Consider the following 57671-nt stretch of genomic DNA (forward strand, 5'->3'; position numbering starts at 1 on the left):
TGAGGCCGGGCAACAGGCCGAAGGTGTTCACGTAGCGTTCGAACGTCGCGCGGCGCAGCGGGCGATCGGCAGTGATATGCGCGGCGATCGCACGAATCTTCGATTCCATCGCACCGGGCTTGCCGGTGACCTTGACGTCCGACACATAGCCTTCGACAACCGTGATGCGCACGACGCCGTTCTCGAACGTCTGCGCCGGGACGAACGCGAACGACAGCGCGAAGCCGCGATCCTGGTACAGCTTCGTCACGCCGTTGGCGGTTTCGATCAGGTCGCCGATCGTGATGTCCTTGCCGACGAGCGGGGTGAAGCGACGCGAGATCTCGTCGAACGGAACGGATTTCACGCCTTCGACCTGGAATGTGGTCGGTGTCAGGTGACGCGACAGCAACTCCTGCAATTGCGGTGCTTGCGGTGCGACCTGCACGGTCACGTTCGGGCCGGTTTTCGGCGCGTTGATCTGGGGCAGGGAGTCGAGCGGGTTACCGCCGACGCGCGTTTGTGCATGTGCCGTGCCTGCTGCCGCGATGGCGAGCAGCATCATCCATCTGTCGAGTCTGGATTTCATTGTTCTTCCTCGTTGGCCTTGCTCTTCGTCTTCTTTGTAATGCCGGCGCGCGACACCAGGGTGCCGCGCGCCGCGTGCCGCAATGCCGGTTGTGTTTGTACGGCCGCGCCATTCGCTCCGGCTGCGAAGGTGCGACCGTCCTCCTTACTTGCCAACGCTACCCAGCGTACCCAGCAACCCCGTTACCGGTGCCAGCAGCCCCGTCGAGCTGCCGCCCGACGTTGCCGTACCCGTGACGCCGCCAACCAGCGACGTGACCGGTGCGAGCGGGCTCGATCCCCCGGATCCTGCTGCGCCGCCGACTGCTCCGGTGACAGTATTCAGCAAACCGGTGACAGGCGCGAGAGGGTTTGCACTGCCTGCGCCACCCGTCGCGCCACCGAGCGTGCCCGTGACCGTCGACACGAGATTCGTGACGGGGGCGAGCGGGCCACCGCTGCCGCCCGCCGCACCGCTCAGTGCGCCGGTGACGGTCGAGACGAGGCCGGTGACGGGCGCGAGCGGGCTGCTGCCCGAGCCGCCGGTCACGCCGCCGAGTGCGCCCGTGAGCGAGCCGAGCGGCGTCGAGCCGAGACCCGACAGCAGGCCGCCGAGCGGATTCGTCGAGCCGGAACCCGACGACGTGCCGTTCTGTACGGTCGCCGTCGAGCCGCCGACGAGGCTCGTGATCAGGCCGGGGATCGGTGCCGCGCCGTTCGGGCCGTTCGGGTTGACGAGGCCGCCCGCGTTGGTGACGGTGTTGCCGACCGCCGTGACGAGCTGACCGACGTCGCCGACGAGCGGCTGGCTCGACGTGCCACCCACCTGCTTGCCCGCTGAGCTGATCGCGCCGCCGACCTGGCCAAGCAGGCCCGAGACGGGTTGGCCGAGGCCGGTCGTCGTGCCGACCTGTTGCGTGACCTGGCCGGCGGTGATCACGAGCGGCGTGATTGCCGAGCTGAGCGGTTGCGTGACCTGCTGCACGGCGCCCGACGACAGCGTCGAGCCGAGCGTCGTTCCGGCGGCCGTCAAGCCGTTGGCCACCGTGTCGAGGACGGTGCCGACCGGCGTCGTGACGGGCGCGAGCGGTGCGAGCTGGCCGGTGCCGAGTGCCTTGACCGTCGAGCTCAGGCCGGACACCGTGTTGCTCGTCGCGCCGACCACGTTGCCGAGGCCCGCGACGGTCGTGCCGACCGGATCCTTCGCCGTGCCGATCTGCCCCAGCCCGTTGCTCACCGCGTCGGCGGCGGCGCCGACGATCGTGCCGGTGCTCGAGAGCGTGCTGCCGACACCCTTCGTCACGCCGTCGCCGAGGCCCGGCACGCTGATGTTGCCGACCGTGCTGCCGAGGTCGGTGGCCGTCTGGCCGACCGTGCTGACTACGCCCTTGGTGCCGGTGGACGTACCGCTGGTGCCGCTCGTGCTTGGCGTACCGCTCGTGCTCGGGTTGTTATTGTTGTTGCTGCTGGTCGGCGGCGAGCTGACGCCACCGCCGCCGCAGGCGGCCAGCAGGCAGGCGGCGGCGAAGGCCGTGAGGGGCGCGCGCCATTGGCGCAGGGCGGCTGTCGTGAGAGAACGTTGCTGGGACATGATGGACTCCTCGCTGTCTTGTCGATTGATGGATGTTGGTTTACTTGCCGTGCGTGCCGCCGAGCAGGCCGCCGATCAGCGACGTGACGGGCGCGAGCGGATTCGACGACGAACCCGAGTTCGTGACGGCGCCCGTACCGCCGGTCAATGCCGGTGCGCCGACCGTGCTGGTCACCGTGGACACGACGTTCGTCACCGGAGCGAGCGGGCTGCTGCCGCCTGCACCGCCCGTCGCGCCGCCGAGTGCGCCCGTGACCGCGCCGAGGAGACCCGTGACCGGGGCGAGCGGGCCACCGCTCGTGCCGCCCGTTGCGCCGCCGAGCGCGCCCGTGACCGTCGAGACGAGGCCGGTAACCGGCGCGAGCGGGCCGCCGCTGCCGCCTGCTGCGCCGCCGAGCGCACCCGTGACCGTCGAGACGAGGCCGGTAACCGGGGCGAGCGGGCCGCCGCTGCCGCCTGCTGCGCCGCCGAGCGCACCCGTGACCGTCGAGACGAGGCCGGTAACCGGGGCGAGCGGGCCGCTGCCGCCGCCTGCTGCACCGCCGAGTGCGCCCGTGACCGTCGAGACGAGGCCGGTGACCGGAGCGAGCGGGCCGCTGCCGCCGCCTGCTGCGCCGCCGAGCGCACCCGTGACCGTCGAGACGAGGCCGGTGACCGGGGCGAGCGGGCTGCTGGCGCCGCCCGTTGCGCCGCCGAGCGTACCCGTGACCGTCGTGAGGAGACCCGTGAGCGGTGCGAGCGGGTTGGTCACGCCGCCGGTGCCGCCTGTGAGCAGGCCGCCGACGGCCTTCACGGTGTTGCCCGTCGACGAGACCGTGTTGCCAAGGCCGGTCGTGACAGGGTTGCCGCCTGCCGACGCGAGCAGGGCGCCGGCCTGGTTCAGGCCGTTGCCGACGGTGCCGAGCAGCGTGTTGACGGGCGCGCCGAGGCCGGTCGCGGTGCCGATCGTCTGGGTCGTCTGGCCGACCATCGTCGTGATCGGCGTGATGGCCGAGCTGACCGTCTGCGTGACTTGCTGGATCGGGCCGGTCGACAGTGCGTTGGTGAGCGTGGTGCCGCCGTTCGATACGGCGCCGCCGAGCGTCGACACGAGTCCGCCGACGGCGCCCGTGACCGGTGCGAGCGGCGTCAGCGGACCACTGCCGAGGCTCGAGACCAGGTTGCCCGTCTGCGTGACCGCGCCGCCGAGCTGGTTGACCACCCCGCCCGTGCTGGCGAGCGTGGTGCCGAGCGGATCCTTCGTCGCGCCAAGCTGGCCGAGACCGTTGCCAAGGCCGTTGCCGAGTGCGGTCACGGCGCCGCCAACGCTCTGCACGATGCCGCCCGCGGCTTGCGTGGTGGCCGGGTTGACGCCCGGCAGCGACTGGTTGGCGATGACGGAGCCGAGGCCCGAGACGGTCCCACCGGCGCTCGTGATGATGTTGCTGCTGCTTGCGAGGACAGTTCCCACTGGGTTCGACGATACCCCCGAGGTGCCGCTCGTGCCCGACGTACCGCTGGTGCCGCTGGTGCCGGAGGTACCGCTCGTGCCCGAGGTGCCGCTGGTGCCGGATGTACCGCTCGTACCGGACGTACCGCTGGTGCCCGAGGTACCGCTGGTGCCGCTGGTACCGCTCGTGCCCGAAGTACCGCTCGTGCCGGAGGTGGAGATCGTATCGCCGCCGCCCGAGCTCGAACCGCCGCCGAGCCCCTGGCTGATGGAGCCGGAACCGCCGCACGCGGAGAGGGAAAGCATGGCTGCAACGGTGGCCGCGATCAGAGTCGTCCGGAACACGCCATGAGGGATAACCTTAATGTCCATTTTGTCCTCGCATTAAAAATGTGTTGTGAACTTCGTTGTGTTGAGTGGTGCGCGCACTACTCTGCAACTGTCGTGCCATTTCGATGCTCGACGGTTCGACAACAGGTTTTAAACGAGGCAATTCCTTGTCGGAAAAGGAAGTTATGGAAATTGAAAGATTGTTGAATCTGTTTAAGGGCAGGCAAATGAGAACGGTTTCGCGCGTTTCGTAACGTAACGTCACAACATTGGCGTTACGCGTGCGGCGTAACGTGGGGGCCGCGCAGGCTTGGTGGACGAGGCAATTGTTTTACTGGTGGATTAGGTGTGCACATCTAACCTATCGTAAATCCTATGTGTAAGTCGTACCGAAACGCCGTACAAATACATGGTGCTCCTGGTCATTTTTTCGATCCGTGTTGTTAAAAGAGGTTGGAATTTAAATGGGATCGGATATAGAATCGGCAGCAGATGTAAGCAAATGTACGGTTCGGTACACAACGTTCGAGGAGGTGACTATCGCGAATGTTAACTTGCATCAAATGTTGAGCCATGCCCCTCGGGGCGACCTATAAAGAAAGCGCACCCGGTTGTCGTTACAGCAGATGTGGCGAACAGCGTGGGGCAACCGGCCAGATATGCGGGGACGTATACGTATAAAAGGCCAAAGAACGTAAATACAGGCACGAGGAATAAAATGAAAGCAATCATCAAGCGTTTCCTTCGGGAAAATGACGGGGTTACCGCGATCGAGTATGGGCTGATTGCGGGTCTTATCGCTGTCGCGATCTTGGCTGGTGCCTCAACGATCGGCACTAATCTCGGCAATATGTTCACGAATCTCGGGACGTGTCTCACCACCCCGGGCGGCGCGAACTGCTCGGCTGCCAAGATCTTTACGTAATACACCTGACGTTAGTTGGTACGACCTCGAAACATTGAGTCGTCTTGATGTTGCGGCGAGCGGATTGCCTTTGGCAGTCCGCTCTCTGCGACATTTGCGGCAGGTTGTGTTGCGATGACACATTTCATATTCAGCGGGATGTTCCTGGTCTGGGCTGCGTTCGTCGCGACCAGCGACATCCGTTTTCGGCGTGTTTCGAATTCGCTCGTCCTGGCCGGGTTGGTCAGTGGCCTAGGCGGAGCGTATTTCAACGCCGGTCCGTTTGGCATTCTCCCGGCGCAGGCGATGATCGGCCTGCTGGTCGGGCTGGCCGCCTTTTTCCCGCTCTTTTTGCTGCGCGTCATGGGCGCGGCGGACGTCAAGATCTTTGCCGTGATCGGCGTGTGGTGCGGCGCATATGCGCTGCTGTGGATCTGGATTGCCGCCAGTCTTGCCGCCGGTATTCATGCATTGGCCGTGATGCTGCTGTCGCGCACGTCGATCGGCGCGTTGCGGCAACCGGGCCAGCCGGCGATGGCGCTCGGCAAATACCGGGCAACACCCTATGCGGCATGCCTCGCGGCACCGGCTGCCGCATGGGTTGTCTTTCTTGTCGCCACGGGGAGCTTGCGATGAAACGACAGATGCAGCGGCATGGACGCCGCCGGCAGCGTGGCGCGACGGCCGTCGAGTTTGCGATCGTGTTTCCGTTATTGTTCGTGATTTTCTACGGCATCGTCACTTTCGGGATGATATTCACGATTCAGCAGAGCCTGACGTTTGCCGCCAGCGAAGGTGCACGGGCCGGGCTGGCTTACGCCCCCAGCCTCGCTGCGCGTATTACGAACGCAACAACGACCGCGCAGAGCGTCGTCGCCTGGCTGAATGTCGGTACGCCGCAAGTTGCGGCGCCGCAGTGCAGTTACGACACGTCGGTTCCACCGTCGCTGTACTGCCTGTCCGTCACGGTGAACTACACCCCCAAAGACTGGATTACGACCATGCCATTTCTGGGAAGCATACTGAGTCAACCGTTGACGAGTACGGCGGTCGTGCAGATTCCGCAGTCGATCCTTTGAAGTGCGTATCGTGACGCGACCAGCAAGCTGGCGCGCGAATCGGGCAGAAACCTATCGGACTTTCAATCCGGCATCTACACGACAACATGGCCAACAATTTGACGAAGATCATCGCGGGACTGCTGATTGCAATCGCCGTATTGCTCGGAATTTATGCGTGGATGCTCGGACGCAGCACGCAGAATGCCGTGCCAGTCCAGCAAACCGTTGCGGCAAACCCGGTTCCGGTCGTGATTGCGACGCGCGTGTTGCCGGCCGGCCAGCCGATCACGGCCGACGCACTGAAGGTCCGGCAGACCGCGCCGGTGCCGACTGGCGCATTTGCCGATCCGTCCGTGCTCGTTGGCCGGGTGCCGGCAGCGGATATTCCGGCTTCGTCGCCGGTTGTCGCGGGGGCGCTGGTGTCGGGGCTTGCCGAGGATGTCCAGCCGGGCGAGCGTGCGGTCGCTGTCCGAGTCGACGAAACCAATGCGGTCGGCAACCGGTTGCGGCCCGGCAACTACGTCGACATATTTCTCAATCTGAAGCGCGAAGGCGGGGGCACGATGCTTGACGGCGAAATTTCGCAGACTCAGGCGCGGCTGTTGTTGTCGAAGGTACGTGTGTTGTCGTTTGGCGACGCGACACCCGATCGAGACAGCGGCAACACCACCAATGGCAACAACGGTCAACCGTCCAGTGTCCGCATCGCGGTGCTTGCGGTGCCGACCGCGCAAGTCGATGCACTGACGCTTGGCGAGTCGAGTGGCCGCCTGACTTTCGCGTTGCGTAACCCGCGCGATGACGAGCTTGCAATCCAGACGGTCGCGGTGCGGACGGACAACAAGCTGTCGCCGTCGGCGCTCGCCGCCGCGGGCGTCTCGCTGCAACAACTGTCCGGCACACCGAGAACCCCGGTGGCCAACCCGAACGTGCCGCCACTGCCATCGCATCTGCCGCCGGTGGTGCGGGCGGGCGGCGGGGGCGGCGGCATCGAAGTGATCCGCGGCGGCCGGTCGGAAACGGTTGCCTATTGAACGACATCGAAGGCTATCGATTTCAGCGACGACAAATAAAGGGCCGCGTGACGGTCTACCAAACAATGAAAAACACACTGATTGCATTCGCGATTGCTATCTGCACCATGACTTTCGCATCGTTTGCGAGCGCGAGCGGCACGATCGAACTGGCGGTTGGCGCGCAGCGGCAGCTTTCGGCGGGCCGCGCGCTGCAGCGTGTTGCGGTCGGCGATCCGGCCATCGCCGACGTCCTGATCATGAAGGGCAGCCGCTCGGGTTCCGTGTTGCTGACGGCGAAGGCGCCTGGCGCGACAAATGTGATGCTGTGGGAGCGCGGTCACGAGGAACCGACGGTCTGGAACGTCGAAGTCGTCGACGCAGCTGCGCAAGCGGTGCTCGACGGCTCCACGCCGCGCGTGAATGCATACGGTGGCACCGCGGTGCTGCAGGGCTCGTCGACGTCGCTCGATGCGCATGCTCGTGCGGCGGCAGTCGGCAAAAACATGAGCGGGAAGGGCGCCGTGATCGATCGCTCGACGGTCGCGGGCAAGAGCGTCGTGCAGGTCGATGTGCGGGTCGTCGAATTCAGCCGATCGGTGCTCAAGCAGGTCGGGTTCAATTTCTTCAAACAGAGCAACGGCTTTTCGTTCGGCTCGTTTTCGCCCGGCGGCGTGCAATCGTATAGCGGTGGGTCACCCGGCACCGCGGGGTACGTTCCGACGCTCGGCTCGCCTGTCTCGTCCGCGTTCAATCTGGTCGTGAATGCCGCGGGCCGTGGGATCTTCGCCGACCTATCGCTGCTCGAGGCGAACAATCTCGCCCGTGTGCTTGCGGAGCCGACGCTCGTTGCGTTGTCGGGCCAGAGCGCGAGCTTCCTCGCTGGCGGTGAGATTCCGGTGCCGTCGCCGCAAGGGCTCGGCTCGACCGCGATCCAGTGGAAGCAGTACGGTGTCGGACTGTCGTTGACGCCCACGGTGCTGAGCCCGCAGCGGATCGCGTTGAAGGTTGCGCCCGAATCGAGCCAGCTCGATTACGTGAACAGCGTGACGATCAGCGGTGTTGCGGTGCCGGGGATCACGACGCGCCGAGCCGACACGACGGTCGAGCTCGGCGACGGCGAGAGCTTCGTGATCGGTGGCCTGATCGATCGCCAGACGATGTCCAACGTCAACAAGGTGCCGCTGCTCGGCGATTTGCCGATCATCGGGACGTTCTTCAAGAATCTGAACTATCAGCAGAACGACAAGGAATTGCTGTTCATCGTGACGCCGCATCTCGTCGCACCGATCGCGAAGGGCGCGGTATTGCCCGCGACGCCTGGCGAACTGTCGGAGCAGCGTGACGGGCCGGTCTGGAAATCGTATCTGGGCGGAGCGGCATCACCAGATGCAGCTCCGGGTTTCTCGAAATGAGTGCGATGCATCGCGGATTGCGACGCCTCGCCACGCCTTGTGTAATCGGGGGTGTTCAGCATGAACGCGCGAATCCAATCATTGTGTGAACCCGCCGTGACCGACTATTTCGTTTGCGCATCGCTACAGGAGGCGCATGTCCGCTGGCTGGCCGATACGCTCGTATCGGCCGGTGCGGTCGAGGCTGCGTCCCTTGAGCCGGGCGTGCTCGCGCAGCGCATTACGGGTCTCAACCCTGCGCTCGTATTCATTGATTTTTCCGGTGGTAGCCCGGCGGCGAGCGTGGCGGCTGCAGCGGTACGCGCATCCCATCCGGGCCTGCCGATTGTCGCGCTCGGCTCACTTGCCCAGCCGGAAAGCACGCTTGCCGCATTGCGTGCCGGCGTGCGCGATTTCATCGACGTATCGGCGCCGGCAGAGGAGGCATTGCGGACGACACGCGGACTGCTTGCGAACGTCGGCGAGCCGGCGAGCCGCCATGGCAAGGTCGTCGCGTTGCTTGGCGCGCGCGCCGGCATGGGCGTGAGCACGCTCGCTGCGAATCTCGCCGTATGGCTGCAGAAGCACGCAGTGAGTCCCGGGGGGAGCGGTGAGTCGAATGGCGGCACGCCGGCCGGCCGCCAGACAGCGCTGGTCGACCTGGGGCTGCCGGCAGGCGATGGCGCGTTGTTCCTGAATACCCGCTGCGAATTCCATTTCATCGATGCGGTTCACAACCTGCGCCGCATCGACCGAACCTTTGTGAATACCGCACTGACCCGGCATGAGAGCGGTGTCGCATTGACGACGCTTCCAGCCGATCTCGGCGGGCTGCGCGATGTCTCGTATGCGTCGTGTGCGGGATTGCTGAACCGGTTTCGTGCCTTCTTCGATCAGCAGATCGTCGATCTCGGTGGTTTTTCGAATCGCGAGTTCGTTGCCCAGATGACGACTTCGGCCGATGAGGCGTGGCTCGTCTGCGATCAGGGCGTCGCGTCGATCGTGTCCGCAGCCGATCTGCTCACCGGGCTGCGCGACGCGGGTGTCGACACCGATCGCGTACGGCTCGTCGTCAACCAGTACGATCCCGCACTCGACCTGACGCCTGCGCAGATTGCCGAGCGTCTCGGTCTGGCGCTGGTGGGGACGTTGCCGTCGCGCCGCGTCGCGATCGGCCATGCGGCAAACCAGGGCCGGCTCATCGTCGACATGACGGAGCGCGACCCGTACGTGCGCGCGCTCGAGTCGCTTGCCGCGCGGCTGCCGGGTGTGTCGGTCAGGTCGACCGTCACGCGACCGGCATCCGGCCTGTCTGCGCTGAAGCGCTTCATTCAACCCTCGTCCAAGCGGTCGTAAGCGATGGCACACGACATTCAATTCGCGGACGGCGCAGCGCCGTTCTCCCAGACGCAGCAATTCCACGATATCAAGAATGCCGCGCATGAACATCTGCTGACGCGCATCGAAGAACTGGGCGCCGAGTTCGGCCGATGGTCTCGCCAGGCGATCAACCAGTTCGTCGATCTCGAGATCGACAGCTTCGTGCGCCTGCGCCGCATTCCGCTCAACGAGAACGAGGTGCGTGCGATCGCCGAGGCTCTTACCAAGGAGCTTGCGGGCTTCGGGCCGATCGAGGACCTGCTTGCGGACCCGGCCGTCGAGGACATCCTGATCAACGGGTACAACGACGTGTATGTGTCGCGTCACGGGATACTCGCGAAGCTGCCGGTGCGTTTTACCGACAACGCGCACCTGCTGCGAATCGTGCGCCGGATCCTCGCACCGATCGGCCGACGTCTCGACGAGTCGAACCCGATGGTCGACGCGCGGCTGCCCGACGGTGGCCGCGTGAACGTCGTGATCGAACCGCTGTCGATCGACGGCCCGGTGGTATCGATCCGGAAATTCCGCAAGGATCCGTTGAAACCGTCCGACCTGCTCGGCAACGGGACCTTCAACGAAGAGATCAACACGCTCCTGCAGGCTGCGGTCGAGGCGCGCTGCAACATTCTCGTGTCGGGCGGCACGAGTTCCGGCAAGACGTCGTTGCTCAACGCGCTCGCATTCCACATTCCCGAGATCGAGCGTGTCGTAACGATCGAGGACACGGCGGAACTGTCGCTGAACCACCCGCACGTCGTACGGCTCGAGAGCCGACCGGGCGGTTTCGACGGCACCGGGGTCGTGTCGATTCGGGACCTGTTGCGCAATACGCTGCGGATGCGTCCGGACCGGATCATCGTCGGCGAAGTGCGGGGCGGCGAAGTGCTGGAAATGCTGCAGGCGATGAATACCGGTCACGACGGCTCAATGGGCACCGTGCATGCGAGTTCGCCGCGTGAGTGTCTGTACCGTCTCGAGATGCTTGCCGGCTTTGCCGGCTTCCAGGGCACTGAATCGAGCCTGCGTCGGCAAATCGCGAACGCGATTGACTTCATCGTGCAGATCGGGCGCCTGTCGAACGGACGGCGGCGGATCCTGTCGATCACGGAAGTGACCGGGTTGTCCGACAACATCATCGCGACGCAGGAACTTTACCGCTATGAAGCGCGCGTGACGCCTGAGGGCGAGGAAGTCGACCATTGGGAGACGCTGGGCATTCATCCGCATTCGCCGAAGCTAGCGCGCTTCCGTCAGACGCTGACGAGCGGTGGGTTCGGCGATGGCGGGTTTGGCGGGGGCTTCGGCGGCGGGTTCGGCCGCGGCGGCGGGGGCTTCAATGTATAGCGCGATGGCGTGGGTGCTGGCTTTCGCGATGCTGTGCGTTGCGGCAGCGGTGATGCTGTGGCGTCACGCGGAGAACCGGCGCATACGGACCGATGCGAAGCGATTTATCGACAGCCGGCTCGAACTGGGTGCACGTGCCGGGGTTGCCACGCAGGCAGCACGGCCGTCCACGGCAGGCGCCGCGCGTGCGGTGTCGCCGCAACCGGGCACTGCACGGAGCGCATCGTCCGTTACGTTCTGGAAGCACCAGTATGCGGTCGCATCCGAATATCTGACGAACCTTGCGAGTCGCGCGGGGATCGAGGATGCGCGCGGCAAGACGCTCGTCGCGCTCGCCGTGCTGGTTGCGGTCGCGACGTTCGCGGGCAACCGCGGTGGCGCGCTCGCGTGCTTTGCCGCGCTTGCGTGCGGATGCTCGATTTTCGGCGTCTGGCTCGCGTCGCGAATCCAGCGGCGCAGGCTGAAGATTGTCCGGCAGATCCCGTCGTTCCTCGACGGCATCGTGCGTCTCGTGACGCTTGGCAATAGCGTGCCGGCGGCATTCCAGTCCGCGCTGCTGACGACCGAGGAGCCGCTTCGCGGCTGTCTCGACCACGTGTCGAGGATGCTGCGAGGCGGTGTCGAAATCGATCGCGCAATGGTGCACATCGCGAAAATCTACCGAACCGAGGAGTTCGAACTCGTCGGTTCCGTGTTGCGACTGTCGGTCAAGTACGGCGGCCGCGCGGACGTGATGCTCGAGCGCATGGCCGTGTTCATGCGCGACCTCGAACAGGCGGAGCGCGAGTTGACAGCAATGTCGGCAGAAACGCGGTTGTCGGCGTTCGTGCTCGTGATGTTGCCGATCGGGATCGGCAGCTTTATCGTCGTGACCAATCCGAAGTATCTGCACGGGATGTGGAACGACCCGGGCGGGCGGACGCTCCTGATGTTCGCGTTCCTGTTGCAATTGGCCGGCAGTGTGTGGCTGTATCGAATGGCTCGGCTCAGGTGATGCTATGACAGCGAATCAGATCGGAGCGATTGCCCTGGCGAGCGGCGCACTCGGCGTGCTGCTGTTCGGCGTGATCGCATTGTTACGCGCAAGTGCCGCGACGCGTGCCGAGCGCGCGCTTGTCGATGCGCTCGACCGGCGCATGGCCACGCTCGAAGCAGCGAAAGCGCGGACCGCGCCGGACGGCGGCGATGCGCCAGCCAAGCCCGACGTCCGGCGGGGGCAGCGCGTCGAACGTATTCTCGATCGTCTGTCGGCGGCCGGTGTGCGCTGGCTCGATACCGGGCTCGGCAAATACGCTGTCGCGGAAGAGGATCGCCGCTTGCTCGAGCAATGCGGTTACGTCGACACGCGCACGCGCGGGCTGTTCCTGAGCGCGCGGGTCGCGTGTGGGATCGGGCTGCCGCTGCTGTTCGCGATTTTCGCGAGCGGGCATATGAAGGGCAGCATGTGGATGGTCGGCATGTTTGCCGCTTTCGGGCTCGGCTTCATGTTGCCGAAGCTATACGTACAGCGCCGCGCGGCGGCGCGGCGTCAAAGCGTGATCGACGAACTGCCGTTGCTCGTCGACATGCTGCGTCTGCTGCAAGGCGTCGGGTTGTCGCTCGATCAGAGCCTGCAGGTCGTGACAAACGATTTTCGCGGAATGATGCCGGTACTGTCCTCGGAAATGGGGATCGCGCAGCGCCAGTTCGCGGCAGGCCGGACGCGCGAGCAGTCGTTGCAGCGTCTGTCCGGCGGATTCGACAACGAGGATCTGCGCGCAATCGTGCGATTGATGGTCCAGGTCGACAAACATGGCGGTGCGGTGCAGGAGCCGCTCAAGCAGTTCGGCGACCGGTTGCGCGAGACGCGCCGTGCGATGTTGCGTGAACGGATTGGCCGATTGACCGTGAAGATGACAGGCGTGATGGTGTTGACGTTGCTGCCCGCCTTGCTGATCGTGACAGCCGGGCCGGGTTTGCTGGCGGTGACGCACGCATTGTCGGCGCGCCATTGACGGTGGAAGGAAAGACGATGAAGCGGATCAGCGGGATGGCATCGCAAATGGGTGTGGCTGCGGCAGTGGTGCTGCTGCTCGGTGCGTGCGCAACCAAGGAAAACGGGTATGGCGTCAGCGCGCAGACCGAGCGTGCGGCGCTGATGCAGGCGGCCGATCAGAAGCAGTCCGTTCCGGATACGCCCGGGATGTACCTCGGCCTGATCCAGCGGATGCAGGGGCAGGGGCTTTACTTTGCTTCGCTTGCGCACATCGATGCGTACGACAAGACCTACGGCGCGATTCCGGAGTCGATCCTGTTGCGCGCGGACGCACTGCGGATGACCGACCAGCCGGTGGCCAGCGCGGCCGTCTATACGCAACTGCTGAAAACACCGCTTGCCGCGCGAGGCTATCGCGGGCTCGGGTTGATCGCGGGCGCGGCAGGCGATTTCGATCGTGCGGCGCAGGTACTTGCGCAGGCGTCGGATCTTGCGCCGACCGATGCGTCGCTGTTGTCCGATCTCGCATATGCGAAGTTGCGCAGCGGCGACGTCGTCGGTGCGCGGGTGCCGTTGATGAAGGCGGCCGAATTGGATCAGCGCAATCCCAAGATCGTCAGCAATCTTGCGCTTTACCTGATCGCGGCGGGGCGTACACAGGATGCTCAACGGTTGATGAATCAGCAACATCTGCCGGCGGATATCCGCAAGGACATCGCCGGCGACGCGGCGAAGATCGTCGCGGCGGCACGTGCGCAGCAGCGTGCGGTCGCGACACCATCGGTGGTGTCGCGTCGCGCTGCTGCAGCGCCGATTACACCGATGGCGAACAATTTCGGTTATGACCAGACCGTGCCACTGTTGCAGCGCTTTGCACAATGAACAGACATCGGGAAAACGACATGAACAATAAATATCATCGAAACGTGCGCGTGGGCCGGATCGCGGTACTCGGTGCGATCGTGTGGATCGCGGTCGGCTCGGCTGTCACCTATGCACAGGATGCCGGTGCGCCGCGCGCGTCCGACGTCGAGCGCTCCGCGAAGGAATGGCTCGCCATGCAGCGCGACAATCGTGCTGCAGCGCCGGCGCAACCGGTGCTCGGCGACGTTGCGTCGCTGGTCTATCAACGCTATCTCGACTCGTTCAAGAACAAGATTCCCGACACGATGAATTCGCAGCTCGGCTCTGCCAGCGGTATGTCGGGTGGCGGTCTAAGCGCGCAGTAAGCGAGACGGCCATGCGCACAGATCAATCACACGTGGCTCGGCGGCGCCGCGTCGGCTGCCCGGGGGGGCGTCGCCAGCGTGGTGGTGCAGCGATCATGGCGACGATCTTCCTGGCGATCGCGGTCATCGTGTTGGGCGCGACTGATATAGGTCGCTTCTATGCCGAACGACGCCATATGCAGGCGGCCGCCGATACGGCCGCGCTGTCTGCCGTGACGCAGGTCGCCAGCGATGCCACTTGTGCGGCCGCAACGACTGCGGTTAATCAAGTCACGAACGTGCCGGCAAGCCTGCTGTCGGGAAAGGCCACGGCAGCCGTGACGTGCGGGATCTGGAGCCCACCGGCAACCAGCGGCGCGAGTGCCCAGTTCACACGCACCTCGGGAGCAGCGCTGCCGGCCAATAACCAGTGCGCCGGCTTGTCAGGCGGCGCAGTCGGCGCCGGGCAATCGGTCAACGCCGTGTGCGTGACCGTTTCGGAGCCGGTGAGCGGGATTTTTATCAACGACGTAACGATCAGTGCGTCGGCTATCGCCAAGAGCGTGCCGACCGACAGCTTTACGCTGACCACGTCACTGGCTGCGTTGAACGGCGGGTTGGCCAACAAGTTGCTCCAAGTGCTGACGGGGTCTCCGAATGCGCTGAGTCTGACGGTCCTCGACTACCAGGGGCTGGCGCAAGTCAACCTGAAACTGGCAGGTATTCTCGCCAATCTGCCGGTCGGCACGACCACGGGCGTATTGAACGGTACCGTGACGCTCGGGCAACTGGCCTACGCCGCAGTTCAGGCAGCGACGCAGCAGAATCTGGTCGGAGCCAACCTGAACGTGCTGAACGCGATCGTTGCCTCGCTCTGTTCCGGCACCGTCTGCGGCGGTCCGCAGATCGCGCTTGGTCAGCTGGTTTCTGCCGCTACCGCTACCGGAACCTCCGCCGTCAACGCCAGCGTCAATGCTCTCGGATTGCTGTCGACGGCATTGCAGATCGCGAACGGCACGAATTCGGTCGCCATTCCCAGCATCACGGTTCAGACGCCGACCGCGCTGGCGCCGCTGCTGAACGCAACCGTATCGGGCTCGGTGTCACTTGCGGGGACGCCGCCGTCCACCGCGAGCGGTCCGGCCGGGCCGACGAATTGCGGAACCTCCAATTGCACGACCAACACGTCGACTGCGCAGGGGAATGTGTTCCTCAATACGTCGATATCGTTGCTGTCGACCTGTCCGACCGGCGGGCTGGTCTATCCGGGAGGTACGTGCCCGTCGGGTAGTCCCACGCCGCTTGCCGCGGTGCAACTGCCGATTACCGCCTATGTGGCACCCGCGACGGCGGGCCTCGCTTCGGTCACCTGTACCGCGAACGGCACGAAGACCGCTCAGGTGAACGTGCAGACTGGAGTGGTAGCCGTGTACATCGGCGGTTCGGCGAATACCCCGATCAACCTGAACGCGCCATCCGGGTACACCACCGGCAGTGGAACCCCGATCACGCTGGTAGCCGTCAACCTGCAGAGCCTGCTCAGTCTACTGGGGCTCAATACCGTGATTTCAGCGCTCAATGTGCTGACGCTGGGGTTGATCAACCTGAATCAGATATCCGTCAATATCAGCCTGAAGCCCGGACAATTGACGGTTCCCGTGGCTAATCAAACGCCGACTGCGCTGACGTTCACGTATCCCGGCCCCGGGTCATCCGCTTCGCCGAGCCCGGCGTCACCGTACACCCTGGGCACGGGAACGGACCAATTCCTGGCGCCCGCGGTTCAGGGTATCGTCGGTAGCGGCCTGTCGGTTTCCGTGTCGGCGAGCGGCGGGTTGGTGGGGGTGCTGGCCGGCATCCTGAATCCCTTGCTGGATATCCTGACCGGGCCGCTTCTGACCGCGCTCGGAAGCACACTCGTTCCGCTGCTCCTGCAACCAATCGACTCGCTCCTGACCTCCGTCACGGGCCTGCTCGGATTGAGCCTGGGGAACGCCTATGTCACGAACACACCGGACTCGATCAAATGCGGCAACCCCATGCTGGTTCAATAAATGCCTGAACGTTCAGTCATCAATGCGGGCAGCGTCGCTGCTGCCTGCAACAGATCGCTGATCTGCAATGCAAAGCAACTCGTCAATCACTGAAGCCGCACCCGAATCATGAGAACCACGCCCGCAATCGAAGAGCTCGACCTGTACGTCTGGGAAGGCAAGGCGGACATTGTCGACCGCGTCGCCCGGTGCATGGCGAGCTTCGACGTCGAAGTGATCCGCGCCGACAACGCGGAGATCTCGCCCGAGCGCGCCGCCTTGCGGCCGTCGCTGGCGATCATCAGCGTGACGATGATCGAAATCGGCGCCGCGTTCCTGCGCGACTGGCAGGCCAACATCGGCATGCCGGTCGTCTGGGTCGGCGCGGCGCGCGATCACGACGCGTCGCAGTATCCGCCCGAGTATTCGCACATCCTGCCGCTCGACTTCACGTGTGCCGAGCTGCGTGGCATGATCGGCAAGCTCGTCACGCAGCTGCGGGCGCATACGGCCGAAACGTCGCATCCGACCGAACTCGTCGCGCACTCGGAATCGATGCAGGCCCTGCTGCACGAAGTCGATACGTTCGCCGATTGCGACACCAACGTGTTGCTGCACGGCGAAACCGGCGTCGGCAAGGAGCGCATCGCACAACTGCTGCACGAAAAACATTCGCGCTACCGGCATGGCGAATTCGTGCCCGTGAACTGCGGCGCGATTCCCGACGGCCTGTTCGAATCGCTGTTCTTCGGTCATGCGAAGGGTTCGTTCACGGGCGCGGTTGTTGCGCATAAAGGCTATTTCGAGCAGGCGGCCGGCGGCACGCTGTTCCTCGACGAAGTCGGCGATCTGCCGCTGTACCAGCAGGTCAAGCTGTTGCGCGTGCTCGAGGATGGCGCGGTGCTGCGCGTCGGCGCGACGTCGCCGGTCAAGGTCGATTTCCGGCTGGTCGCGGCGAGCAACAAGAAGCTGCCGCAGCTCGTGAAGGATGGCCTGTTCCGCGCCGATCTCTACTACCGGCTCGCGGTGATCGAGCTGAGCATTCCGTCGCTGGAAGAGCGCGGCGCCGTCGACAAGATCGCGCTGTTCAAGTCGTTCGTCGCACAGGTCGTCGGCGAAGAGCGGCTCGCTCAGTTGTCCGATCTGCCGTACTGGCTGACGGATTCCGTCGCGGACAGCTATTTCCCCGGCAACGTGCGTGAACTGCGCAACCTCGCCGAGCGTGTCGGCGTGACGGTGCGGCAGACGGGCGGTTGGGATGCCGCGCGGCTGCAGCGGCTGATCGCGCATGCGCGCAGTTCGGCCCAGCCGGTCCCGGCGGAGAGTGCGGCCGAGGTGTTCGTCGATCGCAGCAAGTGGGACATGAACGAGCGCAACCGCGTCATTGCGGCGCTCGACGCAAACGGCTGGCGGCGTCAGGATACGGCGCAGCAGCTCGGCATCAGCCGCAAGGTACTGTGGGAAAAAATGCGCAAATACCAGATCTTCGACGAGGAACCCGAGACCCGCGAAAGCGAGTAATTAATGAGATAAAATCGCGCTGAATTACAACGACTCGGGCGGGAATAGAACTTCATGAGCCATATGACGGGGTTGGGAAGGGCGTGCGTATTGTTCGCCCTGGCGGGAGGCATTCAGGGCGCATACGCGCAAAGTCTGGCGGATAGCGGTTCGCCGGCCGTACAGCAGGCATCGGCGCCGGTGGCGGCGATTCCGGTGATCGATTCGCAGACGTCGCTGCAGCCGCAGGCGGGCGAGTCGACGGGGCCGAGCACGGTCGACGACTTGCAGCGCCAGATCCAGGCGCACTCGCTGACGGAAATGCGCACGAGCTACAACGGCAGCTACGGCGCGAGCCTGCTGTTCAACGTGAAGGACGGGGCGTACTTCGTCGCGTTGTTCCAGCAGAAGGCGTTCTGGCGCGTCATCAAGACTTACGACGAAACGCGTGCGGAAGCGATCTATCGCGATTTCTCGCGCCAGGCGGAGCGGCTGGCCGTGAACGAACTGCGGGCGGCGAAGCTGGAATCGCAGAAGGCGCAAATGGACAAGCAGATCGAGGTCACCCAGGATCGCGCGCGGCGTCTGCAGGCCGATATCTCGATCGCCCGCCAGCAGCAGGCGGCGGTCGCGGATCGCCAGAAGAGCGTACGCAACGAGACGGCCGCATTGCAGGCGCAGCAGGCCGAGCTTCAGTCGCAACTGCGCGCGTTGCAGCAGCAGGTGCGTTCGTTGCAGCGTGAGGCCGATGCGGGCCTGCCGACGACGGCACGCTGAACCCGGCGGCGGTGCGGCGACATGCCGCGCCGGCCGCACCAGTAAAAAGGGCAAGCCGGTTGGCTTGCCCTTTTGCTTTACTGGCCGTCCGGCACGATTCGCCGGCGGCGCGTCACGATGACCGGCCCGCTGCCGCCGCGGGCATCCGACGACGAGGCGTTGCCGGATGCGTCGCCGGTGTCGCGCGGTGCGCCGTAGCTTTCGCGCGGTTCACGGGGTTCGCGCGGGGCACCGTAGCCTTCGCGCGGTTCGCGCGAGCCATAGCCTTCACGCGGTTCGCGGGAGCCGTAGCCGCCGTCGCCGCGCGATTCACGCGGGCCGCCGTGCGAGCCGTACGGGCTGTGACCGCCGCCTTCACGGCCGCCGGGGCGCCCGCCGGTGCGCGGCCCGCGGGGGCCGCTGCCGCCCGGGCGCGAGCCGCCCGTGTCGAGCTGGATCGTGGAAATCGCGCGCTTGTAGATGCCTTGCAGACCCACGGGGGTGCGCAGCATCACCAGGTACTGGTCGAACGACTCGATGCACCCCGTCAGACGAATGCCGTTGACGAGATAGATTTCAACGCGTTTACGTTCCTTGCGCGCCGAATTGATGAAGTCGTTTTGCGGATGGGATTCTGCGGGATTGGCCATTGAGGTGCGGCAGGAGCCTGCGTCAGAGAATATGTTGTGCGTGTGTGTGGCGTGTTCGTCCACAAGGTGTTTGGCGGGATTCTACCCTGTTCAATCGGGGAGCGCGTAGTCGTGATTGTGTCGAACCGTAACCCACTATAGACGTTCCAGCGCGATTTCGCGATTCGGCCAAACGGCTAATGCCATTTCGTTACGTCGCGTTACGACTCTCGCAAGGCCGTATCACCTGGGTTCGCGCGCGACGTTTACTTTAGTCGCGCGCGCCGGGCGGGCCGGCATATCAGGGATTCAGAACATGAACAAGAGACGATGGGCAGGGTGGGTCGGGAGCGTGGCGTTGCTGGCTTCGGGCAGTGCGATGGCGGGGCATGTCGACCTGTCGGTCGGCATCGGCGTACCGGTCGCACCGGTCTATGTCGAGCCGGCCCCGGTCTATGTGGCGCCGCAACCGGCCGTGGTCGCCTATCCGGGCTACGGATACGGCTACTACGGCGATGACGACGACGATCGCTATCGCAAGTGGCGCAGGCACTATGACAAGCATTGGCACCGGCACCACGGCGACGACGATGACGATTGAGCCCGAGGCCAGCCCCGCCGGCGCGCATCAGAACGCGTAGTCGGGGTTTTTCGGGTCGAATGCGGTGTCGTCGAGCGTCGTCGGGGCGATTTTCTCGATGACGATCCGCTCGAAGATCTTGCCGTCGTTGTCATAGGACTCGACGGTCCGGAAATAGGGCGCGTGCAGGTCGAGCCCCAGGACTTCCTTCTTCGCATAGAACTGCGGCCGGCCGGTCGGTGTTTCGTAGGTGAGCGCAACGACGCGCACGCCGTTGATCGTTCTGGCTTCCACATCGGTCGGCCGCTGCACGCCGGCTTCCAGGTATTTCTTCCCTTCGGTCAGGTACAGGTTCGTGATGAATTCGGTGCCGAGATCCTTCACCTGGTGATTCGACTGGGCGCGCGCGAGTGCACCGTCGATGGCCGTCCATAGCGGAATCTTGCCGAGCAGGCCGCCGAGGTGGCCGTACATCTCGTCCTTGCGCTGCGTCGTGTCGTAGATGGTTTCCTGCCCGGCGTGCGCGCCGCCCGGCAGCCATTTCGCATAGACGCGCAGCGGCTCGCGGGTGGTCTTCACCAGCATGCGGTCGGGCGTATCGGACCATTTTCCGCTGATGCGTTCCTGGCGCACCATCGTGAACTGGTAGGACGGATAGCCGTTGGGACCGTTACGGATATAGAGCGGCACGGCGAGCGGATCGAGCGCCTTGAAGAGCGCCGTGAGCGTGGCGTCATCGAGTTGCGCGAGCGTGCCGCGCTGCGCGGCCGTGCGCAGCCAGCGTGCCTGTTGCGCGACCGGCTCGCGGGTGACTTTCGCGAGATCGGGCGGCAGGGCGACCTCCTGCGCCGCGCTCACGGCACTGGCGGCTTCCTGCGCATGCAGGCCGGTCTGGGCGAGCGACAGCATGCACGCGACTGCCATAGCGGCGGCATGCCGCGCGTGGCGCTTCTTTCCTTCGTTCATCGACGGCGTCTCCCGGGGCGATGGTGCGTTCAGCCTTGCTTCGCGGCCTTGATTTTGGCGAGTTCCTCGTCGCGCAACGCACGGCGCAGGATCTTGCCGACGTTCGTCTGCGGCAGCGCGTCGCGGAACTCGACGAATTTCGGCATCTTGTAGCCGGTCAGGTTCTTGCGGCAGTGCGCGAGCACGTCGTCGACCGTCAGCGACGGGTCGCGGCGCACGACGAACACCTTGATCCGTTCGCCCTGTATCTCGTCAGGAATGCCGATCGCCGCGGCTTCGCTGATGCCCGGATGCATCACCAGCACTTCCTCGATCTCGTTCGGATACACGTTGAAGCCCGACACGAGGATCATGTCCTTCTTGCGGTCGATCAGGCGGATGAAGCCGCGTTCGTCCATCACGCCGATGTCGCCGGTGCCGAGCCAGCCGTCGGCGTCGATCACCTTGGCCGTCTCGTCGGGGCGCTGCCAGTAGCCGCGCATCACCTGCGGGCCACGCACGCACAGCTCGCCCGGTTCGCCGACGGGCGCCCAGGTGCCGTCCTCGCGACGAAAGCGCACGAGGGTGGACGGCGCGGGCAGGCCGATCGAACCACTGAACGCGGCCATGTCGTTCAGGTCCACGGGGTTCATCGTGACGATCGGCGAGCACTCGGTCAGGCCGTAGCCTTCGACGACCGGCCGGCCCGTCACCTGCTGGAAGCGCTCCGCCACCGCGCGCTGCATCGCCATCCCGCCGGCCATCGCGAGCTTCAGCTTCGAGAAATCGCGCTTGCGGAATTCCTCGTTGTCGAGGAACGCGTTGTACAGCGTGTTGATGCCGGTGATCCCGGTGAACGTCTCGTTGCGGATGATCTTCATCACCATCGTCATGTCGCGCGGGTTCGCGATCAGGATGTTGCGCCCGCCGAGCCCCATGAAGATGAACGCGTTCACCGTCAACGAATAGATGTGATACAGCGGCAGCGGCGTGAGCACGGTTTCGACGTCGCCCGAGACCTGGTCGGCGATCCAGGCCTTCGCCTGCAGCAGGTTCGCGATCAGGTTGCCGTGCGTGAGCATCGCGCCTTTCGCGACGCCGGTCGTGCCGCCCGTGTACTGCAGGAACGCGAGGTCGTCGCGCGTGGTCTGCACCGGTTGCGGCTTGCCGCGCGCCCCGAGCGCCAGCGCCGAGCGCAACCGGATGGCCTGCGGCAGGTGGTAGGCCGGCACGAGCTTCTTCACGTGCTTCAGCACGAAATTGATCAGGCGTCCTTTCGCGTTGAAGCCGTCGGCGAGCAGGTCGCCGAGCGCGGTGACGACGATGTTCTTCACCTGCGTTTCCGGCAGCGCGTCCTGCAGCGTGCGCGCGAAGTTCTCGAACACGACGATCGTCTGCGCGCCGCTGTCCTTCAGCTGATGCGCGAGTTCGCGCACGGTGTAGAGCGGATTGACGTTGACGACGATCGCGCCTGCCTTCAGCGTGCCGAACAGCGCGACCGGGTACTGGAACGTATTCGGCAGCATGATCGCGACGCGGTCGCCGGGCTTGATGCCGATGCCTTGCAGGTACGACGCGAACGCGTCGACTTTCTGCGCGAGCGTGCGATAGGTCATCGATGCGCCTGCGCTCACGTAGGCGACGCGCTCGGCGAAACGGCTCGTGCATTCGTCGAAGAACTGCACGAGCGACGCGTATTGCGTGACGTCGATCTCGTGCGGGACGCCGGGCGGGTACGACGCGTACCAGATGCCGTCGGTGTTCGGCGGAACCTGGGCCGCTGCGGTTGCTGCGGAAGATGACATGACGAGTCTCCGGTCTTTGCTCTCGGCGAGGGCGGGCGCTTCGGCGCCGGCCCGTGCCCCGTGCCGCACGGTCGATCGACGGGGCGCCTCGACGCCCCGCACGACCGCGCGTTTCAATCAAATCGTGAACAGGAAGCCGCGCGTGGCCTCGCGCGCTCAGTTCGTGGAATGCAGCGTCGTCGTATCGACGAGGGGCGGCGCCGACTGCGGCAGCCCGAATGCTTCGCTGGCTCCCGCATCGTCGAGCACGGCCGCGAAGATCGACAACTGCGCGCTGTCGGGCATCGGCGCTTTCAGCGCGGCGACGATCAGCGACGACAGTCGCGCGATCATCTGCACGTCGTTCATCGTGCGGCCTTGCGAGAACTCGTCGATCAGGCTTTCCGTTTCGGCGCCCGCGAGCGCGCCGGACAGCGCGCCGATCGCGAAGTGCAGCCGCCAGCCGAGCTCCGTGCGCGGCAGGTGCGGCAACGCGCGCTGGAACGCGTCGAAGAAGCGGCCCGCGACGCTCGCGTAGTGCGCGGTCAGGAAGTTGCGCACGAACGGCGACGGATCGGTGTACGCACGGCCGATCAGGCGCAGGAAGCCGGGCCCGCCGCGTTCGGGATTGCGCGAGGCCTTCAGCGCCGGAATGAACATCGCGCCGAGCACGTGCTCGCAGGTGATGTGCGTGCCGAGTTGCGCATCGAAGCGGTCGAGGATGCCGAGGCGTTCCTGGTTGAGCTGGTCGAGCCGGCGCGACAGCATCGCGTGGATCAGCGCTTCCTTGCTGCCGAAGTGGTAGTTGACCGCGGCGAGATTGACCGCCGCGCGCGAGGTGATCTGGCGCATCGACATCGCCTCGAAGCCATGCTCGATGAACAGGTCCTCGGCCGCATCGAGGATGCGCGCCTTCGTCCCGCCGGTCTGCCGCGTGCCGGATGACCGTGCCCCGGACGGCCGTCCCGCGGATGGCCGCCCCTCCTGACTTACTGCCATGTCCCGCCTCCCATGCCGGTCGCCCGGCCGCGAACTGGTGATTTGTTTGTCTGATTCAAACAGCCGTTTTTATTAAGATAAAAAATCGCGGACGGAGCGGGCAAGCGGGGAATCTGGACAAATTCCTCTAGTTCGATGTGCGAATGCGGAAAGTATCGCGCGTGCCCTCGGCAGGACGGGGCACGCGTGATGATGCGGTGCGGCAATGCGCGGGATCAGCCGACCGTGCTACGCGTATTGACCGATTGCGTCATGTCGATGCCGCGCCGCTCGCGGCTGAACAGGATCAGCACGGCGATCACGACGGCGACGATGCCGGCCACGAGCGCGAGCGCGAAGCCGTAATTGTTGTTGTTCGACACGGCGAGCGACGCCTGCATCGTCGCGTTGCCCGACGCGAGCAGGTTGCCGAGCTGGTAGACGACGCCGGGGAAGGTCGCGCGGATCTCGTCGGGCGAGATCTCGTTCAGGTGAACCGGGATCACGCCCCACGCACCCTGCACCGAGATCTGCATCAGGAACGCCCCCGCGGCGAGGGCAACCGGGCCGCTCGAGAACGCCCACAGCGGCAGCACGGGCAGGGCGATCAACGCGGCGATGAAGATGGCGCGACGCCGGCCGATCCGCTCCGAGATCGCGCCGAACGACAGGCCGCCGACGATGGCGCCAATGTTCAGCACGATCGTGATCCACGACACGGTATGCGGATCGAAGTGATGCTGTTCGCGCAGGAACGTCGGATAGAGATCCTGCGTGCCGTGCGAGAAGAAGTTGAACGCGGTCATCAGCACGATCGCGTAGATCGTGAGCTTCCAGTTCTGCTTCAACGTGGAGCCAAGGCTCGGGCGCGGGCGCTTTTCCATCTGCTTCCATGCCGGCGATTCGGGTACGTGTGCACGCACGTACAGCACGAGCAGCGCGGGCAGCACGCCCACCATGAACATGCCGCGCCAGCCGATGTACTGGTAGAACAGGCCGAACACGACGGACGCGAGCAGGTAGCCGCTCGGATAGCCGGCCTGCAGCAGCCCCGACACGAAGCCGCGCGCATGGGTCGGCACGGTTTCCATCGTCAGAGCCGAGCCGACTCCCCATTCGCCGCCCATCGCGACGCCGAACAACGCGCGCAGCACGAGCAGCGCGGTCAGGCTCGGTGCGAAACCCGATGCGAGTTCGAGCAGCGAGTAGCATGCGATGTTGACCATCAGCGTCGGGCGGCGACCGAAGCGATCGGCGAGCCGGCCGAAGATCAGGGCGCCGAGCGGCCGCATCGCGAGCGTCAGGGTGAGCGCGAACGCGACGGCGGGAATCGTCGACCCGAATTCGGCGGCGATGTCCTTCAGCACGAACACCATCAGGAAGAAATCGAACGCATCGAGTGTCCAGCCGAGGTAGGCGGCGATCGTGACGTTGCGTTGTTCGCGGGTCCAGCTCATGTCCGAGGTCTCCTCGTCGGCTTGCGCGCTCACGTTGTGGATGCGGATGCCGGCCCGGCATGCGCGCGGTCCGGGGGCATGGATCGAGTGTAGGCGGCGGCGCCCGACGATGTGGGGTGCGATAACGTCGAATCGGGAATAATCCCTAGGAAATGAACTGTTTCGGAAATGGCAATGCCGTCGCACGAAACCGGCGACAGGCATCTGCATAGTTCCTGAAGGCTGTTTGTATCTATTTTGTAATGCGCCCGATGCACATCGTCACCGAATCAGGAGTCCAGATGACCGAACGTTCCGCCGCCACGCTGCCCGTGCTCGAGACGGCGCGGCTGTGGCTGCGTCCGCGTGTGCTGGCCGATCTCGACGCATGCCTCGCGATGGATCGCGATCCCGAGGTCACGCGCCATATCGCGGGCCCGTGGCACGATCCCGTCGAGCATCGGCGTTTCGTCACGCACCGGATCACGTGCGACTATCCGCCGGGCCTCGGCTACTGGTCGATCTTCGAGAAGGCCGCGCCCGAAGCGTTCATCGGCTGGATCCTGCTGATTCCCGACTATGCGGATGGCGCGCGCGACGTCGAGATCGGCTGGCGGCTGGTGCGTGCGACCTGGGGGCGCGGCATCGCGAGCGAAGCCGCGGCAGCCGTCGTGCGCCACGCGTTCGACACCGTGCGCCTGCCGCGCGTGATCGCCGATATCGCCCAGGCCAACAGCGGCTCGCTGAATGTCGCGCGCAAGCTCGGGATGCGTCGCGTGAGCGTCGTGCACGATGGCATTCCTTACATTCGGCATCGTCTCGAGCGCAACGATCTGCGCGCGTAGCGCGGCGCCGTGCGCGGGCGGGCGGTCGCTTGGTTGTCAGAGATCGTCAACCGGACGCGTATCGAGGTCATGACGTATTAACGGCTCGCGCGATCAGGAGTATCGTTGCCGGAATTTCGCAACATGGGGTACGACCATGGCTCTCGGCAACGATGTTCACCTGATTCCCGTCAAGCTTGAAGAACTGCGTCCCACGCAGATGACGGTCGGCTATCGCGAAGTCAAGGCGAAGCGCAAGCACTGGAAGGCGCTCAGCAAGCGCGCGCGCAAGGCCGCGATCGAATCGCACTGGTTCCCGGCGGTGCTCGGCCCGGACGGGCTGCACTACATCACCGATCACCACCACCTCGGCCTCGCGCTCATCGAGGAAGGCGAGGCACGCGTGAACGCGATGCTGCTGAAGGATCTGTCATGGCTCGACGAGACGATCTTCTGGCGGATGATGGAACACAACCAGTGGGTGCATCCGTTCGGCGCCGACGGCACGCGTCGCGACTACGCGAATCTGCCGAAGGCGCTGACCGGGCTCGTGGACGATCCGTACCGCAGCCTCGCCGGCGAGCTGCGCACGGCGGGCGGCTATGCGAAGGATGCGACGCCGTTCAGCGAATTCCTGTGGGCCGACTACCTGCGCCAGCACGTGTCGCTCGACCAGATCCGCAAGAACTTCGCGAAGGCGCTCGACATCGCTCTGCATCGCGCGCACGAGCAGGATGCACGCTATCTGCCCGGCTGGTCGGGCGTCATTGCCGTCAAGCCCTGACCGCCTCATGACGACCGCCCCGATCCGCCCCGATGCCGGCCCGCAGCATGCCGATCATTTCGCCGCGCTCGACGCGGCCGCGCCGCCGCCTACGCGACGCATCGGCCTCGATGCGCTGGCCGGCCTGTCGATCGCGGGGCTGCTGATCCCCGAGGCGGTCGCGTACGCGGGGCTGGCGAACCTGCCGCCGCAGGCCGGTCTCATCGCGTTGCTGTCGGGGCTCGTCGTCTATGCGCTCACCGGCAGCAGCCGCTTCGCGATCGTGTCGTCGACGTCGTCGTCGGCCGCCGTGCTCGCGGCGACCGTGCTCGCGGAGTCGGGGATGGCGCTCGCCGCGCAACTCGCGCTCGCGGCGGCACTCGTCGCGATGACGGGCGTGCTGTTCATCCTGGCCGGTGCCGCGCGGCTCGGCGGCATGTCGGATTTCGTCGCGCGGCCGGTGTTGCGCGGCTTCACGTTCGGCCTCGCGCTGACGATCGTCATCAAGCAGTTGCCGAAGATCCTCGCGATTTCCGTGCAGCACAGCGATGCGCCGCATGTCGCGCTCGACCTGATCACCGGCGCGCCGCACGCGAATCTCGCGAGCGTCGTGCTCGGCGCCATTGCGCTGGCGTTGCTGTTCACGCTCGGGCGCAGCTCGCGCGTGCCCGCGACGCTCGTCGTGATCGTGCTGTCGATCGCGGCCGGCTATGCGATCGACTGGCAGCGATACGGGATCGCGATCGTCGGCCATATCGATTTCAAGCATATCGAGTTCGGCCTGCCGACCCTAGACCGCAACGCGTGGATGCAGACCATCGAGCTTGCGTTCGCGCTGATGCTGATCCTGTACGCGGAATCGTACGGATCGATCCGCAACTTCGCGCTGAAGCATGGCGACAGCGTGTCGCCGAACCGCGACCTCGTCGCGCTCGGCTGCGCGAACCTCGTGTCGGGCCTGCTGCACGGCATGCCGGTCGGCGCCGGCTATTCGGCGACCTCGGCGAACGAAGCGGCCGGCGCGCAGTCGCGCTTTGCCGGCCTGTGGGCGGCGGGCGTGGTCGCGCTGATCGTCTGGCTGCTGCTGCCGCAGCTCGCGCGCACGCCGGAGCCCGTGCTCGCGGCGATCGTGATCTTCGCGGTCAGCCACTCGCTGCATCCGTCGGTATTCCGGCCGTACTGGGCCTGGCATCGCGACCGCCTCGTCGTGAGCGCCGCGCTGCTCGCGGTGCTCGTGCTCGGCGTGCTGCACGGGCTGCTCGCGGCCATCGGCGTGAGCCTGCTGCTGACCCTGCGCAAGCTGTCCGAGCCGAACGTCAGCGTGCTCGGCAGGCTGCGCGACAGTCACGATTTCGTCGACGTGGCGAGCCATGCCGACGCGAAGCCGGTGCCGGGCGTGCTGATCGTGCGGCCCGAGGCGCAACTGTTCTTCGCGAATGCGGACCGGATGCTGAACCGCGTGCGTGCGTTGATGAAGGCCGCGCCGGACGCGCATACCGTGATGCTGAGCCTCGAGGAAACGCCGGATGTCGACAGCACGACGATCGAATCGTTGCGCACCTTCGCGGCCGAATGCACGGCGCGCGGGTTGCGGCTCGCGATCGTGCGGCTCAAGGTGCACGCGCTGCATGCGTTGCGCCGCGCGGCCGACGACACGCTGCACGACGATGCGATGTCCGAACTGAGTGTCGACGAGAGCCTGCAACTGCTGCAGGCCCGGATGCCGCCGGACGGCAGCGACGGCACGACCGCCGCGTGACGGCGCGGGGGCGCCGCGCCGGTGAGTGCTATGGCGACACCACGGCGTCGGCGGAGCGATCGATCATGTCGGTCACTTCGGCCGCCGTCGGCGCATAGGCGCCTGCATGCGCACAGGCGACGGCCGCGCACGCGGCTGCGTAGCGCAGATGTTCGGCGGCGGATGCATCGGGACGCGCAAGCTGGCTCGCGAGCCAGCCGCCGATGCTCGCATCGCCGCAACCGACGGTGTCGGCCACTTCGGTCGGGAACGCGGGCTGGAACAGCACGAGGTCGCGATGCAGGAGCTGCATGCCGGATGCGCCGCGCGTGACGAGCATCGCGGCGTCCGGCGCCCACGTGCGCAGCTGCGCGAGCGCGGCGGCTTCGTCGAGTTCGGGAAACAGCCCGCGCAGATCCTCGTCGGATACCTTGATCCAGTCGGCGAGCCCGGCCAGCCGGCGCAGCGTGTCGCGATACGACGGCGCGGCCATCGGTGCGCGGAAGTTCGGATCGAACGAGATCCGCTTGCCGGCCGCCCGCGCAGCTTGCGCCACGTCGATCAGGCGCGACGCGAGCGGCTCGCGCACGACGCCGAGCGAACCGACGTGCACGATCTCGGCCGCGTCGAGTGCGCCGGCGGGCAGGTCCGCCGGATCGAACGCGAGATCGGCGCTGTTCTCGCCGATGAAGAAGTAGTGGGGCGGCTGCTTCGACACGACCATCGCGAGCAGCGGCGCGCGATCGACCTGCCGGATGAAGCGCAGGTCGAGCCCCGCGTCGGCGCTCTTGCGCATCAACTCGTCACCGAAGGTGTCGCGACTGACCGTGCCGGCGAAGCCCGTCGGCACGCCGAGTCGCGCACCGACGCGTGCGACGTTCCAGCATGAGCCGCCGGCGACGCTGTGCCAGTGCTGGTCGTCGTCGCGGATGAAATCGGTCAATGCTTCGCCGAATACGATCAGGCGGGGAAACGTCGTCGTCATGTCGAAACCTTGTGCGGCGGCGTTGCACGCGGCCATGCAGCGGTTGATCTGAAAGGACGGGCAGTGCGGGTCGTCGCACGTCGCGACGCGGCCCGGCACCGCCCGGTTGCTCGGGCGGACAGGTGGCGCGATCAGCGCGGGGTGCTCCAGCCCTTGTAGCTCTTCACGTTGTCGCGCGTGATGAGTGTCGGCTCGATCAGGATCATCGGGTTGGCCGGCTTCTGGCCGTTCATGATGCCGTAGCCGACGTTGACGGCCTGCTGCGCCATCGCCCAAGGGTCCTGGCTCGACGACGCCTGCACGAGCGTATTCGACTTGAGCGCGACCTCGATATCGGGCGCGCCGTCGACCGACGTGATCACGATGTTCGGGCGGTTCAGCTGCTTCGCGGCGAGATCGCTGCCGATCGCCTGCGGGTCGTTGATCGTGAACACCGCGTCGAGCTTCGGAAAGCGCGTCAGGTAGCCCTGCATCGCGTTCATCCCGCCTTCACGCGAGCCCTTGCCGTCCTGGTCGCTCGACAGCACCTTGATGCCGGCGCTTTTCGCGAGCACGGTCTTGCAGCCGTTGACGCGATCGATCACGGCCGACACCTGCGGGCCGTTCTCGATGATCACGTTGCCCTTGCCGTTGAGTTTCTTCGCGATGTAGTCGCATGCCAGCTCGCCGGCCTTCACGTTGTTGGTCTGCACGGTCGCATTCGCGCCGGCGGCCGCGACGTCGACCGCGACGACCGTGATGCCGGCCGCCTGCGCCTTCTTCACCGCCGTCTCGATCGCTTTCGGATCGGTTGCGTTGAGCAGGATCATGTCGACGTGCGCGGAGATGAAGTTGTCGATCTGAGTGAACTGCTTGTTCAGGTCGTAGTCGGCCGATACGGCCGTGACCTTCGCATTCGGGTTGATCTGCTTGGCGCGCGCCTCGGCGCCCTTGACGATCGTGACGAAGTACGGGTTGCCGAGCGACCCGACCGTGACGCCGATCGATTTGAGCGGCTTGTCGGCCGCGTGCGCGGCGGAAGCGCCGAACGCGAGTGCGCAGGCGACGGCGGTCAGGGCGGCTTTGTGCTTGAACATGTCGTGGTGTCTCCGTGAAGTGGCTTGTCGGGCGGGCGCAGGGATCGGCCTGCGCCGCCAGGTTGAATGGACGGGCAGGGGCTCAGGTACGGGCCGAATCGCGCTGGCGGTAGCGGTCGAGCGCGACGGCGCCGATGATCACGAGCCCCTTGATGATGTACTGCCAGATGTCGGACACGCCGAGCAGCACGAGCCCGTTGGTCAGCACCGCGATGATCAGCGCACCGATCAGCGTGCCGACGATCGAGCCGACGCCGCCGACGAAGCTCGTGCCGCCGAGGATCACCGCGGCGATCGCGTCGAGTTCGTACGACTGGCCGAGCTGCAGGCCGTTGGCCGCGTAGAGCCGCGCGGCCGACATCACCGCGCCGAGGCCGGCGAGCAGCCCCGACGCCGCGTACACGAACAGCTGGATCGCCCGCACGTTGATGCCCGACAGGCGGGCGGCTTCCGGATTGCCGCCGACCGAATAGATGCGCATCCCGAGCACCGTGCGGCGCAGGATGAACCACGAGATCGCGATCACCGCGCACGCGATCACGACGAGCCACGGCACGCCGAGGATCGTGCCGTTGCCGATGAACGCGAACGGCAACTGCGGATTGAACACGGTCGTGTCGTTGCCGATCAGGCGCGCGACGCCGCGCACGGCGGTCATCGCGCCGAGCGTGACGATGAACGGCGGCAGGCGCAGGAACGAGATCAGGCCGCCGTTGATCGCGCCGAACACGAGGCCGACGACGAGCGCGAACGGCACGCCGAGCCAGCCCCAGCCGGGGATGGTCGACGCGAGGAGTGCCGCGACGGCCGCGGCGGCGAGCACCGAGCCGACCGACAGGTCGATGCCGCCCGTCAGGATCACGAAGGTCATGCCGGCGGCCAGCACGATGTTGATCGACGCCTGCTGCGTGACGATCGACAGGTTCTGCAGCGTGAAGAAGCCGTCGGTCAGAAAGCCGAAGCCGATGCACAGAACCAGCAGCACCGGCAGCATGCCGGCCGTGCGGATCAGCGACCGCATGCGGGCGCGTTGATCGGCGCCGCGCAACAGCGGCGTGCGGGTGGCCACCTGCTGGGCCGTCGCGGAAGCGAGGTTCCGCTGCTTGGTCGGGTTGATCATTTCGGTAACCTGGATGTAAGAAGGAAATGAAAAGGGGCGAGCCTCAGTGCGCGTCGGCGAGCTCGGCTTGCGAGCCGGTGGCGAGTGCGATGATGGCTTCCTGCGTGATGGGCGTAGGCGTGTAGCCGCCAAGTTCGCCGGCGATCTCGCCTTCGCGCATCACGAGCACGCGGTCGGCGACACCGATGATTTCCGGCAGTTCGCTCGAGATCACGATCACGCCCACGCCGGCCCGGGCCAGTTCGTTGATGATCCGGTAGATCTCGGATTTCGCGCCGATGTCGACGCCGCGGGTCGGTTCGTCGAGGATCAGCACGCGCGGCTTCGTCTCGAGCAGGCGCGACAGCAACACTTTCTGCTGGTTGCCGCCGGACAGCGCGCCGACGTTGACGTTCGCGTTCGGCACGCGGATCGACAGCGACGCAATGGCGTCCTGCGCGCGTTCGGCACCGCGCGCGAGATCGAGCGCGCCGAGCCGCGCGTCGCGGTTGCAGACCGAGATGTTGATGTTGTCGCGCACGCTCATGTCGAGGAACAGGCCCTGGCGCTTGCGGTCTTCGGTCAGGTAGACGAGGCCCGCGTCGATTGCGTCGCGCGGCGAGTGCGCGCCGAACGTGCGTTCACCCACCTTCACGTCGCCGCGCACGCGCGGTTCGGCGCCGAAGATCAGCCGCGCGAGTTCGGTGCGGCCTGCGCCGACCAGCCCCGCGATGCCCAGTACTTCGCCGGCGTGCAGGTCGAGGCTGCAGCCGCGCACGCGTGCGCCGTCGGCGATGTCGCGGACCGACAGCAGCAGGTGGCCGGGGTCGTACGGTGCGTGTTCCTTCTTGTAGAAGCCGGAGATGTCGCGGCCGACCATCATCGCGACGAGGCGCTCGGCCGACAGCGACGCGCGTTCGAGCGTGCCGACGTACGCGCCGTCGCGCAACACCGACACACGGTCGGACAGCTCGTAGATCTCCGCCATCCGGTGGCTGATGTAGATGATCGCGAGACCTTCCTCGCGCAACTGGCGGATCAGGCGGAACAGGTGCTCGGTTTCGCGCGACGACAGCGGCGTGGTCGGCTCGTCCATCACGAGGATGCGCGCCCGGGTGTGCACGGCGCGTGCGATCTCGACGAGCTGCTGCTCCGCGATCGACAGCGTGTCGACGAGCGTGTCGGGGCCGAACGATGCGCCCAGGCGCGTGAGCACGTCCTCGCAGCCGCGCGCCATCGCCGCCCGGTCGATCGTGCCCCAGCGCCGGTTGCCGCGCCGCAGTTCGCGGCCGATGTAGATATTTTCCGCGACGGTGAGGTTCGGCGACAGGCACAGTTCCTGGTAGATCACCGCGACGCCTGCATCGCGCGCGGCGAGCGGGCCGTCGATGTCGATGCGGGCACCGTCGATCAGGATCTCGCCGCCGGCGTCGGCGCGGTATGCGCCCGACAGGATCTTCATCAGCGTCGATTTACCCGCGCCGTTTTCGCCCATCAGCGAATGGATCTCGCCGGGATAGACGGTCAGGCTGACGTTGTCGAGCGCGCGCACGGCCGGGAACGTCTTGCTGATCCCGCGCATCTCGAGCAACGGACGGGGCGACTCAGATCGCGACATGGTTGACCTCCTGCGAGTCGATGCGGGCGCCCTTGAGGATGCCGGCCCGCGGGGAGAAGTTGAAGAACATCGGCAGCGTGGCCGCGCCGATCGCACCGGCGTCGGCGCCGAACGTGCCGCGTACGAGCATCGGCGTGCCGCGTGCTTCGGGCGCGGTGGCCACGAGCGCGGCGCGCAGGCGCGTCGTGACCGCGTCGAGCAGGCCCGCGTCGGTATCGGCGTCGAGTACGACCACCGGCGCGTCGACCACGCACAGCACCGCGCGCAATGCCGGCGCCAGCGCGTCGACGCAATCGTCGATCCATTCGTCGACGGCGGGCAGGCCGCGGGCGATGCACGCTTCGAGATCGGCCCGGTTGTCGACCGTTTCGCCGTGATGGCGCAGATGGCGCACCAGCGCATGCAGCGACGCGCGCGCGAGCAGGATGTCCCACGGGCCGCGTGGCGGCGGCGCGGAAGCCAGCCGGCTCGGCGGCACGGGAATCACGGCGATGTCGCCCGCGTTGCCGGTCACGCCGCGCAGGCAGTCGCCGTCGATCGCGATGCCGCCGCCGATGGCCGGCCCAATGAACAGGTAGACGAAGTCGTCGCACTGCCGGCCGTATCCGTAGAACAGCTCGGCGATCGCGGCTGCGTTGCCGTCGTTTTCGCCGAACACCGGAAGCGACAACGTGCGACTGAGGTCGGCCGCGAAATCGACGTCTTCCCACGCGCGGAACGTGTCGGGTGCGAGGCCGAGTTCGCGCATCCACGCGCCGAGGTTGTAGGGCTGGGCGACGCCGATACCCGTCAGGCGGGCGCGCTCGTGGTCGGGGAGCAGCGCCTGCATCGCGTCGATGTCGTGGCGGACGATCTCGAGTACGTCGGCGGGCGGCGGCAGCAGCGTGTCGTGCGAGCGGCGGCCGAGCACGTCGCCGGCGAAGTTGACGAGCGCCGTTTCGATGCGCATGCGGTCGAGATGGACGCCGATGCCGAACGCGCCGCGCGGGTCGAGGCGGATCAGCGAGGCCGGCTGGCCGCGCTGGCCTTCGGTGCGGCCCGCGAATTCGATCAGCTTCGCATCGGCGAGCGACGCGATGATGCTGCCGACTGCCGTTCCCGTCATGCTCGCGAGGCGGGCGAGGTCGGCCTTCGACGCGCTGCCTGCGCGGCGCAGCGTCTTCAGCAGCAGGCGCTCGTTGTAACGGCGCACGTTGGCCGAGTTGCTTCCCTGGCCGAAGTGCGGGCTTCTCATGGTGTCTCCTTCCATGGTGCGCTGTCGGGCAGCGCATTAAATAAATCACGTTGATTTATTTAACCGCGCGCACGCCGGCGTGTCAGCCTAGGGAAATCCCGGTTTGTGTGGGAGCGTGGGTGCGGGGTGTTCGGAATCGGGGATGGATCGCGGAGATCGAGGAAATCAGGCGCAGGGTGGCTTGTGGCGTGGGTTCGAGCGCGTGACACCGGGTTGTTGCCGCATGCCGTTCGGGCTCGCTGGTGCTGGCGTGCAAACCAAAGCGATTGCTTTGCTCTCGGGGACGGAGGGAGGGAGGTGTTTCCGGCGTCGGAAATGAAAAAAGGCCGGCTAAAAGCCGACCTTTTTATAAAACAGATGGTGCCCAGGAGAGGACTCGGTCACACATGCGCGACCCCGGCTGCGCTTGCAAGCGCAGCCTTTCGAGTCCTCACGCAAAGCGCGCAGGCGCTTTGCTTCCTGGGCTAGAAATGAAAAAGGCCGGCTAAAAGCCGACCTTTTTATAAAACAGATGGTGCCCAGGAGAGGACTCGAACCTCCACGATGTTGCCACCGCTAGGACCTGAACCTAGTGCGTCTACCAATTCCGCCACCTGGGCACGTTTCGCTTGTTGCTGCATCGCGAAAGAACGCAATTATAGCGTGTCCGAAGGGGCTGTCAACACAATTTCAGGTCGCGAACGAAAATAATTGAGCACGCTGTTCGGTCGGGCAAAAGAGGGGGAGGCGGGCATGCGAGCCGCTTGCATGAGCGACGACGCCATCTTGCGGCAGGCGCGTATTTTCGCGCGCCGGAAATGAAAAAGGCCGGCTAGAAGCCGACCTTTTTATAAAACAGATGGTGCCCAGGAGAGGACTCGAACCTCCACGATGTTGCCACCGCTAGGACCTGAACCTAGTGCGTCTACCAATTCCGCCACCTGGGCACGTTTCGCTTGTTGCTGCATCGCGAAAGAACGCAATTATAGCGTGTCCGAAGGGGCTGTCAACACAATTTCATCGAAAGCGATGAAAAGTGTTCACGTCGAGCGGTCCGCCACACACTGACCGGCGCCGGCCCGCCTCGCTGCGAAAACTCAGCCCGGCGCCGGCTTCGTCTCGACGCGCGCCGGCAAGCCGTTCGGTCGGGAAAAACCTGTTGCGAAATTCACCGCCGTTCATCAAAGTTTGGCGAGGCCGCTTCATGGGTGACAACCGGGGGCAAACAACCGCATTGTCTGCACGAACTCACCCGGGATCGAAGGTCCCGAACGGCGCGCACCGGCACGGTATCGACGCGCCCTGACGACCGTCCGGATGACAAAAATTAAGACAAGTCCGAAACGAAATAGAAACCATATGGGACAAGGTCTAATTGGACCCGGTGCCTAATAAAAATCGAGATAGTTCCGGCAACATGGCGACATTGGAACCCGCGGCAGCATGCCGTGCGGTTGCCTGTTGAGGGACCCGGGGCCGCCTGAGCGAGTGTTGCGTGGCGGGATCGAGAGCGCGACGAAAAATGTGGCCAAGGCCGCAACCATGCAGGAAGTGCGCGGCTGCAACGAACTCGGGCGAACAAAACAATAACGTGGACCAAACCATGCCTGACTGGCTCAATCGAGTCTTGAAAATTGCAACATCCGTGCGACCTGCCGTATGGCCCCTTACGGCCGGCGCGGTCCTGCTGGCGGTGCTCAGTTGCACGCCGACCGCCGAGGCGTTGCTGTCGCCGCTCGACCGTTTGTACTGGAACCTGGTGGTGACCGGCGTCGATCACGGGGATCGTGACGAGGTCGTCGTCATCTCGATCGACAAGAAGACGATTGCCGAACTCGGCAGCGGCGAAAGCTATGCGCGGACGTCCCATGCGCAGGTGCTCGATCGGCTGGGTGCCGCCGCGAGTGTCGTGCTCGACATGACGATGTTCAGCGCGGCGTCCGGCGATCGGGCGCTGGCGGGCGCGATCGCGCGGCAAGGGCACGTCGTGCTGCCTGCCCACGTATCGCAGGAGGCCACACGTGCCGACACCGTGCTGTTGCCCGAGGCGCGGTTGCGCGCCGCGGCCGCGGCCATCGGCCAGCGCAGCGTGATGCTGGGCAGCGACCATCTGGTGCAGGGCATCGTGCCTTATATCCACGCGGACAACGCGGAGGCGGAACTGCCGCACGTGGCGCTGGAGGCGATTCGCGTGGCGGGCGCGTCGCTGCCGGCCGGCGACGTGCGCCACCAGGTGCAGGACCACGTGTCGAATCTGGGGCATGTCGAGACCGGTTCGCTCGCGCTGTTCCTGCCGGCGCGCTTCGACCTCGATCGCTATTCATACGTCGACGTGCTGAAAGGGCGCATTCCCGAGTCGGCATGGCGCGGTCGCATCGTCTTCATCGGCGACGCGATGTCGGACCTTTCCGGTGTGTACGACCTGTCGACGTCGGAAGGGGGCCGGCTGCGGCGCGTGGAGGTCGATGCACTGGTGACGCAGGCGCTGCTCGATGGCCGCATTCTGCGGCGCGAGCCGGCGGCGATCCAGGTTGGCGTCAGCGTCGCGGTCGCGACGGGGATGCTGCTGATCTGCATGCTGGTGCCGGGCTGGCGCATGTATGCAGTCGCGATCGCGTGGATGGCCACGTTCGTCTCCGTCTCGCTGGTGCTGCTGGTGCATTGGTCGTACTGGATGCCGCTCGGGCCGATGTTTGCCGTGTGCGCGCTGATTTTCGCGTTCTGCGGCTGGCGGCGTGCCGGCAGCCTGCGGACGTTCATGCTGAAGGAATACGGGCTGCTGCACCGGCTGGCCGGCAAGCATGCATTCGCCGGCGTGCCGCACGCGGCGGGCGCCGATACCGAGCTGCCGAGCGCGGACGAAGTCGAGATCGCGATGCAGCATATTCGCGCCTGGCAGACGGCCTATGTCGACATGATCGAGACGTTGCCGTATCCGATCTTCGTCGAACAGCACGGCCGGCTGCTGCTGTGCAATGCGGGTGGCCGCGCGATGCTGGAGACGTTCGATACCGACGGTGACCGCGACGCGGCCGTCCGGCACGTGCTGTCGCTCGCGCACGACGAAGTGCAGATCGCGAAGGCGAGCGGCAAGATCCACTCGGCGGAGCTGACGCTGAACGGGCGCACGCAGATGATGATGGTGACGCCGTTCGGCGACGGCGAGCAGCATCGTTCCACGGCGAGCATGATCTGCTTCGTCGATATCCACAACATCAAGGCCGCGGTCGAAAGCGACCGGCTGACGCTGCGACACATGGCGCACGACCTGCGCAATCCGCTGTCGACCGTGCTGTCGCTGCTCGAGGAGCGCAACCGCGCCGACGGCGCGACCGACGAGGATTTCCTGACGGACCTGCACAAGCTGGTGGACTACAGCCTGCGCGTCGCACAGGATTTCACGCAGCTGTCGCGCGCCGAGCATCTCGACACCCGCGCCTACGTGGCCGTGTCCGCCAACGATCTGGCGACGGAGGCGGTCGATCATCTGTGGCACAGCGCGAATGCGAAGCGGATCCGCGTCGAAGGCCCGCATTACGAGGGCGACGACGTGTTCGTGTCCGGCAATCGTGACATGCTGCTGCGTGCGCTGACCAATCTGCTCGACAACGCGATCAAGTACTCGGACGAGGAGACGGTGGTCGACGTGTGGATTGATGCCGACGATCGGCAGGTGACGATGACGGTGCAGGATCAGGGGATCGGCATCCCCGCTGCCGCGCTGCCGCGCCTGTTCGAGCCGTTCTTTCAGGTCGACGGCTCGCACCGCGACGCCAGCCGCGGTGTTGGCCTCGGCTTGCCGTTCGTGAAGGCCGTGATCGTGCGCCATGGCGGCTCGATCGACGTGACGTCGACGCCGGGGCAGGGCAGCCGCTTCATCGTGCGCTTGCCGAGAGCCGCTGCGGAAACGCTCGAAGACGCGTGAGCTGCGCCGGGCCGCAACGGTAGTGCGGCCGCATGCTTCGTCGAGGTCGGGTAGAGACTGAACCGGATGGATGGAAAGCCGGGCCCTGTATCGCACAGGGCCCGGCTTTTTTGCGTTCGGGCCTGGCGCGTGTCGCGACACGGCGGATGACGAGACCGGCGCGCCTGTCGGCGCTTCGGACTGTATGACGATCGCGCCATCCTGGGGTGGTGCCGACCTGACGAGACCTGCGGATGGATGCTCGTCGCCGTGAACCGCGGGATAGCGGACGGTACGGCGATGGCCTGTCACGTCGGCACGAGACACGAAGGTGCGGGGGCCGCGTGGCATCTTCCGACGCGGACCTGCCGTCAAGCGGGACTCCGATCCCGCAGGCGCGGCGCGACTCCGGACGCGAAGCAGCGGGAAGGTCGAGGACGCCATCGACATGACGCGATGACACCGGGGCGACGCCGGTCCTGGCGGTGGCGTTTGCGGTCCGCGCATTCCTTGCGCATCGCCCGCACCTTCCCAACCGTCCCGCCCGCAGCGTTGCGGACGCCCATCCGCCAACCGACACCCAAACGAAAACGCCCTCGCGCGAGGCGAGGGCGATATCGGCATCAGCCGTTGTGCGTCGCAAGACGCGGGTTCGGATTGACCGGGGCGCCGCGATGGCGCCGCCGGCCGGACCGGGCATTACTCCTTGTGTTCATCCCATGCCTGGTCCCACGCGGTGCCCTTGCCCGGCTCGTAGGCCCAGGCTGCCATCGAGCACCAGTTGGTGTACGGGAACGGCTTGCAACGGAACAGCTTGCCGTTGTTGGAAACGATGTCGCCCGCGTTGTACTTCGTGCCTTCCTTGTACTGCGGGTGGTTGCCACCGCTGCCGCCACCTTCGCCGCCGCCGTTACCACCGTTACCACCGCCGCTTTCGCCGCCGCCGCCTTCGCCGCCATTGCCGCCATTGCCGCCGCCGCTGCCGCCGTCGTTGCCGTAGAGCGTCCACGCGTCGTTCCACGCGAAGCCCTTGCCCGGCTCATACGCGGTCGGCGCGCCCGAGCACCAGCCGCTGTTCGGGAACGGCTTGCACTGGTAGAGCTTGCCGAGGTTCGACACGATGTCGCCGGCGTTGTACTGCGTACCGGCCTTGTACGCCGGGTACTTGCCGCCTTCGCCGCCACCGTTGCCGCCGTTGCCACCGTTGCCGCCGCCTTCGCCGCCGTTACCGCCGCCCGCATCCTTGGCCTTCACGAGCACGGTGTGCTTCGCGGTGCTCGACAGCTTGCCGTCGCTGACCGTGACCGAGAACGTGAACGACTGGTCCTTCGCGAGCGTGGGCGCGGTGAAGTTCAGCGTCGCGCCGGCCGGCGTCGCCTGGATGCCGGTCGGGACGTTCCACTTGAAGCTCAGCTTGTCGCCGTCCGGATCGGTCGATTTCTCTGCCGACAGCACGACAGCCTGGCCGGCTTCAGCCGTTGCCGGGCCGCCGAGTTGCGCGACCGGCGGGCGGTTTTCCGCCGGCGGCGGTTCCACGGCCGTGTCGGCCTTGGCGGTCACGACGACTTGCGCGCTGTCCTTCAGGCCGGCCGGATCGGTGACCGTCACGCGGAACGTGTACTTCGTGTCCTGCTTGACCGACGGAATGTCGACGCTTGCCTTCGCGCTCGTCGCGTTGGCGAGCTGCAGCGGCGCGCCGGCGACCTGGTCCCACTTGTAGGTCAGCTTGTCGCCGTCCGGATCGCGCGACTTCGATGCGTCGAGCGTCACCGTCGCCGGCCCGGTGACGGTCATCGGGGCACCGGCGTTCGCGACCGGCGGATGGTTTTCCGCGCCGCCGCCTTCATTGCCGTGGCCGAGGCCCTTGTGCATCGCATTCAGGATGTCGCCGTTGTCCGAGTCGATTTCCCACGAGAACAGGCCGCCCAGCTGGTGGGCGCGCACGTAGTCGCCCTTCGCGAGAACGGAGCGCTCGTCGTCGAAGGTGAGGAGCTCGCCGGTGCTCTTGTTGAATACGTACGGTGCTTCGGCCGTCTGGTCGTAGTGGTACTCGTAGCCGTTGATGCCGGCGTTGTTCGGCCCGATCATCTCCGCCTTGAGTTTCTTGTAGTCGAGGATGCCCGGCTCCCACTGACCCTTGTGCGCACCCGTCGCCGTGCCGGTGAACGGATTGCCGTCGGCATAGCCGTGTACGCCGGTCCAGCCGCGGGCATAGGCCGCCGCGCCGACCACGAGCTTCTTCGGATCGACGCCCTGCGCGAGCAGCGCCTGGATCGAATTGTGCGTCGTGTACGCGGTGTCCGGCTTCCAGCCCGGTGCATACAGCGCGGTCTGGTGGCCGAGTTCCTTCAGGCTGAACGCACCGTAGAAGTCGTACGTCATGTCGAAGATGTAGTCCATGTACTTCGTGGCTTCCTTGTAGTTCACCACGTCGATCTTGTCCTTGCCCGCGCCGATCGCCGACGTCAGTTCGTACGTCCGGCCGGTTTCCTGCGACAGCTTGTCGAGCATCTGCCGCAGTTCCTTCATCAGCGTCACGTACAGCGGGCCGTCCTTCACCGGATCGCCGAGCGACGGGTTCACGCCCTTGCCGCCGGGGAATTCCCAGTCGATGTCGACGCCGTCGAAGAACTTCCACGTGCGCAGCAGCTGCTCGGTCGAGTCGACGAACACCTTGCGCTTCGCCGGGTCATGCAGCTTGAAGAACGGATCGGACAGCGTCCAGCCGCCGATCGACGGCAGGATCTTCATGTTCGGGTTGCGTTTCTTCGCGGCCATCATCTGGCCGAGCACGCCCTTGAGCTTCGAGTTCGCGGTCTGGCCCGGCAATGCCTTGGCCATTTCACCGTAGGTGTCGTGGATCGCGACGCTGAAGTCGGGCAGGCCCTTGCAGCTCTGCTGGAGCGTGTTGAACGAGCCCGGCAGGTCCTTCGCGAGCGAGGCGTTCACGTCCGCGCCGCCGCAGATCGGGATGAAGCCGTACAGCATGTGCGTGAGGTTCTCGACCGGCACGTTGTCGACGTTGAACTTGCGGTCGTAGATCGACCAGGTCGCGAAGTACGTGCCGACCACCGAGCCGGACGTGTTCGCGTACGGCTTGTGGTTCTTGCTCGCGTTGTTCGGCAGATCGTCGGCGAGCTCGGGAATCGTGTCGAACACGACCACGTCGAGCGGTGCGCTGTCGGTCGCCGCGCCGTTCGCGTCGATCACGCGTACCTGCATCTTCTTCACGCCGGGCGTCTTCACGTTCGCGACCACCTGGCCGCTCTGCGTGCCGCCGGGCGTCATCTTCACTTCGGACGTGGCGTCGACGACGCCGTCGACCAGCGCGACCGCCTTCACCGCGGTGCCGTTGCTCCAGATGTCGAACGGCAGCGGCACGTCGACCTTCTTGTTCAGCTTGACGATGTCCTTGTACGGCGCGACGCCTGCCTTCTGCATGTCGATTTCGACGAAGCCGTGCGGCTGCGAGGTGATTTCGTACTGTTTCAGGCTGGGTTTGCCGGGTGCGGCGAATGCGGCGTTGGCAAAGCTGAGTGCGCTGGCCGCGGCGAGTGCCGCATAGGCGATGTGCGTGCGGCGCAGCGAGCGGCGTCGAACCACGAGATCAAGAGTCGGTTTCTTCGAATTCAATTTGATAGCCATCCATCCTGGTGTTGAAAAAAAGTGTCGCGAATGCCAGCGCATTTTTCTTCGTGGAGGGCGGGGCGGCAACGAATCTCAATGCAATCTAAACGCGGGCTGCTCGACGCGGGACATGCCTATATCAGGACTGCGGATGACTCGGGAGGGAATCGTTTAGAGATCGTTGAGGAAGATTCTCGATTGAAAGACGCTTGCCGATACTTCACTCAGCGTTTCGTCAGCAGAACATGCGTCACGCCATTCGAGACGTTCGAACGCGATCCGTCGAACGAAGCCAACCCTGACCAACTTTCAACCAAACGAAATCAGATGAGAACCCGAACTGCGAAAAAGACCCTCTTTACCCTGTCGCCGCTCGTTGCCTGCGCGTCGATGTTCTTCGCCCAGGCCGCATTCGCGCATGGCTACCTGTCCGAGCCGCCGTCGCGCGGCCTGCTGTGCAGCGCGAAGGCGGGGAAGATCGAAAACTTCAACTGCGGCTCGGTCGCCTATGAACCGCAAAGTATCGAAGGCAAACAAGGCTTCCCGGCAGCCGGCCCGAAAGACGGCGAAATCGCGAGCGGCGGCGTGACGCAATTCAGCGAACTCAACGAGCAGTCGGTCGATCGCTGGAAGCAGACCAGCATCAAGCCGGGCGCGCAGAAGTTCAAGTGGACGTTCACCGCGGCGCACGTGACGAAGGAATTCAAGTACTACTTGACGAAGCAGGGCTGGAATCCGAACGAGAAGCTCACGCGCGACCAGTTCGACCTGAACCCGTTCTGTACGGTCGACGGCGGGATGAAGAAAGCCGACGAGATCGGCCCGCACAACTGCACGATTCCGGCAGACAAGAAGGGTCATCACGTGATGCTGACGACGTGGCACGTCGGCGATACGGCCGGCATGTTCTACAACGTCGCCGACCTGAACATCACCGACGACGGCGGCGCGACCGATCCGGGCAAGCCCTCGTGGTCGAACGTCGGCAGCATCGCGCCGATCATGGACCTGAAGGCCGGCGACAAGGTCACGAACCGCGTGTTCAAGTCGAGCGGCGAAGTGCCGTCGATGAAGACCACGGTGACGATCGGCTCCGCGCAGCAGGGCGAACGCAACATGTGGCCGATGCTGCTCGCGAAGGAAATCAACCGCGTGCAGTCGGCGAACCTGATGGCCGGCGTCGAGCGCGACGGTCGCATCGAGCCGTCGCTCGGCAAGAACGACGTGTTCTCGAAGAAGGGCAGCGGCATCGTGCGCACCGAGACGACGATCGATCACCAGCCGGAAAGCGGGCTCGACGAAGGCTTCAGCATCTCGAACAACGGTGAATTCAAGATCCAGAACGGCAAGGCGACCGCGAAGTTCTTCCTGAAGTTCAATCACGCGAAGGACACGAACGTCAACGTGAAGGTCTATGACGCGTCGAACTCGCTGGTCGGCTCGAAGTCGGCGACGATGCGCATGCAGGGCGACGTGAGCGTCGACATCGCGAACGCGAAGGCCGGCCAGCACACGGCCGTGGCGACGTCGCAGATCGAAGGCGGCACGCTGAAGCAGGAAACCACCACGTTCAAGCTGACCGGCGACGCGGGCGGCGGTGAAGGCGCGCAATGCCAGGCCGAGTGGAAGCAGGGCACGGCCTACACGGGCGGCGCGAAGGTGCAGCACAACGGCCGCACGTACGAGGCGCGCTGGTGGACGCAGAACGAGGTTCCGGGCAGCCCGGCCTCGACGGGTGCGGACCACACCGGCAAGGTGTGGAAGGACCTGGGCGCCTGCGCCAAGTAACGACCTGAAAGGGCATTGAGACGAGCCGCACGCAGCAATGCGTGCGGCTCTTTTTTTCGGGTCGGAGCGTACCGGCCCGCACCTTGAAAACCTTATTGATATTTCGTTGAGGAAGGTGGTGGCGCGGGGCACCCCCCGGGAAAATGACGTCATCGATCGGCGCTTTCCTTCAATCGAAATACGCATCAGCGAAAGCGCGATTCACCTGCCGTCTGCGATACGACGGCCTCCGGCCGCGATGCCGCGCCGGGATCTCTACCGAGGGCATACGACGTGAAACCGAACTATCTGAAATGGACGAAACGACGGGGCCAGAAGGGCTTCACCCTGCTGGAGCTGCTGGTCGTGCTGCTGATCATCGCGCTGCTGGCCGGCTATGTCGGACCGAAGCTCTTCTCGCAGGTCGACAAGGCGAAGGTCAAGTCGACGGAAGCGCAGATGAAGACACTGGGCGACGCGGTCTCGCAATTCCGGCTCGACATGGGCCGCTATCCGACGGCTGACGAAGGGCTCGACGCACTGGTCGCGGCGCCGCAGGGCACCGACGGCTGGAACGGCCCGTATCTGGCGAAGGCCGTGCCGAAGGACGGCTGGGGCCGCGTGTACCAGTGGAACGTGCCGGGCCGCGACGGCGAAGCGGAGATCGTATCGCTCGGGCGCGACGGTCGGGTTGGCGGGAGTGGTCTCGATGCAGACCTCGTCTACGGCATGTAAGGGCCTGCGTCGCTGGGTGGCCGCGGTGGCACTGTTCGCCGCCGGCACCTCCGGCGTCGCGGCCAGGGATTGCTGGACCTGGGCAGGCGAGCAGCATGGCATCGATCCGCTGCTGCTCGTCGCGATCGCGAAAGTGGAATCGTCGATGAATCCGCGCGCGATGAACTGGAACCGGAACGGCACCTACGACATCGGGCTCATGCAGATCAACAGCACGCATCTGCCGCGTCTGGTCAAGGTCGGCGTGACGCACAAGCGGCTGATCGACGAGCCGTGCACGTCGATCGCCACCGGCGCATCGATCCTCGCCGATTTCATCGATCGGCACGGCTATACCTGGAACGCGGTCGGTGCGTACAACGCCGGGTCTTCGCCGAAGCGCGAGCCGGCCCGCAAGGCCTACGCGACCAAGGTCTGGAAGGAATACCGGGTGCTGACGAGCGATCGTGAGGCGAGCCTCGCGAAACTCAACGAATGGCGGAGGCCGTCGCGATGAACACGTTCCGGGTACGGGTGCTTGCCGACGGCAAGGTCTCGCAGCAGACGGCCGAAGGGGCGAGCGAGGCGGAGGTGCGCGCGCGGCTCGCGGCCCAGGGATGGGTCGTGGTCGAGATCCGGCGCGAGGCGGGCTTCGGGCGCCGTCGCGCTGCACCGAAGTTTGCGCTGACGCTGTTCCTGCAGGAGTTATCGACGCTGCTCGATGCGGGCCTCGTGCTGATCGAGGCGCTCGAAGCGTTGCGCGACAAAGCGGATTCGGGCAAGGACGCGAAACACGTGATCGACCGGATTCTCGCGGTGATGGTCGAAGGGCAGCCGTTGTCGAAGGCGCTGGCGCAGCAACCGGCGATCTTTCCGCCGCTGCTCGTCGCGACGATCGAATCGTCGGAGGGCAGCGGTCAGTTGCCGGTCGTGCTGAAGCGCTACCAACAGTACGAAGTGCGAATCGAACAGGTTCGCAAGCGCGTCACCGGCGCGCTGATCTATCCGGTCGTCGTGATCGGCGTGGGTATCGCGATCCTGCTGTTCATGGCGTTCTTCGTGATTCCGCGCTTCGCGGTGGTGTTCGAGTCGCTGGCCACGCTGCCGGCGACCGCGCAGGCGATGCTCTGGTGGGCGACCCTGCTGCGCGAAAACGGCATGGCGGTCGGGCTGGCGGTCGTGGCGTCGTTCGTCGGCATCGGGCTGGCGGTGCGCTCGGCGGCCGCCAAGCGGGCCGCGCAGCGGCTGATGTGGCGCGCGCCGAAAGTGCGCGACATCTGCGCGCTGTTCGCGCTCACGCGGTTCTACCGGACCGTCGGCCTGCTGATCGCGGGCGGCACGCCGGTGATCGTCGCGCTGGAACTGTCCGGCAAGGTGTTGCCCGAGCATTTCCGCGGGCGGCTGGCGGCGGCGCTGACCGAAATGCGCGCAGGGCGTCCGGTCGCCGCCGTGCTCGCCGCGCATGCACTGACGACGTCGGTGGCCGAACGGCTGTTGCGCGTCGGCGAACAGAGCGGCGACCTGGGCGGGATGTGCGAACACATCGCGCAGTTTCATGACGGCGCGCTCGACCGCGCGATCGAGATGCTCAGCAAGGTCTTCGAACCGGTGCTGATGCTGGCGGTGGGCGCGACGGTGGGCGCGGTGGTCCTGCTGCTCTACATGCCGATCTTCGAATTGGCCGGCAGCGTCGGATAGCGATCCGGGCCGACCCTGCTTTCGCGAACCCGCTGACCAACAGGAGAAAACTGAATGAAAACGGAACACATCGCTCAACGCTGGCAGTCGGAATCGGAGGCATCCGGCGTTGGCTTCGCGCAATACGTCGACGGCCTGCTGAGCGGCGACGCATCGGTGCTGGCCGAAGTGGCGGCCTGCCTCGGCGTCGACGCGGTCGACGCGCAGACGCTGCAGGCGGCGCCGACGCGCTTCGACCTGCTGCCGCTGCACGACGCGCTGACCTGGCGCGTACTGCCGATCGAGCACGACGGCGCGGCCTGCGTCGTCCTGGCCGATCCGTTCGCGCGCCAGGTGCGCGACGAGCTGCTCGCGCGCTTCGGTGCGCAGCCGGTGCAGATGGCGATGAGCGTGCCGGGCGAGGTCGAGCGGCTGCTCGGCGACGTCGAGTCGAACGAGCGTCTGATGGACGACGTGACGATCGATGCGCAGGGCGATTCGCTCGCGCAGGCGATCGAGTCGATCTCGCTCGCGAGCATCGCGAAGGACGAAAGCCCGGTCATCCGGCTCGTCAATACGACCCTCTACGACGCGCTGCAGAGCCGCGCGAGCGACATCCACCTCGAAGCGGTACCCGACGGCCTGGCGATCCGCTACCGGATCGACGGTGTGCTGCAGTCGATCCGTCACATCCCGGGGCTCGAGACGGCCGCGCAGACGCTGTCGCGTCTCAAGGTGCTGGCGGCGCTCGACATCGCGGAAAAGCGCGTGCCGCAGGACGGCCGCTTCAAGGTCGTGATGCAGGGCCGCGAGATCGATTTCCGCGTGTCCATCATTCCCGGCACCTATGGCGAGAACGCGGTGATGCGCGTGCTCGACAAGTCGCAGCGCGGCGACAGCGTGAGCCTCGACGTGCTCGGCTTCGACGCGCAGACGGCCGAGCGCGTGCGCGCGCTCGCGCACCGGCCGTACGGGCTGATGCTCGTCACGGGGCCGACCGGCAGCGGCAAGTCGACGACGCTGTATGCGGTGCTGTCGGAAGTCAACACCGGCGACGACAAGATCATCACGATCGAGGACCCGGTCGAATACGAACTGAAAGGCGTGCTGCAGATTCCCGTCAACGAGCGCAAGGGTCTCACCTTCGCTCGCGGGCTGCGCGCGATCCTGCGGCACGACCCGGACACGGTGATGGTCGGCGAGATCCGCGACGAGGAGACCGCGTCGATCGCGGTGCAATCGGCGCTCACCGGCCACCGCGTGCTGTCGACGGTGCACGCGAACGACGGCTTCAGCGTGATCGACCGCTTCATCTACATGGGCGTCGAGCCGTCGACGTTTCTCGAGGCGCTGAACGGTGTCGTGTCGCAGCGGCTGGTGCGGCGCATTTGCGAAAGCTGCGGCGGCGCGGCGGCCGACGGTGCCGATCTGTCCGGTGCGTCGCTCGACGACCTGAAGCACGTGGTCACGCCCGGCGAGGGTTGCGAAACCTGCCGGGGCACCGGTTATCACGGCCGGATCGGCCTCGCCGAAGTGCTGACGCTCGATGCGGCGATGAAGGCCGCGTTGCTCGAACGCTCGATCGAGAAACGCGCGCAGGCGCTCGCGAACAACGCCGACTACCAGTCGATGCGCGATGCGGGCCTTGCCGCGATTCGCGCGCGACTGACGACGTTTCAGGAGGTGCAGCGTGCGATCGCCGTGGAATAACGTGTTCGCGGTGCTCGACGCCGACCGGTTGCGCATATGGACGAGCGCAGACTGGCGCGCACGGCGCGCCGGCGAGCCGCGGATCGTCGTCGCGCACGACGGTGCGCCCGCCGACGCGCTGGCGCAGGTGCTCGGCGATCTGCCGAAGGCGCGCCTGCCGATGCTGAACCGCGTGCACGTCGTCGCGGGGCATCCGTGGACGCATGGCGTCGTGTTGCCCTGGCAGGACGGGCTGGTGTCGGACGCCGCGTGGGACGGTTATGCCCGCGCGCTGTTCGCCGCCCGTGCGCAGCGCGGCGCGCTGCGGATTCGCCTCGAAGGCGGGCGGCGCGGCCGCACGCAGCTCGCGGTGGCGGCTTGCGACACGTTGCTCATGTCGCTCGACGAGACGTGCCGCGCAGCCGGCTGGCGGCTCGTCAGCGTGCGCGACGCGCTGTCGGTTGCGCTCGCCACGCATGCGAAGCACCTGAGCCACGACGACTACCGCTATGCATTGCTGCAGCCGCGCATCGTCACGTGCGTGTTCCGGCGTGCGGGCGAGTGGGCCGACGTGGTTACGCTGCCGCGCGCGGGGGGCAGCCGTCTTGACGACTGGTTCGCGGCCGCGGCATTGATGGCCGGACAGCCGCTCGCCGGCGCGGCCTTCGCGAGCGCGCTCGACGGCACGCTGCCGAGCGCGGCCGCCGACGGCGTCACGTTGCTCGACGACGACGTGGACCAGGCCGTGCCCACGCAGGAGGAGCCGGCATGAAGCGCCTGAATGAACTGGATTTCGTGGCGCCTCGCGCGCGTGTCACGCCGTGGGCGGCGGTCGCGCTGTGCTGCGCGCTGGTGACCGGCGCGTTCGTCGCGAGCGAGTGGTCCAACGTCGAGCAGTTGCGCGACGAGGTCGACAGCATCGAAAGCCGCATCGATCAGCGTCAGCGCGCGATCGAGCGCGAGCAGCGCCGGCAGAAGAACATGACGGCGGAGGAGCGCCGCATCGCGCGCGTGCTCGACCAGCAGCGCACGAGTGCGACCGGCGCGGGACCGGCGGTGGTCGACTGGATCGAGCACGCGTGGACGCCGCAGATCGCATTGAAGCTGCTGACGGTCGACAAGGCCGGACAGGAAGCGCGCCTCGAAGGCGGTGCCGCGCATCTGTCGCACATCTACATGTTCGTCGACCGCCTGAAGGACCGTCACCCCGACCGCGAGGTCCGCCTGCTGCAGCACCGGACGAAAGCCGAGGACGGCAAGAACATTTTCTATTTCAGCCTGAACATCGAACACCCATGACGAACCTGAAATCAATCGACATGACCGCGCTCGCCGAGCGGCTGCGCTGGGGCGCCTATGCGGCGTCCCGCAAGCTGGGCATGCCGGGGCTGGTGGCAGGGGGGCTCGTCGTGGCGCTGATCGGCGTGCACGCGTGCTACCTGCAGCCGGGCGCCGAGCAGCTCGAAGCCGATCGCGACGCGCGGACGAAGGCGCTGGCCGCGCTGCCGAAGCCGGGCCAGAAGGCCGGTCCCGGCGGCATGACGCTGCAGCAGGTGCAGCAACTGCGCAGCACCGAGCAGGCGTACTCGATCTTCCAGATCCTGTCCCAGCACGGCATGGAGCGCAAGCACGCGACCTATCGCCGCGAAGTCGAGGTGCCGGGCAAGCTGCGCCGGCTCACGATCAACGTCGCGCTGTCCGGCAGCTATGTCGGGCTGCGCGAAGCGATCCGCGAGATTACGCAGCAGCCGATGGTACGCATCGAGGGCCTGTCGGTCGAGCGCGAGCGGATCGACAGTCCCAACGTGATCGCCGACCTGCGGGTCAGCCTGCTGGGGCCGGATGCATGATGCGCGCGCCCCTGATCCCGTTCGCGGCCGCGCTCGCGCTGGCTGCCGCGTGCGTTGCCGGCGGCAGCGCGGCGAACGAAACGCACGCGCTGGCACCGGTCGTCGACCTTTTTCCCGCGCAGAGCTGGGCCTCGCTCGGCGCGGAGACGGCGACCGAAGCCGAGCCGCCGCCCGACGCGGCGCCCGAGTCCGACATGCCGCCGCTCGACACGCCGATCGACGCGCCACCGGTTGCGTCGGCGCCGTTCGACATTGCCGGCGAGTGGCGCGAGAACGGTCATCGCATCGTCGTGCTGGACGGCTCGGGCAAGACGTTCCTGCTGTGCGAATCGCGTTGCGGCGTGCGTGACGCGGTACTGCCGGGCGGCGAGATCGCCGAAGGCTACCGGCTGAAGAAACTGGGCAAACAGGGCGCGGTGATCGTGACCCGTGGCAGCACCGATATCGAGCTGTCGCCGCCCGTCCCGACTCCATGAACCCCGATTTGAACCTGTGCCGAACACCATCATGAAACGTAAACTCAGTCTTTTACTCCTGATCTCGGCGCTCGCGCTGACAGGATGCGCGAGTGCCCCGTTCAACGCCGCGCCTGCCGCCGCCACGACACCCGCCGAGCGCCTCAGCACGCTGCAGCAGCAGAAGCAGGCCGCGCCCGACGACATCGCCCTTACCACCGCCGTCGAGGGCAGCCGGCAGGAGTATGTGCGCGCCGAGCTGAAGGCCGCCGACCGCCAGGTCGCGCAGGGCAACCATGCCGCCGCGATCGACCACCTGACCAACGTACTGCGCGAGGAGCCGGGCAACTTCAAGGCCAGCCAGTCGCTCGAGCAGGTCAAGCGCCGCCAGCAGATGTCGGTCGACCTCGCGCGCGCGCAGCGCATTGGCGGCGAGAAGTCGCAGGAAGCGCTCGAGATCGTGCGGCGGATTCTCGCCGAGCAGCCGAACCATACGGACGCGAAGCGTCTGCGCGATACGCTGCTGAATCAATCGCAGGCCGGCCGCACGGTGCGCCCGCAACTGGCCGACGCGCTGCGCAAGCCGGTGTCGCTCAACTTCAAGCAGCAGCCGCTCATGAACATCTTCGACGTGATTTCGCGCGTGTCCGGCGTGAACTTCGTGTTCGACCGCGACGTGGATACCAGCCAGCCCGCGACGCTGTTCGCGGAGCGCACGACCGCCGAAGATGCGATCAACCTGCTGCTGCGTACCAACCAGCTCGAGAAGAAGGTGCTCGACAAGCACACGCTGCTCGTCTACCCGTCGCAGCCCGACAAGGCGCGCAACTACACGGAGTTCGCGATTCGCACGTTCTTCCTGTCGCACGCGGACGCGAAGTCGGTGATGGCCGCGCTGCGCCAGATGATCAAGCCGAAGGACGTCTACGTGGACGAGCGCGTGAACGCGGTCGTCATGCGCGACACGCCGGAGACGATCCAGGTCGCGGAGCGCGTCGTGATGGGCCTCGATATCCCGCAATCGGAAGTCACGCTCGACGTGCAGGTGCTGGAGGTCAACATGAACGACAGCCTCGATCTGGGCGTGCAATATCCCGGCAAGGTCCAGTTCAACGCGCTGGGCAGCGTGGAAGGCGGTGCGCTGACGCTCGGCGACCTGCTGCGCCTGAATCGCGATCGCGTCGGCGTGTCGAGCGAATCGGGCGGGCTCGCGCTCGCGATCGACATGTTGCAGAAGCAGGGCAAGACCAAGACGATCGCGAATCCGAAGATCCGCGTGCGCAACATGGAGAAGGCCAACATCAAGATCGGCGAGCGCGTGCCGATCGTCACGACCACCAATGCGAACGGTGTCGTCACCGAATCGGTCAGCTACCAGGACGTGGGCCTGATGCTGAAGGTCGAGCCGCGCATCAGCCTGAACGAGGAGGTGAGCGTCAAGGTGAACATGGAGGTCAGCAGCATCCTGTCGAAGGAAACCACGAAGACCGGGCTCGTCGCCTATTCGCTCGGGACGCGCAACGCGGAGACGCTGATGACCGCGAAGAACGGCGAAACGCAGATCCTGGCCGGCCTGGTGAAGCGCAATGAAAGCGAAAGCATCGCGGGGCTGCCGGGTATGTCGGGCCTGCCGGTGCTTGGCCGGCTGTTCGGCTCGAACGGCCGCAGCAGCGAGCGTTCGGAGATCGTGCTGCTGATCACGCCGCATATCGAACGCAATCTCGACCTGCCGACGTCGGCGGTGACGACCTTCCTGTCGGGCACCGAGTCGCGCGTGACCACCGAAGCGCTGACGCTCGATTCGGCACGCGCCGTGCCGGCGCGGATGACGTCGTCGGACGGCCCGGACCTGAACGCGCCGGTCGAGCCGGTCGAGCCGGTCGAGCCGTCGAAGCCCGCGAGCAACGACGTGAGCGCCGAACCGGCCAACGCCGACGCGGAGCCGCAAGCGCCGGCGCAGGCCGAGCAGGGCGACGCGACGAGCCCGGCAGCCGAGCACGGCGCGCGCGGCACCGGGATGATGCGTACGCGTGCGGATGCCGGCCGGCAACCGGCCGCGGCGATCAAGACCGTAGCGGCCCCGGTTGCACAGAACCGCCCGGCCGCGCCGCGCGGCGAGATCACGCGCGCCGTCGCTGCAGCGGTGCCCGCTGCCGGCCCGCGTGCGGAAGTCGTCGCCGCACAGATCGGGCAGGCGCCGGCGGGCGCAGTCGATGCGGCTCCACAGGCGGTGCAACCGGCCGCCGTCGTGCGCGCCGTTGCGCCGGTGACGGTGGCCGATGCTGCCGCGCCGCGCGCGGAGTTCGCCGAGCGCCAGGCACGTGGCGAGCATCGCATCACCGCCGCGGTACGTTCGCTGATCGGCTCGCTCCACGCGCTCGTCGCGCGTTTGACGGGCGAGCGCGAATCGGCGCCGGTGCGGTATGCCGACGCGCCGGTACTGCCGTCGCGCGCACGGGGCCTCGCATGAGCATCCGTCGACGTGCGCGCGCGCGCGGTTTCACGCTGATCGAGCTGCTGGTGGCGTTGACGCTGCTCGCGTTGCTCGCGACCGTCTCGCTGCCGCTGACCGACCTGGTCAAGCGCCGCTCGGACGAGGCCGAACTGCGCCGCGCGCTGGTGGTGATCCGCTCGGCGCTCGACGCGTACAAGGCGGCGGCCGATGACGGGCGCATCGAGCGCAGTGTCGACGCGAGCGGCTATCCGCCCAACCTGCACGCGCTCGTCGACGGCGTCGAGGACAAGAAATCGCCGGACGGCGCGAGACTGTACTTCCTGCGCAAGCTCCCCGCCGATCCGATGTGCGAATGCGAGGGCAAGGCGCCGGAGGACACCTGGGAAACGCGCAGCTATGCGAGCGACCCCGATGCGTTCTCGTCCGGCGAGGACGTGTTCGACATCCGCTCGACCAACCGCAAGGAGAGCCTCAATGGCGTCCCGTACAACCAGTGGTAAGCGTGCACGCCGCATCGCGGGCTTCACGCTGATCGAACTGCTCGTCGTGATGGCGATCATCGCGTCGCTCACCGCGTTCGTCGCCCCCGGCTACCTGAAGCAGAGCGATCGCGCGAAGGAAACGGTGCTGCGCCACAACCTGAACACGCTGCGCCAGTCGATCGACGACTATCGGGCGGATCACGGCCGCGATCCCGACACGCTCGAGGTGCTGGTCGACAAGCGCTATCTGCGCGAGATCCCGCTCGACCCGGTCACGGGCAAGCGCGGCTCCTGGCAACCGCAGGCCGGCGACCGGGGCGGCGTCGCGGACGTGAAGAGCGGCGCGAAAGGGCGTGCGCTCGACGGGAGCGCATATGGGACGTGGTAACCGGCGGCGTGGCGGCCGATGCCGCGGCCCGCGCGGGCAGCGCGGCATCGCGTATCTCGGCGTGCTGATGCTCGTCGCGGCGCTGGGGCTTGGCATGACGCAGGCCGCGCGCATCTGGCAGACGGTGCAGCAGCGCGATCGCGAGGCGCAGTTGCTGTTTGTCGGCGACCAGTATCGCGCGGCGATCGCAAGCTACTACAATGCGGCGGGAGGCAGCCGCTATCCGGAGTCGCTCGACGTATTGCTCGAAGACCGCCGCGCGCTGCCGACGCAGCGTCACTTGCGGCGCCTGTACGCCGATCCGCTGACGGGATCGACGCAGTGGGGGCTCGTGAAGGCGCCGGACGGCGGCATCATGGGCGTGTACAGCGAGGCGCCGGGGCAGCCGCTGAAGCGCCAGGGCTTCCCCGCGCGGTACGATACGTTCGGCGACAGCGACGCCTATGGCGAATGGGCTTTTGTTTACTTGCCGCCCGCTCCGGCCGACGGAGTGGCGAACGGGCCTGGGGACGGGGCGGCATCTTGAGACTGGATCGAACATGATTGTCGCAATACTCGAAGACATGGTGACGCAGGCGGGCGTCGTGGCCGGCTGGCTCAACAAGGCCGGCTACGACACGGAGGTGCGTCACGACGGCGACAGCTTCATCGAGCTGGTGCGCACGCAGCGCGTCGACGTACTGCTGCTCGACTGGGACGTGCCCGGCAAGTCGGGGATCGAGGTGATGCGCTGGGCGCGCGAATCGTTCGCCGACACGCTGCCGATCATCATGATGACGCAGCACGACGGCGAGAACGACATCGTGTTCGGTCTGAACACCGGTGCAGACGACTATCTGATCAAGCCGTTGCGGGAGCGCGAACTCGTCGCGCGCGTCAATGCGCAGGCGCGCAAGTACTACCCGGAGACGCAGCGCGCGAAGGTGGTCGAGGTCGGCAAGTTCGTGCTCGACACGAGCTCGCATGCCGCGACCGTCGACGGCGTGCCGGTCGAGCTGTCGCAGCGCGAATTCGATCTCGCGCTGATGTTGTTCGAGAGCGTCGGGCGGATCGTGTCGAAGGACATGATGATCAAGCGTATCTGGGGCGTGGTGGACCGAAAGTACGACGCGACGCTGGCCACCTACGTCAGCAAGTTGCGTACGAGCCTCGGGCTGCGGCCGAAGAACGGGCTCGCGATCACGACGATCTACAACTACGGGTATCGGCTCGAGTTGACCTGAGCAATCGGCCGGCCGCGGCGACGCGCGCCGGCTGACCACGGGATCGATATCGCCGATCCTTCCTGTCCCCATCCGTATTCCCATTCCGGCAAGGCTGTCGCGGTACACCGCTTCAGCCGCCGTTCGGCATTGAATCGACGCGCCTGCGCGAGGCTATCCCGAGGCTTTCGCGAGGCACGGCAGCCCGTCTCGCCGCGCTCCGATCACATCCCCCCGTCGTTCGTCACCGCCGCCGCGAGCGGCACGCTCGGCCGTGCCGGCCTCGGGCGCGTTTGCGCACACCATCCGTATTGACGGCCATCTCGCTGCACGGTGCATATTTCGCCAGATGATGAGGATTCCTTGAGTATTGCTTAGATGCTTTCCGCAACGTCGGCAGCCGAGCCCGGGAAGGGTGGAAGGGGGCGTCGCCGGCGTCGCATTGCATCGTGATTCATCCGTCCAGGCGGCATGCGTTGAGAATTTTCTTAAGTTTGTTGGGTGGCGATGGCCGGCTCGGAATAATGCCTGCGAACTCGACGGGTTCGTTGTTCCGCTGTCAGGGACCGGCAGCGGAAATCCTCAATTCTCTACCCAGATACTCGATGAAAAAGTACCAGAAATCCCTCTTGTTGGCCGCGCTGCTGGCCGCATTCGGTTCGACGTCCGCATTCGCCGCGGATGGCACGATCAACTTCCACGGCAAGATCGTCGCGACGACCTGCAAGATCGACAACAGCAATATTCAGGTGCCGCTCGGCGCGATCGGTATCGACCAGCTCGCCACCGCCGGCCAGGAAAGTCGTCGCGTGCCGTTCCAGATCGCACTGAGCGAGTGCAACGACCAGCTGAGCGGCGTACGCGCGCAGTTCGAGGGCACGTCGAACGGCGACGATCCGACGTTGCTCGCGATCGGCACCGGCGCGCAGGACGACGCGAAAGGCGTCGGCATCCAGTTGATGGACGAAGGGGGCAAGCAGATCGGCATCAACAGCGAGACCGACACGCTCAAGCTGACGCCGGGCAGCAACGTGCTGAACTTCGCCGCGAACTACGTCTCGACGTCGAACCAGACCGAGGCGGGCGAGGCGAACGGCACGGCGTCGTTCACGTTGCACTACCGCTAAGCAGACGGGATCGACCGATGACGATTCAATTCGGACAACGTACGCTGGCCTGCGTGCTCGGGCTGTGCATGACCCACGGCGCGCTGGCGGGCGTGGTGGTGGGCGCGACGCGCGTGATCCTGCAGGAGGACCGGCGCGAAGCTGTCGTGCCCGTGAAGAACGCGGACAGCCAGCCTTACGTCGTGCAGGCCTGGATTGACGGCGGATCGACGAAGGGCGGCGCGAAGGCGCCGTTCTTCGTCACGCCGCCGCTGTCGCGGCTCGATCCCGGCAAGGAAAACCTGCTGCGCGTGATGCCCGTCAAGCACGGGCTGCCGTCCGATCGCGAGTCGCTGATGTGGCTGAACGTGAAGGAGATTCCGGCCACGCCGAAGCAGGACAACGTGCTCCAGATCGCGATCCAGACGCGGATCAAGGCGTTCTATCGGCCGCAGGGCCTGACCGGCTCGTCGGCCGATGCGCCGGCGGCGCTGACCTGGCACATCGCGCCGTCGAGCGACGGCGCGCTGCTGACCGTGAACAATCCGACGCCTTATCACGTCACGTTCTCGAAGATCGGCATCGATGCCGGAACGATCGAGGACGTCGATCTAGAGATGGTGCCGCCGCTACAGGCGGCGACCTACAAGCTGCGCTACATCCACGCGGTGCCGGCACAGCCCGTCACGCTGCGGTTCAGCACGATCAACGACTACGGCGCGGTGACACCGTCCGTCACGATGAAGGTGCCGACCGGCGCCGTTTGACGCAACGCGGTCGCGGGGCCGGCCAGCGGCCACTCCGCGATCCGCTTTTCCGACTTTTCATTTTTTGACTTCATGCGGCGTGCGCTCATCCGGCGCGCGCCGTTCACCCATTCATGACACGATGCCTTGACCCGCTGCGCCGATGCGTGCTCGCGCTCGCTTCGACCTTCGCGTTCGGATTGCCGAGCGCGGGGGCGCACGCGCACGCGAACACGGCGTTCAATCCCGCGTTCCTCGCGTTCGGCAACCCGCAGGCGGACGTGGATCTCGACGTGTTCGCCGAAGCGAACGTGCTGCTGCCCGGCGTGCACCCGGTCGAGGTGTCGGTCAATGGCGAAGCGTCGGGCATGCACGACATCCGTTTCGAACGCGATCCGCGCGACGAACAAGGCAATGCGGTGCGGCCCTGCCTGGGCGCCGCGCAGCTCGACGGGTTCGGCGTGAACCTGGCGGCCTATCCGCGCATTGCCGAGGTGGATGCCGCGGATGCGGCCGACGCTACGCTCGCGTGCGTCGATCCGCGCGATGCGATGCCGGACGCGACGGTCACGGTGGATCCGGATCGCCAGACGCTGGCGCTGACGGTTCCGCAAGCGAAGATGAAGCGCGTGCCGCGCGGCTCGGTCGATCCGTCGCGCTGGGACGAAGGCATCAATGCACTGCGCTTCGACTATCGCTTCAACGCCGCGCAGCGGCGTTACGACGGGCCGTCGGGCCACGCGACGGAAGCGTACGGCAGCGTGCGCGCGGGCCTGAACCTCGGCGCGTGGCGCCTGCGCAGCAGCGCGATGGTGAACCACAACGCGTCGGGGCTGCAGACGCAATTCATGAACACCTATCTCGAGCGCGACCTTCCCGGCTGGCGCAGCCGCGTCACGTTCGGCGAGAACTTCACGTCCGACAACGTGTTCGACAGCGTGGCGTTCCGCGGCGTGCAGCTCGCGTCCGACGACACGATGCAACCGGATAGCCAGCGCGGCTACGCGCCGGTCGTGCGCGGCATCGCGCAAAGCCATGCGAAGGTCGAGATTCGCCAGAACGGCTATCTGATCTACAGCAGCTACGTGCCGCCGGGGCCGTTCGAGATCGACGACCTGTACGCGATCGCGGCGCATGCGGATCTCGAGGTGACGATCGTCGAGGCGGATGGCCAGAAGCGCAGCTTCATCCAGCCGTCGGCGAGCATTCCGACCCTGCTGCGCCAGAAGGCCTGGTCGTATCGCGCGGCCGCGGGGCGCTTGCGTGCCGATTCCGCCCAATCGCAGTGGTTCACGTCGGCGAGCGCCGCTTACGGCTTGCCTGGCGAGACGACGATCTACGGCGGCGTGACGTTCGCGAACGGGTATGCGGCGCTGGCGGCCGGCGCCGCGCGCAACCTGGCGCGCATCGGTGCACTGTCGGTGGACGTGACGCACGCCCGTTATCGGGACCAGGCGGGGCAGGCGGGCGCGGG

At 66.1% G+C, this 57671-nt stretch carries 50 protein-coding genes and 2 tRNA genes (2 of these 52 only partly in view); 36 read left to right on the forward strand and 16 right to left on the reverse strand.

Annotation, left to right across the window (positions count from 1 at the left end; genetic code table 11):
- The 3 genes from CFB47_RS08915 to CFB47_RS08925 all read right to left on the reverse strand — a co-directional run.
- Nucleotides 1-568, reverse strand: the 5' end (the start) of a protein-coding gene (locus CFB47_RS08915) for a ShlB/FhaC/HecB family hemolysin secretion/activation protein (RefSeq protein WP_089460975.1). The gene continues 1118 nt to the left of window position 1, outside the view; 568 of the gene's 1686 nt are visible here — the first part of the coding sequence; its start codon is at nt 566-568; its stop codon lies beyond the left edge, outside the window.
- Nucleotides 569-712: 144 nt separating this feature from the next.
- Entirely contained in the window at nt 713-2137 is a 1425-nt protein-coding gene (locus CFB47_RS08920) for a collagen-like triple helix repeat-containing protein (protein ID WP_089460976.1), read from the reverse strand.
- Between the two features lie 40 nt (nt 2138-2177).
- The gene (locus CFB47_RS08925) at nt 2178-3938 is read right to left on the reverse strand and encodes a collagen-like triple helix repeat-containing protein (protein WP_089460977.1); all 1761 of its coding nucleotides are present in this window, start codon (nt 3936-3938) and stop codon (nt 2178-2180) included.
- Nucleotides 3939-4614: 676 nt separating this feature from the next.
- On the opposite strand from CFB47_RS08925, the gene CFB47_RS08935 reads away from it, so the two are divergent.
- The 14 genes from CFB47_RS08935 to CFB47_RS09000 all read left to right on the forward strand — a co-directional run bounded on the left by CFB47_RS08935 (nt 4615) and on the right by CFB47_RS09000 (nt 18488).
- Nucleotides 4615-4821, forward strand: a complete 207-nt coding sequence (locus tag CFB47_RS08935; protein ID WP_089456106.1) for a Flp family type IVb pilin — start codon at nt 4615-4617, stop codon at nt 4819-4821.
- Between the two features lie 114 nt (nt 4822-4935).
- Nucleotides 4936-5436 carry a prepilin peptidase gene (locus tag CFB47_RS08940; protein ID WP_089456107.1) on the forward strand — a complete coding sequence of 167 codons (501 nt, stop codon included), beginning with the start codon at nt 4936-4938 and terminating at the stop codon, nt 5434-5436.
- Entirely contained in the window at nt 5433-5879 is a 447-nt protein-coding gene (locus CFB47_RS08945) for a TadE family protein (RefSeq protein WP_089456108.1), read from the forward strand. Before CFB47_RS08940 ends, CFB47_RS08945 begins: the two co-directional genes overlap by 4 nt.
- 86 nt (nt 5880-5965) lie before the next feature.
- A complete protein-coding gene (gene cpaB / locus CFB47_RS08950; RefSeq protein WP_089456109.1) occupies nt 5966-6895 on the forward strand; it encodes a Flp pilus assembly protein CpaB in 930 nt (309 codons plus the stop codon).
- A 65-nt stretch (nt 6896-6960) separates the two neighbouring features.
- A complete protein-coding gene (locus tag CFB47_RS08955; RefSeq protein ID WP_089461391.1) occupies nt 6961-8289 on the forward strand; it encodes a type II and III secretion system protein family protein in 1329 nt (442 codons plus the stop codon).
- Between the two features lie 60 nt (nt 8290-8349).
- Nucleotides 8350-9624, forward strand: a complete 1275-nt coding sequence (locus CFB47_RS08960) for a fimbrial protein (protein WP_089460979.1) — start codon at nt 8350-8352, stop codon at nt 9622-9624.
- Nucleotides 9625-9627: 3 nt separating this feature from the next.
- Nucleotides 9628-10995 carry a CpaF family protein gene (locus tag CFB47_RS08965; RefSeq protein WP_089439967.1) on the forward strand — a complete coding sequence of 456 codons (1368 nt, stop codon included), beginning with the start codon at nt 9628-9630 and terminating at the stop codon, nt 10993-10995.
- The gene (locus tag CFB47_RS08970; protein WP_089439968.1) at nt 10988-11989 is read left to right on the forward strand and encodes a type II secretion system F family protein; all 1002 of its coding nucleotides are present in this window, start codon (nt 10988-10990) and stop codon (nt 11987-11989) included. The genes CFB47_RS08965 and CFB47_RS08970 overlap by 8 nt, the downstream gene beginning before the upstream one ends.
- A gap of 4 nt (nt 11990-11993) precedes the next feature.
- Nucleotides 11994-12989, forward strand: a complete 996-nt coding sequence (locus tag CFB47_RS08975) for a type II secretion system F family protein (RefSeq protein ID WP_089460980.1) — start codon at nt 11994-11996, stop codon at nt 12987-12989.
- 17 nt (nt 12990-13006) lie between these two features.
- Nucleotides 13007-13852, forward strand: a complete 846-nt coding sequence (locus tag CFB47_RS08980; RefSeq protein WP_089456588.1) for a tetratricopeptide repeat protein — start codon at nt 13007-13009, stop codon at nt 13850-13852.
- 20 nt (nt 13853-13872) lie between these two features.
- Nucleotides 13873-14199 (forward strand): DUF3613 domain-containing protein, encoded by a 327-nt coding sequence (locus tag CFB47_RS08985; RefSeq protein WP_089439971.1) that lies wholly within the window; start codon nt 13873-13875, stop codon nt 14197-14199.
- A 95-nt stretch (nt 14200-14294) separates the two neighbouring features.
- A complete protein-coding gene (locus tag CFB47_RS08990; RefSeq protein ID WP_089456111.1) occupies nt 14295-16232 on the forward strand; it encodes a pilus assembly protein TadG-related protein in 1938 nt (645 codons plus the stop codon).
- Between the two features lie 108 nt (nt 16233-16340).
- Nucleotides 16341-17732, forward strand: coding sequence for a sigma 54-interacting transcriptional regulator (locus tag CFB47_RS08995; protein WP_089439973.1), 1392 nt, complete (start codon nt 16341-16343; stop codon nt 17730-17732).
- A gap of 54 nt (nt 17733-17786) precedes the next feature.
- A complete protein-coding gene (locus tag CFB47_RS09000; RefSeq protein WP_089439974.1) occupies nt 17787-18488 on the forward strand; it encodes a DUF2968 domain-containing protein in 702 nt (233 codons plus the stop codon).
- Between the two features lie 77 nt (nt 18489-18565).
- Here CFB47_RS09000 and hfq read toward each other — a convergent pair whose 3' ends face one another.
- Entirely contained in the window at nt 18566-19117 is a 552-nt protein-coding gene (hfq, locus tag CFB47_RS09005) for an RNA chaperone Hfq (protein WP_089456112.1), read from the reverse strand.
- Nucleotides 19118-19412: 295 nt separating this feature from the next.
- Here hfq and CFB47_RS09010 point away from each other — a divergent pair, with 295 nt between their 5' ends.
- Nucleotides 19413-19697 carry a PXPV repeat protein gene (locus CFB47_RS09010; protein WP_089456113.1) on the forward strand — a complete coding sequence of 95 codons (285 nt, stop codon included), beginning with the start codon at nt 19413-19415 and terminating at the stop codon, nt 19695-19697.
- A 27-nt stretch (nt 19698-19724) separates the two neighbouring features.
- Here the strand turns inward: CFB47_RS09010 and CFB47_RS09015 are convergent, their stop codons facing one another.
- The 4 genes from CFB47_RS09015 to CFB47_RS09030 all read right to left on the reverse strand — a co-directional run bounded on the left by CFB47_RS09015 (nt 19725) and on the right by CFB47_RS09030 (nt 24840).
- Entirely contained in the window at nt 19725-20642 is a 918-nt protein-coding gene (locus CFB47_RS09015; RefSeq protein WP_089456114.1) for a DUF1571 domain-containing protein, read from the reverse strand.
- 29 nt (nt 20643-20671) lie between these two features.
- Nucleotides 20672-22426 (reverse strand): AMP-binding protein, encoded by a 1755-nt coding sequence (locus tag CFB47_RS09020; protein WP_089456589.1) that lies wholly within the window; start codon nt 22424-22426, stop codon nt 20672-20674.
- Nucleotides 22427-22582: 156 nt separating this feature from the next.
- On the reverse strand, nt 22583-23404 hold the full coding sequence (locus tag CFB47_RS09025; RefSeq protein ID WP_089460981.1) for a TetR/AcrR family transcriptional regulator: 822 nt from the start codon (nt 23402-23404) through the stop codon (nt 22583-22585).
- Nucleotides 23405-23619: 215 nt separating this feature from the next.
- Nucleotides 23620-24840: an MFS transporter gene (locus CFB47_RS09030; protein WP_089456591.1), complete on the reverse strand. Its 1221-nt coding sequence runs from the start codon at nt 24838-24840 to the stop codon at nt 23620-23622.
- A gap of 281 nt (nt 24841-25121) precedes the next feature.
- Between CFB47_RS09030 and CFB47_RS09035 the strand changes: the two genes are divergently transcribed.
- From CFB47_RS09035 to CFB47_RS09045, 3 genes are all read left to right on the forward strand, one after another.
- Entirely contained in the window at nt 25122-25664 is a 543-nt protein-coding gene (locus CFB47_RS09035) for a GNAT family N-acetyltransferase (protein WP_089461392.1), read from the forward strand.
- A 136-nt stretch (nt 25665-25800) separates the two neighbouring features.
- Nucleotides 25801-26427: a ParB-like protein gene (locus CFB47_RS09040; RefSeq protein WP_089439982.1), complete on the forward strand. Its 627-nt coding sequence runs from the start codon at nt 25801-25803 to the stop codon at nt 26425-26427.
- Nucleotides 26428-26434: 7 nt separating this feature from the next.
- The gene (locus CFB47_RS09045) at nt 26435-28165 is read left to right on the forward strand and encodes a SulP family inorganic anion transporter (protein WP_089460982.1); all 1731 of its coding nucleotides are present in this window, start codon (nt 26435-26437) and stop codon (nt 28163-28165) included.
- 28 nt (nt 28166-28193) lie between these two features.
- Here CFB47_RS09045 and CFB47_RS09050 read toward each other — a convergent pair whose 3' ends face one another.
- The 7 genes from CFB47_RS09050 to CFB47_RS09080 form a co-directional block, all read right to left on the reverse strand.
- The gene (locus tag CFB47_RS09050) at nt 28194-29129 is read right to left on the reverse strand and encodes a carbohydrate kinase (protein ID WP_089461393.1); all 936 of its coding nucleotides are present in this window, start codon (nt 29127-29129) and stop codon (nt 28194-28196) included.
- Between the two features lie 131 nt (nt 29130-29260).
- Nucleotides 29261-30205, reverse strand: coding sequence for an ABC transporter substrate-binding protein (locus CFB47_RS09055; RefSeq protein ID WP_089460983.1), 945 nt, complete (start codon nt 30203-30205; stop codon nt 29261-29263).
- A gap of 82 nt (nt 30206-30287) precedes the next feature.
- Nucleotides 30288-31325: a hypothetical protein gene (locus CFB47_RS09060; RefSeq protein ID WP_089460984.1), complete on the reverse strand. Its 1038-nt coding sequence runs from the start codon at nt 31323-31325 to the stop codon at nt 30288-30290.
- Nucleotides 31326-31368: 43 nt separating this feature from the next.
- Nucleotides 31369-32922, reverse strand: a complete 1554-nt coding sequence (locus CFB47_RS09065; RefSeq protein ID WP_089439985.1) for a sugar ABC transporter ATP-binding protein — start codon at nt 32920-32922, stop codon at nt 31369-31371.
- Nucleotides 32909-34156: an ROK family protein gene (locus CFB47_RS09070; RefSeq protein WP_089461394.1), complete on the reverse strand. Its 1248-nt coding sequence runs from the start codon at nt 34154-34156 to the stop codon at nt 32909-32911. The genes CFB47_RS09065 and CFB47_RS09070 overlap by 14 nt, the downstream gene beginning before the upstream one ends.
- Nucleotides 34157-34668: 512 nt before the next feature.
- Nucleotides 34669-34755 (reverse strand) — tRNA-Leu (locus tag CFB47_RS09075).
- Between the two features lie 240 nt (nt 34756-34995).
- A tRNA-Leu gene (locus CFB47_RS09080) sits at nt 34996-35082 on the reverse strand.
- A 698-nt stretch (nt 35083-35780) separates the two neighbouring features.
- On the opposite strand from CFB47_RS09080, the gene CFB47_RS09085 reads away from it, so the two are divergent.
- Complete coding sequence (locus tag CFB47_RS09085) at nt 35781-38060, forward strand: CHASE2 and HATPase_c domain-containing protein (protein WP_256946668.1); 2280 nt, start codon at nt 35781-35783, stop codon at nt 38058-38060.
- A gap of 678 nt (nt 38061-38738) precedes the next feature.
- On the opposite strand, the gene CFB47_RS09090 is transcribed toward CFB47_RS09085, so the two are convergent.
- Nucleotides 38739-41684: a glycosyl hydrolase family 18 protein gene (locus CFB47_RS09090; RefSeq protein ID WP_089460986.1), complete on the reverse strand. Its 2946-nt coding sequence runs from the start codon at nt 41682-41684 to the stop codon at nt 38739-38741.
- A 309-nt stretch (nt 41685-41993) separates the two neighbouring features.
- Here CFB47_RS09090 and gbpA point away from each other — a divergent pair, with 309 nt between their 5' ends.
- The 17 genes from gbpA to CFB47_RS09175 form a co-directional block, all read left to right on the forward strand.
- Nucleotides 41994-43454, forward strand: coding sequence for an N-acetylglucosamine-binding protein GbpA (gene gbpA / locus CFB47_RS09095; RefSeq protein WP_089456119.1), 1461 nt, complete (start codon nt 41994-41996; stop codon nt 43452-43454).
- A 273-nt stretch (nt 43455-43727) separates the two neighbouring features.
- Nucleotides 43728-44168, forward strand: a complete 441-nt coding sequence (gene gspG / locus CFB47_RS09100; protein ID WP_089425248.1) for a type II secretion system major pseudopilin GspG — start codon at nt 43728-43730, stop codon at nt 44166-44168.
- The gene (locus CFB47_RS09105; protein WP_089461395.1) at nt 44143-44664 is read left to right on the forward strand and encodes a lytic transglycosylase domain-containing protein; all 522 of its coding nucleotides are present in this window, start codon (nt 44143-44145) and stop codon (nt 44662-44664) included. Before gspG ends, CFB47_RS09105 begins: the two co-directional genes overlap by 26 nt.
- Nucleotides 44661-45845 (forward strand): type II secretion system F family protein, encoded by a 1185-nt coding sequence (locus tag CFB47_RS09110; RefSeq protein WP_089461396.1) that lies wholly within the window; start codon nt 44661-44663, stop codon nt 45843-45845. Before CFB47_RS09105 ends, CFB47_RS09110 begins: the two co-directional genes overlap by 4 nt.
- 54 nt (nt 45846-45899) lie before the next feature.
- The gene (locus CFB47_RS09115) at nt 45900-47534 is read left to right on the forward strand and encodes a GspE/PulE family protein (RefSeq protein ID WP_089456120.1); all 1635 of its coding nucleotides are present in this window, start codon (nt 45900-45902) and stop codon (nt 47532-47534) included.
- Entirely contained in the window at nt 47515-48285 is a 771-nt protein-coding gene (locus CFB47_RS09120) for a hypothetical protein (RefSeq protein ID WP_256946669.1), read from the forward strand. Before CFB47_RS09115 ends, CFB47_RS09120 begins: the two co-directional genes overlap by 20 nt.
- Nucleotides 48282-48812: a hypothetical protein gene (locus CFB47_RS09125; RefSeq protein WP_089460987.1), complete on the forward strand. Its 531-nt coding sequence runs from the start codon at nt 48282-48284 to the stop codon at nt 48810-48812. Before CFB47_RS09120 ends, CFB47_RS09125 begins: the two co-directional genes overlap by 4 nt.
- Entirely contained in the window at nt 48809-49363 is a 555-nt protein-coding gene (locus tag CFB47_RS09130) for a hypothetical protein (protein WP_089460988.1), read from the forward strand. The genes CFB47_RS09125 and CFB47_RS09130 overlap by 4 nt, the downstream gene beginning before the upstream one ends.
- Complete coding sequence (locus CFB47_RS09135; RefSeq protein WP_089460989.1) at nt 49360-49839, forward strand: hypothetical protein; 480 nt, start codon at nt 49360-49362, stop codon at nt 49837-49839. Before CFB47_RS09130 ends, CFB47_RS09135 begins: the two co-directional genes overlap by 4 nt.
- A gap of 31 nt (nt 49840-49870) precedes the next feature.
- Nucleotides 49871-52288 carry a secretin N-terminal domain-containing protein gene (locus CFB47_RS09140; RefSeq protein WP_089461398.1) on the forward strand — a complete coding sequence of 806 codons (2418 nt, stop codon included), beginning with the start codon at nt 49871-49873 and terminating at the stop codon, nt 52286-52288.
- Nucleotides 52285-52773, forward strand: coding sequence for a type II secretion system protein (locus CFB47_RS09145; protein WP_089460990.1), 489 nt, complete (start codon nt 52285-52287; stop codon nt 52771-52773). The genes CFB47_RS09140 and CFB47_RS09145 overlap by 4 nt, the downstream gene beginning before the upstream one ends.
- The gene (locus CFB47_RS09150) at nt 52748-53143 is read left to right on the forward strand and encodes a type II secretion system protein (RefSeq protein ID WP_089456124.1); all 396 of its coding nucleotides are present in this window, start codon (nt 52748-52750) and stop codon (nt 53141-53143) included. The genes CFB47_RS09145 and CFB47_RS09150 overlap by 26 nt, the downstream gene beginning before the upstream one ends.
- A 67-nt stretch (nt 53144-53210) precedes the next feature.
- The gene (locus tag CFB47_RS09155; protein ID WP_256940974.1) at nt 53211-53669 is read left to right on the forward strand and encodes a type II secretion system protein; all 459 of its coding nucleotides are present in this window, start codon (nt 53211-53213) and stop codon (nt 53667-53669) included.
- Nucleotides 53670-53682: 13 nt separating this feature from the next.
- Nucleotides 53683-54366 carry a response regulator transcription factor gene (locus tag CFB47_RS09160; RefSeq protein WP_089425257.1) on the forward strand — a complete coding sequence of 228 codons (684 nt, stop codon included), beginning with the start codon at nt 53683-53685 and terminating at the stop codon, nt 54364-54366.
- A gap of 584 nt (nt 54367-54950) precedes the next feature.
- Nucleotides 54951-55472 (forward strand): fimbrial protein, encoded by a 522-nt coding sequence (locus tag CFB47_RS09165; RefSeq protein WP_179249980.1) that lies wholly within the window; start codon nt 54951-54953, stop codon nt 55470-55472.
- Between the two features lie 17 nt (nt 55473-55489).
- Nucleotides 55490-56218, forward strand: a complete 729-nt coding sequence (locus CFB47_RS09170) for a molecular chaperone (RefSeq protein ID WP_089456127.1) — start codon at nt 55490-55492, stop codon at nt 56216-56218.
- A gap of 113 nt (nt 56219-56331) precedes the next feature.
- A protein-coding gene (locus CFB47_RS09175) for a fimbria/pilus outer membrane usher protein (protein ID WP_089460991.1) crosses the window boundary here: on the forward strand, nt 56332-57671 show its 5' portion. It continues 1237 nt past the right edge of the window; only the first 1340 of its 2577 coding nucleotides appear in the window; its start codon is at nt 56332-56334; its stop codon lies beyond the right edge, outside the window.

This window comes from Burkholderia sp. AU27893 (assembly GCF_002223205.1).
Lineage (GTDB): Bacteria > Pseudomonadota > Gammaproteobacteria > Burkholderiales > Burkholderiaceae > Burkholderia.

Coding starts and splice junctions, on each gene's coding strand:
- CFB47_RS09150 (WP_089456124.1), top strand. CDS start 52,748: ATGGCGTCCCGTACAACCAGTGGTAAGCGTGCACGCCGCATCGCGGGC.
- CFB47_RS09115 (WP_089456120.1), top strand. CDS start 45,900: ATGAAAACGGAACACATCGCTCAACGCTGGCAGTCGGAATCGGAGGCA.
- CFB47_RS08960 (WP_089460979.1), top strand. CDS start 8,350: ATGAACGCGCGAATCCAATCATTGTGTGAACCCGCCGTGACCGACTAT.
- CFB47_RS09130 (WP_089460988.1), top strand. CDS start 48,809: ATGACGAACCTGAAATCAATCGACATGACCGCGCTCGCCGAGCGGCTG.
- CFB47_RS09135 (WP_089460989.1), top strand. CDS start 49,360: ATGATGCGCGCGCCCCTGATCCCGTTCGCGGCCGCGCTCGCGCTGGCT.
- CFB47_RS09070 (WP_089461394.1), bottom strand. CDS start 34,156: ATGAGAAGCCCGCACTTCGGCCAGGGAAGCAACTCGGCCAACGTGCGC.
- CFB47_RS09065 (WP_089439985.1), bottom strand. CDS start 32,922: ATGTCGCGATCTGAGTCGCCCCGTCCGTTGCTCGAGATGCGCGGGATC.
- CFB47_RS09010 (WP_089456113.1), top strand. CDS start 19,413: ATGAACAAGAGACGATGGGCAGGGTGGGTCGGGAGCGTGGCGTTGCTG.
- CFB47_RS08965 (WP_089439967.1), top strand. CDS start 9,628: ATGGCACACGACATTCAATTCGCGGACGGCGCAGCGCCGTTCTCCCAG.
- CFB47_RS09105 (WP_089461395.1), top strand. CDS start 44,143: ATGCAGACCTCGTCTACGGCATGTAAGGGCCTGCGTCGCTGGGTGGCC.
- CFB47_RS08970 (WP_089439968.1), top strand. CDS start 10,988: ATGTATAGCGCGATGGCGTGGGTGCTGGCTTTCGCGATGCTGTGCGTT.
- CFB47_RS09040 (WP_089439982.1), top strand. CDS start 25,801: ATGGCTCTCGGCAACGATGTTCACCTGATTCCCGTCAAGCTTGAAGAA.
- CFB47_RS09170 (WP_089456127.1), top strand. CDS start 55,490: ATGACGATTCAATTCGGACAACGTACGCTGGCCTGCGTGCTCGGGCTG.
- CFB47_RS09165 (WP_179249980.1), top strand. CDS start 54,951: ATGAAAAAGTACCAGAAATCCCTCTTGTTGGCCGCGCTGCTGGCCGCA.
- CFB47_RS09045 (WP_089460982.1), top strand. CDS start 26,435: ATGACGACCGCCCCGATCCGCCCCGATGCCGGCCCGCAGCATGCCGAT.
- CFB47_RS09155 (WP_256940974.1), top strand. CDS start 53,211: ATGCTCGTCGCGGCGCTGGGGCTTGGCATGACGCAGGCCGCGCGCATC.
- CFB47_RS09160 (WP_089425257.1), top strand. CDS start 53,683: ATGATTGTCGCAATACTCGAAGACATGGTGACGCAGGCGGGCGTCGTG.
- CFB47_RS08985 (WP_089439971.1), top strand. CDS start 13,873: ATGAACAATAAATATCATCGAAACGTGCGCGTGGGCCGGATCGCGGTA.
- CFB47_RS08925 (WP_089460977.1), bottom strand. CDS start 3,938: ATGGACATTAAGGTTATCCCTCATGGCGTGTTCCGGACGACTCTGATC.
- CFB47_RS09030 (WP_089456591.1), bottom strand. CDS start 24,840: ATGAGCTGGACCCGCGAACAACGCAACGTCACGATCGCCGCCTACCTC.
- CFB47_RS08980 (WP_089456588.1), top strand. CDS start 13,007: ATGAAGCGGATCAGCGGGATGGCATCGCAAATGGGTGTGGCTGCGGCA.
- CFB47_RS09125 (WP_089460987.1), top strand. CDS start 48,282: ATGAAGCGCCTGAATGAACTGGATTTCGTGGCGCCTCGCGCGCGTGTC.
- CFB47_RS09015 (WP_089456114.1), bottom strand. CDS start 20,642: ATGAACGAAGGAAAGAAGCGCCACGCGCGGCATGCCGCCGCTATGGCA.
- CFB47_RS09025 (WP_089460981.1), bottom strand. CDS start 23,404: ATGGCAGTAAGTCAGGAGGGGCGGCCATCCGCGGGACGGCCGTCCGGG.
- CFB47_RS09060 (WP_089460984.1), bottom strand. CDS start 31,325: ATGATCAACCCGACCAAGCAGCGGAACCTCGCTTCCGCGACGGCCCAG.
- CFB47_RS09000 (WP_089439974.1), top strand. CDS start 17,787: ATGAGCCATATGACGGGGTTGGGAAGGGCGTGCGTATTGTTCGCCCTG.
- CFB47_RS08935 (WP_089456106.1), top strand. CDS start 4,615: ATGAAAGCAATCATCAAGCGTTTCCTTCGGGAAAATGACGGGGTTACC.
- CFB47_RS09145 (WP_089460990.1), top strand. CDS start 52,285: ATGAGCATCCGTCGACGTGCGCGCGCGCGCGGTTTCACGCTGATCGAG.
- hfq (WP_089456112.1), bottom strand. CDS start 19,117: ATGGCCAATCCCGCAGAATCCCATCCGCAAAACGACTTCATCAATTCG.
- cpaB (WP_089456109.1), top strand. CDS start 5,966: ATGGCCAACAATTTGACGAAGATCATCGCGGGACTGCTGATTGCAATC.
- CFB47_RS09050 (WP_089461393.1), bottom strand. CDS start 29,129: ATGACGACGACGTTTCCCCGCCTGATCGTATTCGGCGAAGCATTGACC.
- CFB47_RS08990 (WP_089456111.1), top strand. CDS start 14,295: ATGGCGACGATCTTCCTGGCGATCGCGGTCATCGTGTTGGGCGCGACT.
- CFB47_RS08955 (WP_089461391.1), top strand. CDS start 6,961: ATGAAAAACACACTGATTGCATTCGCGATTGCTATCTGCACCATGACT.
- gbpA (WP_089456119.1), top strand. CDS start 41,994: ATGAGAACCCGAACTGCGAAAAAGACCCTCTTTACCCTGTCGCCGCTC.
- CFB47_RS08945 (WP_089456108.1), top strand. CDS start 5,433: ATGAAACGACAGATGCAGCGGCATGGACGCCGCCGGCAGCGTGGCGCG.
- CFB47_RS08940 (WP_089456107.1), top strand. CDS start 4,936: ATGACACATTTCATATTCAGCGGGATGTTCCTGGTCTGGGCTGCGTTC.
- CFB47_RS08920 (WP_089460976.1), bottom strand. CDS start 2,137: ATGTCCCAGCAACGTTCTCTCACGACAGCCGCCCTGCGCCAATGGCGC.
- CFB47_RS09110 (WP_089461396.1), top strand. CDS start 44,661: ATGAACACGTTCCGGGTACGGGTGCTTGCCGACGGCAAGGTCTCGCAG.
- CFB47_RS09090 (WP_089460986.1), bottom strand. CDS start 41,684: ATGGCTATCAAATTGAATTCGAAGAAACCGACTCTTGATCTCGTGGTT.
- CFB47_RS09055 (WP_089460983.1), bottom strand. CDS start 30,205: ATGTTCAAGCACAAAGCCGCCCTGACCGCCGTCGCCTGCGCACTCGCG.
- CFB47_RS09035 (WP_089461392.1), top strand. CDS start 25,122: ATGACCGAACGTTCCGCCGCCACGCTGCCCGTGCTCGAGACGGCGCGG.
- CFB47_RS09020 (WP_089456589.1), bottom strand. CDS start 22,426: ATGTCATCTTCCGCAGCAACCGCAGCGGCCCAGGTTCCGCCGAACACC.
- CFB47_RS09140 (WP_089461398.1), top strand. CDS start 49,871: ATGAAACGTAAACTCAGTCTTTTACTCCTGATCTCGGCGCTCGCGCTG.
- CFB47_RS08995 (WP_089439973.1), top strand. CDS start 16,341: ATGAGAACCACGCCCGCAATCGAAGAGCTCGACCTGTACGTCTGGGAA.
- CFB47_RS08975 (WP_089460980.1), top strand. CDS start 11,994: ATGACAGCGAATCAGATCGGAGCGATTGCCCTGGCGAGCGGCGCACTC.